Genomic DNA, 56,125 nt, shown 5'->3' on the forward strand with positions numbered 1-56,125 from the left:
CGCGGACCTCGTGCTGCAGCGCCGGCCCGAGGTCGTCACTGCGGCCGGCCGGGTGCAGGCCTGGCTGATCGGGTCGGGCATGGACGCCGCCGCCCGTCCGCGGGAGGACACCGCCCGGCTCCGCGCCGCGCTGCGTGACGGCGTGCCCACCGCCATCGACGCCGGTGCTCTCGACCTCGTGCGCGCGGCGACAGGACCCGTCGTGATCACCCCGCACTTCCGTGAGCTGGCCGCTGTGCTCGCCGCCTCTGCCGACGACGACACGGATGCGGTGACCGCCGCCGAGATCGCTGCCGACCCGGGTGAGTGGGCGGCCCGGGCCAGTCGCAGTCTGAATGTGACTGTGCTTCTCAAAGGGCACACCACGTTCGTGGCGGGGGCAGACGGCTCCCGCTTCGCCGTGACCGCCGGTCCGGCGTGGCTCGCAACGGCCGGGAGCGGGGACATTCTCGGCGGCGTCCTCGGCGCGCTGCTTGCGACGCACGCGGACGCGATTGCCCGCGGGGACGCATCCGTGCTGCCGTCCCTGGCCGCCGCGGCCGCATTCGTGCACGGGCGGGCGGGGGATCGGGCCTCAGGTGGCGGACCGATCGCGGCACTCGACATCGCCGACGCCGTGCCCGGCGTCGTTCGCGAGCTCCTCGCCCACTGAGGCTCCGCACAATCGATGGCGGCATGAGCGGAAGGAACGCGGAGGCCCGACCGGTACGATGGGCGACTATGGGGAACGAACCGGCACCGCTCCCGGCGCCGGCGACCGCGAACGGTGCCCGCCGTCTCGCCGCCCATCCGCTCACCCTCTGGATCGCGTTCCTGCTCGTCCACCTCATCCTCGGGTGGCTCGCCCTCAACGCCAGCGGAATGCCTCTCGGCGACGTTTTCCTGGTGTACAAGCCGTGGGCGCAGCTGGCCGCGCAGGGCTCGGTCGTCGGCATCCAGACCGATTGGGTGTACCCGTTCGGTGCGTTGGTCCCGATCATGCTGCCGCTGCTGTTCGGCGCCGACAACTACACGGGCGGGTGGCTGACCCTGGTGCTGCTGCTCGACGCCGGCGCCTTCGCGGTAATGATCGTCGGCCGCGACCGGCGGCGGGTCGCTGCGGCGTGGTGGTGGCTCGCCTTCCTGCTGCTGCTCGGACCGATCGCCGTCGCGCGGTTGGACTCGGTCTCGACCGCGCTCGTGATCGTCGGGCTGCTGTGGCTGACCTACCACGAGAAGGTCGCGGTGACCGTTCTCGCAATCGCCACCTGGATCAAGGTCTGGCCGGCCGCCGTGATCGCGGCAGCCGTCGTCGTGTTCCGCACGCGCTGGCACATCGTCGCGGTCGCCGCCGTGACGAGTCTGGTACTCGTGATCGTCGCGCTCACTTTCGGTTCCGGGATGCACGTGTTCAGCTTCATCACGATGCAGACCGGGCGCGGGCTGCAGATCGAGGCGCCCGTGAGCACGATCTGGATGTGGCAGGCCGCGCTCGGAGTGCCGGGGGCGTTCGTCTACTACGACCGCGACATCCTCACATTCCAGGTGACCGGCGAGGGGAGTACGACCGCCGGGAGTCTGATGAACCCGCTGCTCGTCGTGAGCGTCGTCGTCGTGCTGCTGATCGGAATCCGCGCCGTTCACCGCGGCATCCCGGTGACCCGGTTGCTCCCGCAGCTCAGTCTTGCCCTCGTGACCGCGTTCATCGCGTTCAACAAAGTCGGGTCGCCGCAGTACGTGACCTGGCTCGCCGCGCCGGTCATCATCGGTCTCGTGTACCAGGGGCGCGGCTTTCGCACACCGGCCATCCTGGTCTCGGTGACGGCGGGGCTCACCCAGCTGATCTATCCCTACCTCTACGACTCGCTGTTGGCCGCGCAACCCGGAATGGTGGTCGTGCTGACCGTGCGCAACCTGCTGTTCTTCGTGATCCTCGGCTGGGCGGTGACCGCGCTGCTGCGCACGCCATCGCCGGCGGAAACGGCGACCGACTCCTTCCCGCTGAAAGTCTGGCCGTTCCGGGAACAGGCGGTCGAGCCCATCTCCGACGAACCGGAAGGTGTCGCGGCCGAGCGCTGACCGCTGAAAGGTGCGCGGAAGGTTCGCGCCTAGGCTGAGGGTGTTCGAAATCGAGGAGGAACGATGCTTGTAGCATTTTCGGTGGCGCCGAGCGGCGGGCAGAGCGCGGACGCATCCGTTCACGATGCGGTCGCCGCGGCCGTGAAGATCGTGCGCGATTCGGGTCTCCCGAACCGCACGACGTCGATGTTCACCGAACTCGAGGGCGAGTGGGACGAGGTCTTCGCCGTCATCAAGCAGGCGACGGATGCGGTGGGCGCGTACGGCACGCGGGTCTCGCTCGTGCTCAAGGCGGACATCCGGGCGGGCTACTCCGGTGAGCTCGACGCGAAGATCGAACGCCTCGAGAGCGCGATCGAGACCGGCCGCGAAGGCGGCGCGTAGACCGGTCGTGTCGGCGGGGTCGGCCTCATACCCGGCGACGAGTCGAAACGATTCGATATAGGCTGAGCGAATGATCCCCGTTCGTGACGGGCGCTATGTGGAGCGTCGCGTTGTCCTCTGAGTTTTCGCCGGCCCGCACTCGTCTTGCATTGCTCGCGCTCGCTCTCGGCGGTTTCGCGATCGGATCGACGGAGTTCGTCGCGATGGGGCTGTTGCCCAACATCGCGCACGACCTGCTCCCGAGCCTCTACGCGACCTCGCCGACCGATGCGAACGCCCAGGCAGGGTGGGCGATCTCCGCTTACGCGCTCGGTGTCGTGGTCGGCGCCCCCACGATCGCCGCGTTCGCGGCGCGACTGCCGCGCAAGAAGCTGCTGCTCTGGCTGCTCGTGGCGTTCACGCTCGGCACGGTCGCCTCGGCGCTCGCCCCGACCTTTCCGTTGGTATTGCTCGCGCGATTCATCAGCGCGCTGCCGCACGGGGCGTACTTCGGCATCGCCTCGCTCGTCGCCGCCTCACTGATGGGCCCGGGCAAGCGCGGTCAAGGGGTCGCGTTCGTGCTCTCCGGTCTGACGATCGCCAACGTCATCGGGGTTCCGCTGATCACCTGGCTCGGGCAGCTGCACGGCTGGCGGGCCGCGTACCTCGTGGTGGCGGGGATCTTCGCGCTGACCTTCGTCGCTGTCGCACTGCTCGTGCCCTGGCAGGCCGGCGATCCCCGGGCAACGATGGCCAACGAGCTGAAGGCGTTCGGGCGGCTCCAAGTGTGGTTGGCGCTGCTCATCGGGGCGATCGGCTTCGGCGGCTTCTTCGCGGTTTACACCTACATCTCACCGATCGTGACGACGGTAACGGGACTGAGCGAGTCGTCGGTGCCGTTGGTGCTCATCCTGATCGGGATCGGGATGACCGTCGGCAACCTCATCGGCGGCTGGCTGGCCGACCGCAGTATCGAACGCGGGATGCTGTTCTTCTTCGCACTTCTGCTGGTGGGTCTCGCCGCGCTCTTCTTCACCGCGGCGACCCTGCCAGGGCTGCTGGTGTCGGTCTTCGTGATCGCCGGATCCTGTTCCGCGCTCTCGCCCACCATCCAGACCCGTCTGATGGATGTGGCACACGACAGTCAGTCGATCGCCGCGGCCCTGAACCACTCGGCCCTCAACATCGCGAATGCGTCCGGCGCCTTCCTCGGCGGTCTGACGATCGCGGCCGGGTTCGGCTACCTCTCGCCGATCCTCGTCGGTATCGTGCTCTGCGTGGCCGGCATCGTATTGGCGGTCGTCTCGTTCAGCATCGACCGTTCCCGCATCCGCCGGGGTGTCGATACGGGAGTGGTGCACGCGCAGCACGCCCCGCCGGTGCCGATCGACTGAGGCCCATCCCTTATCGCGGTGCAGGTGCCTCTCGCTCATCCTGTTTTCAGGCGCACTCGCGCTGCACTGTTCTCAGGAGGAACCGCCCGCCGCCGACCGCTGGGTCCTGAATTCAGGCGCTCACGGCCGCCGAACGCAGGAGGCGCCTGAAAACAGGATGCGGACAGGGCGGGGGTAGAGCAGGGCGGGGACAGGGCAGAGCAGGGCAGGGCAGGGCAAGGCAGGAGCGGGGACGGGGCAGGAGCGGAGGCGCGGGGGAGGCGGCCGCGGTCAGTCGCCCTGGAGGAGGATGCCGTCCTGGATCGCGCGCTTGCGCAGGGCGACCTTCGTGCCGACGTCGTAGCCGGCGACACGATACTTCTCGCGGATGCGCTTGAGGTAGCTCTTCGCTGTCTCATCGGAGATGCCGAGCTGGAAAGCAACGGCCTTCACCGGCTCGCCGGCGCCGTAGAGCGCCATGACGCGACGTTCCTGCGCGCTCAGCTTGGGGGCGCCGCCGACCTCGCCGGCGTTGAGCGCGAGGTCCAGTTCGGCGGAGATGAAAGACTCGCCTTTGCTCGCGGCGCGGATCGCCTCGACGATCATCTCCGCATCCTCGCTCTTCACCAGGTAGCCGAGCGCCCCGGCGGCCAACGCCTCCCGCACCACGGCGGGTTCGGAGTAGGTGCTCATCAGCACGGTGCGAACGCCGGTGGTCTTCAGCGTCGACAGTTTGAGGGAGACCGGGATGTTGTCTTTGAGGTCGAGGTCGAGCAGCACGACATCCACCGGGAACTCCGGATGGGTGAGCAGTTCGGGCCAGGTGGTGACGGCGGCGACCATGGTGATGTCATCCGCAGCGTTGCGGATCCACTCGGTCAGAGCGCCGAGCAGCATTTTGTGGTCGTCGACGATGGCGATTCGGATGGGAGGTGCCTCGCTCACGGGGTGCCTTTCTCGCGGTTTCCGGGTGCCGACCGCTACGGCTGACGACTAGAAGTCGACGGGAGTGTGACTGACGCTGTCGATTTCGACCCGAAGGGTCGAATTCGAGAATGTCTCGACGTGTCTGCCGACTTTCCTGATAGCTTGCCATGCTGCGGGGTCTACCCCGTTTCGCGGCACACCTGTGGCGGAGATCACGATGGATATTCTGTCACCGGAACTGGGGTCACCCGTGGCGGACGCGCTGACCCGGTCGAGCTCGAGCTGCAGACTGCGGGTCTGGGCGGTGCCCTGGCGCACGGGATCGCTGATCAGCAGCCAGACGGCGGTGAGCAGTCCGTCGCGCTGGTCGCGGGTGAGGAGCCCGGCGAGGCCGTCCGCGTCGGTGAGAGTCACCGACGGTCCGAGCAGCGCCGATTCGGCGATTGCGTGATAGAGCCAGGTCTCGCGGCGGCCCTGGATGAGGTGCAGACGCAGTTCGGTCGCGATCGACGAGGCCGCCGAGGCGGTGGCGTCGTCGAGCGGTAGCGGGGTGCGGCCCGTCGACACCCCGTCGAGCAGGCGTTCCGCGGCGAGGTCGAGACTCGCGAGCTCCTCCGAGGCCATCATGCCCACCGTGAAACGGGGCGAACTCACTGTGCTCTGCACCTGCACGAGATCGAGTTCGAGCTGCACGAGCGTGCGCAGCGATCGCACGATCTGAACGCCGAGCAGGGACGGGGCGACCGCGAGGGCGACCGTGACGAACGCCGGGCCGAGGGCCGCCGCGTCGTGCTGGCCGCGCACGGCGAACTCGGCGGCCAGAGCCGCGCCGAGCACGACCGCCGCGATCGCGATGTCCCGGGGCGGGCGGACCGGAGCGCACAGCAGCAGCGCGGCGCCGACCGCGACGGCGGCCGTCGGCGGGGCGCCGCCGTCGCCGGGCCCCCACGTTCCAGCGAAGTCGAGCACCAGCACCAGCACCCAGACGCCGATGGCGGTGAGGAAGACCCAGTCGGGAAGGCGATCGGGCATCCGCGGATGCATGACGAGCCCGACCACGAGCGTCGCCACCAGCAGCGCCCAGGCCGCACAGCTGAGGGGGAGGGATGTGTACACCGTGAGATTGAGTGTCAGGACGACGAGCTGGTAGGCGACCAGCACGACCGCGGTCAAGTTGAAGCCGAGGTCGAGGCGGGCCCGGCCGAGAGCATCCCGTTCGCTGGAGGTCCCGGTGGGGCGGGGCAGGGTCTTCTCGGAGGGGCGGGTCATTTCGGCACCTCCAGCACGACCGTCGTTCCCGACCCGGGCGAGGAGAAGAGGCGGGCATTGCCCCCGACGTCGCGCAGCCGCGCGACGATCGACTCGGTGAAGCCCAGCCGGCCCTGCTCGATGTTGCCGACGTCGAACCCCTTTCCTGCGTCGGTGACCATCGCACGCACCGTCGTCTCGTCGTCGGTGATGGTGACGTGCGCTTCGCTCACACCCGAGTGCCTCCGCACGTTCTCCAGACATTCAGCCAGGGCGAGCAGGAACGCGTCGAGGACCTCGCTCGGCAGCAGCACCTGACCGGTGCCGTGCCAGTTGACCTCCAGCCCCATGCGGCGGAAGCGCTGCTTCACCGACTCCAGGGTGTTGCCGAGGGTCGACTCCTCCACCGGTTTGAGCTTGTAGTCGCCCGACGAGGTGGGGTCTGGGGTGAAGCCGAGCCGAAGCTGGCGCAGCAGGGCAGCATCCTCGGCCGCCTGCTCGCGCAGCGCGGAGACGCTCACCCCGACCCCCGAGTGGGCGAGCAGGGTGAGGGTGGCGAGAACCGTGTCGTGCAGCAGCCGCGCGCCTTGGCGTCGGCGGGCCTCGGTCTCGCTCGCCTGGCGTTCCACCCGGTAGGCGCTGCTCATCGTGGAGATCCGCTTGAGGGTGCGGGGAACCGTGCGAGCCAGCCAGACGCCGACCGCGGTCAGCGCCACCCACCCGGCCAGGGTGAACACCAGCGGCTCACCGAGACGCGACTTCGTGATGAGCAGGGTCGCGGTCAAACTGCCGAAGGTGACGACGAAGATGCCGGCCACGATGATCAGCCGCCGCGTCGAGGTGGACCACACGATCGCCACCGAGGCCACGGACGCCCCGGCGAGCATCCCGACCGCGCTCAGGGCGGCCGGGTCGAGGGACGACGCCGGCAGAAGGTGGACGAGGACGAGTGCCACACCGGCGACGACGATCGCCGCGATCCAGGCGCCCGGGTGCGGCGAGGTCAGCCGGAACTGCGCGAAGGCGAGGGCCGCGAGGAGTGCGAGCGAGGCGAGGTAGAGCGGGAGCGGGAGGGTTCCGGGGATGCTCAGGCAGAACAGCGCCGTGGCCGTCGCCGTGAGCCCGACATTGCGCGCGGTGACGGAGAGGAGGCGATCACGCTCCTTCTGGATGCGCGACATGCTCCTCCGTTTCCTGTCAGGCGGCGAACAGCCTTCGCAGCTGCTTGCTCACGGCGTCGTTCTCGATGAGGAAGCCGTCGTGCCCGAAGTCCGACTCTATTACGACCGGAACTCTCCCGTCGATCGTGTCGGGCAGGTGGCGGGCGATCGTGGCCTGGCCTTCGACAGGGAAGAGCCGGTCGCTGTCGATGCCGACGACGAGGGTGCGGGCGCTCACCTGGGCGAGCGCGGCTTCGACACCACCGCGGCCGCGACCGATATCGTGCGAGTTCATCGCCTGAACGAGTGTCAGGTAGCTGTTGGCATCGAAGCGTCGCGTGAACTTGTTGCCGTGGAAGTCGAGGTACGACTCGACGGCGAACCGCCCGCCATCGCCGAGTGGGCTGATCTCGCTCTGCCAGCTGCGCTCGAACCGCTCGTTCAGTTCGTGCGGGCTGCGGTAGTTGAGCAGGGCCATCCGGCGGGCGAGGGCGAGTCCCTGGTGCGGGCCGTCGCCGTCGCCGGCGTCGTAGTAGAGCCCGCCGCGGAAGGCGGGGTCGGTGCGCACCGCCTCGATCTGTACCGAGTTCAGGGCGATCTGGTCGGAGGTGGTCACCGGCGGCGCCGCGATCACGGCGAGGCGCTCCACCCGCTGCGGATGCGTCACCGCCCACTCGAGCGCCTGCATCCCACCCATCGAACCGCCGATGACTCCCGCCCAGCGGTCGACTCCGATGCTGTCGGCGAGGGCGGCCTGCGCCTCGACCTGGTCGCGGATGCTGGTGAACGGGAACCGAGGGCCCCACTCGGAGCCGTCGGGGGCGATCGACGCCGGCCCGGTCGTGCCCTGGCAGCCGCCGAGCATATTCGGCACGACGACGAAGTATTCGTTCGTGTCGATGGCTTTGCCCGGCCCGATGATCTGCTCCCACCAGCCGGGGGTGGGATGCCCGGGGCCGGCACTGCCGATGGCGTGGCTGTCACCGGTGAGTGCGTGGAGCACCAGAACGGCGTTGTCGCGGGCGGGGGAGAGTGTGCCCCACGTCTCGTAGGCGACGCGCACGAAAGGAAGGGTTTCGCCACTCTCGAAAGTGAAGGCGCCGATGCCGGCGAACAGACGCCCTCCGGCGGGGTCGCTCTCGCGCCAGGCGCCGCTGGCCGGGGGTTTACCCAGCAGCGAGCGGGCCTGAGCCTCCGTGATGAAACTCGACGGGGCCGTATCGGCGGATGTCTGCCACTCCATGGGTCAATTCTGGCCGAGTACGCGACAGGGCGTGACTGTGTTACAAGCGGGAGGGGAGCCGCACGCCTCAACCGTCGTGGTGCTCGTCGTCGTGGTGCTCCTCCTCGCGGCGTTCGCGCAGCTGGCGGGCCTGGTCGTTGAAGTAGGAGACGATCGTGGCGCTGGCGGTGCCCACGATGCCGACACCGCCGATCATGAGCACGACCGCGAACATCCGGCCGGGGACGGTGACCGGGTAGTAGTCGCCGTAGCCGACGGTCGCCATCGTGACGCAGGCCCACCACACCGAATCCCCGAAACTCGTGATGGAGGCGTGCGGGGCGTTGCGCTCGACCGAGTAGACGGCCAGCGAGATCACGTAGATGAACATCACGACGAACGACGCCGCCACGATGAGCACCCGACGCCGCAGATGCGTGCCCGAGTTCCCGCGCAGCACCGGGATGCGGCTCAGGTCTTTGAGCATGCGGAACGGCCTGGCCAGGGGCAGCAGCACGGAGGCGAGATCGATGAGGTTGTGGGAGACGAAAGCCCACTTGTTCTCGCTGAGCACGAGCCGTGTCACATAGTCGGCGGCGAACACGATCCAGACGATGCCGAGCACCGCGAGGAGCAGCGCAGAGAGCACGCGAGGCATCCCGGGGTCGAGGACGAGCCACGAGTACAGGATCAGGAACAGGAAGGATGCGCCGATGAGCGGCCAGGTCGTCGCACGCTCCCAGCGTCGGATCGTTTGCTCGCGCGTCGTCATGGTCAGTCGCCGCGCACGCTCAACTCGCCGCGATGGAACCGGTAGGGAGCCGCCTGGGCGACAGGTTTGATGACGATCAAGTCGAGGTCGACATGGCCGGGGCGTTCCAAAGCCCCCACGATCGTCTCGGCCACGTCGTCGGCCGTCAGCGGCTCGGGAACGTCTTCGTAGACCGCATCCCGTTTGGCCTGGTCGCCGCCGAACCGCACCAGCGAGAACTCCTCGGTGGCCACCATGCCGGGAGCCACCTCGACGACGCGGATGGGCTCGCCGTTCAGTTCCAGCCGCAGAACCTCCGTGAGGGCGTGCTGCGCGAACTTGGCCGCGTTGTAGCCACCCCCGCCGACATACGCGGTGTGGCCCGCGATGGAGGTGACGTTCAGGATGTCGGCGTGGCCGCCGTGCCCCGCGCCGGCGCGCAGCAGGGGGAGCAGAGCCGTGATCACACGTTTGGTGGCGATGACGTTGATCTCGTACATCCACACCCAGTCGTCCACGGTCGACCCCTCCACGGAGTCGAGCCCGTGGGCGCCGCCCGCGTTGTTGACGAGAGCGTGCACGGGGCCGGTCTTCGCGAGGTGGTCCCGCAGCGCATCCACGTCGGCCTGCTGCGTGAGGTCGGCGACGAACGTCTCGGCCCCGGTCTCGTCCGCCAGCGCGGCCAGTCGGTCGGCGCGCCGCGCCACCCCGACGACATCCCACCCGCGAGCCCGGAAACGGCGGACCGTCGCCGCCCCGATTCCTGAACTCGCACCCGTCACAACAACACGCCTGTCAGCCATGACCCCTATTCTGTCCCGACAGGGCACCGGTTACGTCTTGTTGCGCGCGCATTGCCCACGCGAATGCGCGAGCATAGCCTGTGCGGAGTACAACTTCTGCGCCGTGCGACGGCCCACCCCGCTCGCCCACCATCCACCCGAAGGAGAGACGCCATGACCGACGCCGCCGACTGGCAGTTCGAGACCAAACAGATCCACACGGGTGCCGCGCCCGACCCCGTCACGAACGCGCGCGCGACTCCGATCTACCAGACCACGTCGTATGTGTTCAACAACGCCGAGCACGCGAAGAACCTGTTCGCGCTCGCCGAGTTCGGCAACATCTACACGCGTATCCAGAACCCGACCCAGGCCGTCGTCGAGGAGCGCGTCGCCGCGCTCGAAGGGGGCACCGGCGCCCTTCTCGTCGCCTCCGGCCAGGCGGCGGAGACCTTCGCTGTGCTGAACATCGCGCAGGCCGGCGACCACATCGTCTCCTCCAGCTCGATCTACGGCGGAACGTACAACCTGTTCAAATACACCCTCGCCAAGCTCGGCATCGAGACCACCTTCGTCGAGAACCAGGACGACGCCGATGAGTGGCGCCGGGCCGTTCGCCCGAACACGAAGCTGTTCTTCGCCGAGACGATCGGCAACCCGAAGATCAACGTGCTCGACATCGCGCTCGTGGCCGATGTCGCCCACGCCGCCGGCGTTCCGCTGATCGTCGACAACACGATCGCCACGCCGTACCTCATCCGCCCGTTCGAGCACGGCGCCGACATCGTCGTGCACTCGGCCACCAAGTTCCTCGGCGGTCACGGCACCGTCATCGGCGGCATCATCGTCGACGGCGGCAAGTTCGAGTGGTCGAAGAACGTCGAGAAGTTCCCGGGCCTCACCGAGCCGGACCCGTCGTACCACGGCGCCAGCTATACCGCGGCTGTGGGCGACGCCCTCGCCTTCATCATCAAGGCGCGCGTGCAGCTGCTGCGCGACCTCGGTGCGGCCATCGCGCCGGCGAGCGCCTGGCAGCTCATCCAGGGCATCGAGACCCTGTCGCTGCGCATCGAGCGTCACGTGCAGAACGCTCAGGAGGTCGCGGAGTTCTTGGAGAACCACCCCGACATCGCCTCGGTCAACTACTCCGGGCTGCCCACCAGCCCGTGGTATGCGGCCGCGAACAAGTACGCCCCCAAAGGTGTCGGCGCCGTGCTCTCCTTCGAGCTCAAGGGCGGTGTGGATGCGGGTCGTGCGCTCGTCGACAACCTCTCGCTGTTCAGCCACCTCGCCAACATCGGCGATGTGCGCAGCCTGGTGATCCACCCCGCCTCGACCACGCACTCGCAGCTCACCCCCGAGCAGCAGCTGACCGGTGGCGTGACCCCCGGTCTGGTGCGTCTCTCGGTGGGCCTGGAGAACATCGACGACATCAAGGCCGACCTCGAGGCCGGCCTCGCCGCCGCGCGTTCGGTCGTCGAGGCCGCCCGCGCGTAGTCCGCGCACTGGTTGACAGAAGATGCCGCCATGTCTTCGGGGATGGCGGCATCTTCTGTCAACCGGCGGGTTCTGTCAGACGACGGGAGATTCGGCGGGGGTCTCTGCGTCGGCGAAGGCCAGCTTCGGCACGAAGAACAGCAGTACGGCCGCCACCAGGGCGCCGGCGCCGCAGATGGTCCACACGAGCATGTAGCCGAAGAGGCTCGCCGCGGTGGCTGTCACCGTGGCCGCGCCGGCGAGCAGCACCACGCCGAAGACGGCCGAGGCGAAGGACCCGCCGATGGTCTTCGTCGTGTTGGTGAGCGCGGTGGCGATCCCGGTCTGGCCTTGTGGCGCCGCGGCTGCGGCCGCGGCGGGAAGTGCCCCGACCAGCGCGCCGGAGCCGATGCCGGCGACGGCCATGTTCGTGAACACCTGCCAGGTCTCGAGGTGGAACGGCAGGAACAGCAGATAGCCGATCGCCACGAGGAACGAAGCGGCGATGAGGGCGACCCGTGGGCTCGTCCACGACGACACCAGGGGGAACAGCACCGCGCCGACGATCATCGAGATCAGGTACGCCCCGATCAGGATGCTGCGCTGACCGGCGCTGAGGCCGAGTCCGTACCCATTGGCGGGGTCGGTTCCGGCGTAGGTGCTGAGCGGTGCCTGCGCCCCGAGCAGGCTGATGCCGATGAGGCCGGCCGTGAGCTGAACCGGCCACATGTTCGGGCGGCGCAGCACCCGCAGGTCGATCGCGGGGTCGTCCTGCCTCAGCTCGTAGCGGCCGAACGGGATGAACGTCAGGACACCCACGATGATCAGCGCCCAGACCCACCACGTTCCGACCCCGTTGATGCGCAGGAACGTGAGACCTGAGGTAATCAGCAGCAGGGCGAGGGTGAGGATACTGAAACCCACCGCATCCAGGCGCCGGTTCGCGGTCGGCTCCGATTCCGGAACGCCGAACAGGATGGCGAAGAACACCAGGGTCACGGCGATGGCGGGCACGATGAGCGTGAGCGTGACGTTGCCGCCGAAGGCGCCGAAGAGCAGCCCCGCGCCGACCGCGCCGACGATCGCGCCGAGCTCGAGCGCGACGACGAGCAGACCGGCGGCCCGGCGGGTCTGCGAGGCCGCGGTGCCGGTGCGGCGGCCACGGTCGAAGATGAGCGCGACCTCCAGCGGCAGCCAGACCACGTAGAAGCCCTGCAGGGCGAACGCGATGAGGAACGTGACGAAGTTGTCCGAGAAGGCGAGCGCCCAGGTGGCGAGCGCGGTGAGCACCGTGGCGATGAGCAGGATGCGCTTATGGCCGAACATGTCGCCGAGCTTCGCCAGCACGGGCACCACCAGGGCCGAGAGCAGCAGCTGGGCGGCCTCGAACCAGTTGTAGTCGGCGTCATGGATGCCGAGGTGCTTGACCACATCCGAGATCAGGGGAACGTAATAGCCCTGCAGGATTCCGCTGGTCACCTCCACAAAGGCGAGCCAGCCGATGAGACCGGCGGTGACGCCGATGGTCACCGCGCCACGGCGGGATGTTCGGGTGGAGCCGTCGGGTGTGCTCGTCCTCTGTGACGTCATGCGTGGATGCTAACATCGGCGCGCTCCCGGTACGATCGAGGGATGGCCGGCGCACTCGACGATTCAGGATCATCCGTTCTCACGGAGACGGAACGGGAGGTGCTCGGCTGGCTGGAGTTCGGCGAGGCGGCTCGTCATCTCGCCGGCGAGGTCGTCGAGTCCGGCTTCGAACCGGATGTGGTCGTCGCGATCGCCCGGGGCGGCCTGCTGCTCGCCGGCGCCATCTCGTATGCGCTCGGCATCAAGTCGTGCGGCGCCCTCAACGTGGAGTTCTACACCGGAGTGGACGAGCGCCTTCCCGAACCGGTGCTGCTGCCCCCGATGCTCGATGAGGCCGCGCTGAAGGCCAAGCGGGTCCTGCTGGTCGATGACGTCTCCGACTCGGGTCGCACGCTCGCGATGGTGGTCGAGCTGATCCGCGCCTCCGGTGCCGAGGTTCGCACCGTCTGCCTCTACAGCAAGCCGCACACCGCGCTCGAACCCGATTTCGTCTGGCGCAAGACCGACCGCTGGATCACCTTCCCCTGGTCTGCGCTGCCGCCGGTGACCGCGGGCGAGTGAGCGCGGGGGAGTCTGTGCCGAAGTCACTGACCGAGCTCGTCTCCGATGGTTCGATGGATGCTGGCTGGGCGTCCGCGCTCGCACCCGTCGCCGACCGGATCGCCGATATGGGGTCGTTCCTGCGCGGCGAGGTCGCCGCGGGCCGCCGGTATCTTCCGGCCGGCGCGAATGTGCTGCGGGCTTTCGGGGCGCCGCTAGACGACGTCCGGGTGCTCATCGTCGGGCAGGATCCGTATCCGACGCCGGGGCATCCGATCGGTCTGTCGTTCGCCGTGGAGCGCGACGTACGCCCGCTGCCGCGCAGCCTGCAGAACATCTACCGGGAGCTGCACGACGATCTCGGCGTCGTGCCGCCGGCGCACGGCGATCTGAGCGCCTGGTCGCGCAACGGTGTGATGCTGCTCAACCGGGTGCTCACGGTCCGGCCGGGGGAGCCCGCTTCGCACCGCGGAAAAGGGTGGGAGCCGGTGACCGAGCACGCCATCCGCGCGCTCGTCGCCCGGCAGACGCCGTTCGTCGCGATCCTCTGGGGCCGCGACGCCTCGACGCTCAAGCCGCTGCTCGGCGACAACCCGGTGATCGAGTCGGCGCATCCGAGCCCGCTCTCGGCCTCGCGGGGCTTCTTCGGGTCGCGCCCGTTCTCGCGCACCAACGAGCTGCTGCAGGCCCGCGGGCTCGACCCGGTGGACTGGTCGCTCGACGCGTGACGGCCCGGCCGAGGCTTAACCTGGCCGAAACGAGCGGCGCGTAGGCTGGTGGCGTGCTTGAAGAGGAATACCAGACGCGTCGCACGCTGCCGCCGCACCTGCGCAAACCCGAACCCGCCGAGGCGCCGTTCGAGTACGAGATCCGGTACGCGGTGGCCGCCGATCTGCCCTGGGTGCGCGAGATCTACAACCACTATGTGGCGAACAGCACGGTGACATTCGACGAAGACGCGATGACGCTCCGCGAGTGGAAGTCGAAGTTCGCCTACCTGACGAAACTCGGCATGCCGTTCCTCGTCGCGGTGTCTCCGAACGGGCAGATCCTCGGGTATGCGCTCGTCTCGCCCTGGAAGCAGAAACGCGCATATCGTTTCACCGTTGAGAACTCGATCTACCTCGGCGCCGCCTCCACCGGCAAGGGTCTCGGCCCGGTGCTCATGCAGGCCCTCATCGACCGGTCGAAGGAGGCCGGCCTCAAAGAGATGATCGCGGTCATCGCCGACAAGGGCGCCGAGGCGTCCATCAAGATGCACGAGAACTTCGGTTTCACCGAGATCGGGCGGATGGGGCGGGTCGGCTACAAGTTCGACCGTTGGCTCGGCACGGTGCTGCTGCAGAAGTCGCTCAAATAGCGCGCCCGGCGTCGGCGCGCCGCTGGAATCACTAGGGTGTCCTCGTGACTACCGCGACTCCAGAGCAGCGCCCGGTCGCCTCCGCCGCCCCCGCGACGCCCGCGAACCTGCCGCTGCGCAAGCGACCCATCGATATCTTCTTCCTCTGCATCTTCTCGCTCTTCATCGTGACGTGCATCATCAGCGACTCGGTGGAGGGGCTCGGGCTCGACCAGGTGGCCGACTCGAAGAACATCCTGGTGCAGTGGAACTACACGTACTCATCCAACTTCGACCCGCTGTACCAATCGCATCCGCTCTGGCTGCGCTTTATCAGCGGCACCTCGGCATTCGTCTACGTGCTGTTCTACATCCTGCTGATCGTCGCGCTCGTGAAGGGTTTCAACTGGATCCAGCTCTACGCCGTGATCTACGCGACGATGATCATCTCGCTGACCGGCATCCCGATCTTCGGTGTGGAGTTCTTCGGCGCTGTGGGGGAGCGCACGCCGAATCCTGGGATGTTCCTGCTCTACAACGGACCGTATGTGCTCATTCCGTTGCTGCTGCTGATCCGGATGCGCAAACCGCTCCCATTCACCCGCAAGTTCTGAGGTCGGGCACGGCTCAGCTGTGCTTGCCGCCGAGCTCCAGCAGGCCGACACCGCCGATGACGAGGACGATGCCGGCGATCTGCACCCAGGTGAGCGACTCCTTGAAGAAGACCCAGGAGATCAGCACGATGGCCACGACGCCGACCGCCGACCAGATGGCGTAGGCGATGCCGAGCGGAACGCCGCGGGAGAGCGACTGGGAGAGTGCGACGAACGAGGCGACGTAGCCGACGATGACGATGGCGTATGCCCACCAGCGCGGGTTGTCGCCCGACGTGAACTTCAAGAAAGTCGTCGCGACCACTTCGGTGGCGATCGCGATGCCGAGGAAGAGATAACCGAACACGGCTGTTGCTCCTGTCAGCCGGTGGAAACCGGGCACGGGTCAACCGTAGCGATCGAGGAGGACGAGTATTGGATGACACAGCGAAGGTGCGACAGCTGCGCATCGTGGTGGAGGCGGAGGACTACGAGGAGGCCCTCGCCTTCTACCGCGATGTGCTGGGACTCGACGAGCAGGCGTCGTACAGCGGTGATGGGGGAGCGCGGGTCGCCATCCTCGATGCGGGTCGGGCGACACTCGAGATCGCGAACTCGGCCCAGAAGGCGATGATCGACGATGTCGAGGTGGGGCGACCCGTCGCGCCGCGCATCCGGCTGGCCTTCGAAGTGGCGGACAGTCGTGGTGTCACCGAACGGCTGGTGGAGGGCGGCGCCGAGTTGATCGCACCACCGACGGTGACGCCGTGGAATTCACTCAACTCGCGACTCGCGGGGCCCGCAGACCTGCAGCTCACCGTCTTCCAGGAGCTCGGGGATTCGGCGGGAGCGCACGAAGACTGAGGGTTGCCTATGCGCTGGTCCAGGATGTCCGGAGACTCTCCCGACTCCATCGCGGGCCGGCTCTAGAGTGAGACCGACGTCATCAATGAGCGGCTCGGTTGCGAGACAGAGCGGGCCGTCCGTGACGAGGCAGATGAACAATCGTGGCCGGGAATCCTGTGTTCCCGGCCACGTCCATGCGAGGGTGCCGGCCGCGCCGCTCAGCTCTTCGGTGTGGCGCGGAGCAGGACGAAGTACCCGGTGACGGCCGCGAGGGCCGTCGGGATGAGAAGCCACGCCGTGACCCCCAGCGTCCCCATCGCGATGAACCACGAGCCGACGGCCGGCCAGCCGCCGGTGACCGTGATGAGGGCAACGATCGCGATGAGAAGCAGGATCAGGATCGCGCCGGCGAGGAGCATTCCGTTGACCTTCCAGCGGAGGAAGATCGTCGCGCTGGTCGAGCCGACGAAGAGGAAGAAGAGCATGCCGACGAAGACGATGAACAGGTTTCCCCAGATTCCGAAGTCGCCGAAGTAGACCGTCGTGAACAGGTGGGCGCCGAGGCCCCAGCCGTTCGTCGCCTTCTCGACGATCCCGAGGACGGTGTAGCCGACGGCGTACCCGGCCGCGAGCATCACGAACGTCAGCGCGGAGCCGAGAGAGAAGTCACGGCGGGTGACGCTGTATCCGAGCGAGAACGGGAAGGTCTGGCTCACCACCTGGATTCCGAGCACGAGCATGTAGACGAAGATGTAGAGACCGCCGCCGCTCCACTCGGTGTTGTTCAGCGCATGCGCGCGGCCGTCCGGGCCGGCCGCAAACCAGATGATCCACCAGATCAGGTAGTTCACCAGCCAGATGAAGCCCATGATGATGATCGGCAGCCAGATCGTCGTCCATTTGTTGACGAGGTTCAGGCGAACGACCCGCCAGATGCGGTGGGCCGACGCGGGGGTGGTGCGGAGGATCGCGGCCTCCGGGGTGATGGCGGTCATGCGCTCTGCTCGAATTCTGTCGCTTGGACGTTCGTTCTGCGGACGATCAGTTGCTGGAGGGACACGGGGGAGAGCTCAAGTCCGGCGGCGACGGCCTCGGCCCGCTGGGCCGGGTTGAGGGTGCCGACGGTCACGGAGGCGAGCCCCCCGATGCCGTCGCGATGCAGCACATCGTGGCCGGCCACGAAGGCTTCCACCGCCGCGCGCTGGCCGACGACGGTGGTGGCGGAGCCACGCATCTCTTCTGCGTCCTCATCCATCAGGATGCGGCCCTGATCGACCACGAGAACGTGTTCGAGCAGGTTGGCCACCTCGTCGATCAGGTGGGTGGAGAGGATGACGGTGCGCGGATGCTCGGAGAAGTCTTCGAGCAGGCGATCGTAGAAGATCTGTCTGGCAACGGCGTCAAGGCCCAGATACGGTTCGTCGAAGAAGGTGAGTGGCGCGCGCGCGGCGAGCCCGACGATCACGCCGACGGCCGAAAGCTGGCCGCGGGAGAGCTTCTTGATGCGGCGGTCGACCGGCAGCCGGAAGTCGTCGATCAAGCGCTCGGCGAAGTCGGAATCCCAGTTCTCGAAGAACCACGGCGCGCTGCGGAAGACGTGCTTCGGACGGAAATCATCGGGGTAGCGCTGGCTCTCTTTGATGAAGCAGATGTTCTGCAGGATGCGGGCGTTCTCGACCGGCCGTTCGCCGAACACGCGCACTTCGCCCGCGGTGGCGAAGTCTTGCCCGGTGAGCAACTGCATGATTGTGGTCTTGCCGGCTCCGTTGCGGCCGAGCAGCCCGTAGATCTTGTTCGGCTTGACGGTGAAACTGATGTCGTCGACGGCGGTGAACGATCCGAAACGTTTGGTGAGCCCTTCGACGTGCACGGCCGGTGCGATCGAGGTCGGCGTGGCGGTGGCGGTCATGTGCTGATTCCTTCCGTGGTGATCATCTCGGTGAGTTGCCCAGGGTCGATCCCGAGCTTGGCGGCTTCGGCGAGCAGCGGCCGGAGGTATTCGGTGCGAAACGCGTCGCGCCGTTTCGCGATGAGGCGCTCGCGGGCGCCGTCGGCGACGAACATGCCGATTCCCCTCTTCTTGTAGAGAATCCCGTCGTCCACCAGCACGTTGACTCCTTTGCCGGCTGTGGCGGGGTTGATGCGATAGAACGCCGCGAACTCGTTGGTCGAGGGCACCTGGGTCTCGGTGGGGTAGGCGCCGTCGATGATGTCGTTCTCGATCTGTTCGGCGATCTGCACGAAGATCGGCTTTCCTTCTTCGATCATTCGCACCGCCTTCTCCCACTCGACTTCGTGGGTTAGTTACTGATGTAACTAACTAACCAGGCTGTGCCGATGCTGTCAAGCCCCAGTTGCAGCAACGGACGACGAGCCGAGCCGGGCCGGCGGCTCAGATGATATGGATGGTGACGTCGTCTACGAAGAGCAGCAACGCGATGAGCACGGCGAAAGAGCCCGTGGCGGCCAGGAGCCCGGGGTGGGCCAGCCCGACCACAAGCCGCGACGTGCGCGGGGAGTCGGCGAGGAAGGATTTCGGGATGCGCGTGCGCGTCGGCCGCGCCTGCCAGCCCCGCAGCCGCGAGAGGAACCAGGCGTAGCGGAAGATCAGCATCAGCCAGAGGAACAGGATGACCACGGGAACGACCTCGACGAGCAGCGAGAGCCCGAGGCCCAGTGTGTCGATCTCGTTGTTCTTTCCCTCGTTCTGCAACTGCACGGCGATGGCGGAACTCAGGACCACAGAGAGCGTCCACACGACGAAACCGAAGACGTAAGCGGCGAAGCGGCTGAAGAAGTGGCCGAGAACGGATTCGCTGCGCCTCAGGTGGGAGTGCGGGGTCTGGCTCAGCACTACGACCGTCGCCCCGAATGTCGGCAGCACAGCGATGACCACGATGAGGATCCAGGCGAATGCGTGCCAGCTGAAGTGGTCGGCAGGAAGGAGGAGCAGAATCCAGAACAAGGCCCACACCCAGCCGACCGTCAGGGCGTGATCGACCAGCCAGTCGGGATGCCGCGATTCGAACCGTGCGGCTGCTTTGACGACCGAGCGGCTCGCGACGAGCTTCTCGACGGGTTGCTGGTCGTCCATGTGCTCATGGTAGTGCGGTGGTCGCTGCCGCTGCCGCTGCCGCTGCCGCGGATGCGGGGTTAGCCTCGATTCATGGCCGACCTTCATGAGCTGACCGCCCTCGCCCTCTGGCAGGAACTCCAGAGCGGACGGGTCTCGCCTCGCGAGCTCGCCGAGCACTACCTCGACCGGATCGAGCGGTCGAATCCCGAGCTCGGCGCATTCGTCACCGTCACGCGGGAGGCGGCGCTTGCCCGAGCGGACCGGGTGACCGCCGAGGTTCCCAGAACGGCGCCGCTCTGGGGCATGCCGTTCGGCGACAAAGATCTCTGGATGCGCGCCGGCGTTCCCACCGGCTTCGGCTCGCGCCTCATGGCGGGGTTCGTTCCCGACAGCTCCGACGAGATCGTCGAAACGCTCGACGCGGCCGGCGGGGTCAGCCTCGGAAAGACCAACGCGCCCGAGTTCGGCCTCCCCGCCTACACTGAGTCGCTCGCAGCGCCGCCGGCCCGAAACCCGTGGAACCCGGAACTCGGCGCCGGTGGGTCGAGTGGTGGCGCCGCGGTCGCCGTGGCGAGCGGGATGTTGCCCTTCGCGCCCGGGTCAGACGGCGGAGGGTCGATCCGTATTCCCGCCGCGGCATGCGGTCTCGTTGGGCTCAAGCCCTCCCGCGGGCTCGTGCCCGCCGGCAGCGGCATCGGCTCCCTCGCCGGTCTCGTCGTCGATGGCCCGATCGCCCGGACCACCGCCGACGCCGCGCTGCTGCTCGACGGGATGATCGCCAAACGCGACGGCCGCATCAACCACCACTACACGCTTCGTGCGCCCTACGACGACGACGGTCCCTTTCTCGGAACCGCGATCCGCGGCGAGGGCCGTTTCCGGCTGGGCGTGATGACGACCTCGGCCTGGGATGACGCCTACGAGATCGTCGTGTCGCCCGAGGCGCGCGCGGCCCTGGACGTCGCCGTGACGGCGTTCGCCGAACGTGGGCACGGCGTCGAGGAGACGGCTCTCGTTCCCGACCCGACGTATGCGCCCGCGTTCCGCACGATCTGGCAGGCGGGCGCGGCGAGCATCCCGGCCGAGGGCGACGCCGAGAACCTGCTCGAACCGCTCACCCGCTGGCTGATGCACCGTGGTCGAGCACTCTCCGCGCGCGAGCTGAGCGAGGCCCTCTCCGCCCTCAGCGCCTACGAACGCTCGATGATCGATCAGCTCTCCTCGTTCGACGCAGTACTGACCCCGGCTCTCGCGCTGACGCCGAGGCCGGTGGGCTGGTTCGACCAGGAGGACGGCGAACGCAACTTCGAGCAGCAGGTGCAATACACCCCCTTCACGTCGATGCTCAACGTCTCGGGGCTGCCGGCGATCGTGCTCCCGGTCGCGCAGACGATGGACGGGCTGCCGATGGGCGTGCAGCTGATCGGCCGGCCGGGCGGGGAGCGCACCCTGCTCTCGCTCGCCGCGCAGCTGGAGCGGCGCATCCGCTGGTCGCTGCGCTACCCGCCCACCTGGTGACGCAGGGTTGCGGGTGCTCTCGAGAGGCACGCATCCGTCACCAGTTCGCCCATCAGCACGGGCTCGATCGCCGCGAACTCCCCGCGGACGGCCGCCAGACGATCCGCGGACCGTTTCCCCTCACCCGGTCAGCGTAAAGACGCCTCGCCGATTCGCGCCCGGCCGCGGCTAGCGCCCGGCCGCGTATCCCTGCGCACCACGGGGGTTCGCCGCGGCGGTCAGCACGCCGCGGCGATGGTCGACGCCGACCGAGGAGAGACGACCGAGCGCCCAGTCTCCCGCGCGGGTGATGACATGCCCGCGCTCTTCCAGGTCGGCGATCACCGCGTCGCCGAGGCGATCCTCGACGACGGCGCCCGCCGGCTCCCAGGTGCGCGGCCAGAAAGAACCAGGGACGGACGTGCTATGCAGGGCCGGTGCGTCCACGGCCTGCTGGGGCGTGTATCCGCCGACGATGGTCCGCAACAGGTAGAGCAGCTGCCACTGGTCCTGCTGGTCGCCTCCGGGCGAGCCCAAGGCCACGACCGGACGGCCGTCCCTCACGACCAACGTCGGCGTGAGCGTCGTCCGGGGGCGTCGGCCCGGCGACAGCGTCGACGGCGACCCCTCCTCGAGCCAGGTCATCTGCAGACGAGATCCCAGACAGAATCCGAGCGCGGGAATCGTCGGCGACGACTGCAGCCAGCCGCCCGACGGGGTGGCCGAGACGATGTTGCCCCAGCGGTCGACGACATCGATGTGGCATGTGTCGCCCCGCGTCTCGCCGCTGGGCCGCACAGCCGGCTCACCGGCGATGCCTCGGGCGGAGGCCGCACTTCCGTCGTCGGGAAGGTCGTAGGCAGTGCGAAGCGGCGGCACGAACGGCGTCACCCCTTCGACGGAGCCCGGCCGGAACTCCGCCGAGGCGCGATCGCCGATGAGGGCGCGGCGCTCGGCGGCGTAGGCCGGAGAGAGCAAGGTGGCGAGAGGAACGTTGCCCTCGCCGTAGTATGCCTCGCGGTCGGCATATGCCAGCTTCTGCGCCTCCAGGATGGTGTGAGCGCCGACCGCTGTCGACGGATCGAGATGGTCGTCGTCGAAGCCGTCGAGGATCGCCAGGGTCTGCAGCAGGGCCGGCCCCTGCCCCCACGGGCCGGTCTTCGCGATCGTGTGACCGCGGAACTCCAGGGTCGCGGCCGGCTCGTAGGTGGCGCTGAACGCCGCGAAGTCGGCGGCTGTGATCACACCGGCATGATCGGTCCCTGTCGAGTGGCGGTGTGGGCGGGAGAGGAACGCGGCAGTCTCGGTGGCAACGGGACCGGTCTTCCATTCCGTGCGGGCGGCCTCGATCCTGGATGAGCGGTCTGCGGCTCCGGCGCCCGAGTCCACGAGCCGCTCCAACACCGCCGCGTACGCCGGGTTGGTGACGATCTCGCCGACCTCCGGCAGCCGCCCGTCCGGCAGCCAACGGTCGGCGGAGCTCGGCCAGTGCTCGGTGAACAGGCGCTCGACGGCGGCGATTGTCGCGCGGACCCGGCCGAGCAACGGGTGCCCGTCGCGGGCGTATCCGATCGCGTATGCGAGCACATCGCCCAGCTCCCACGTGCCGTGGTCGCGCAGGAGCAGCAGCCACGCGTCCACCGCGCCGGGAACCGCGGCAGCGAGCGCGCCCGATCCGGGAACGAGCTCCAGACCCTCGGCGAGGTAGTGCTCGCGTGTCGCTCCGGCCGGCGCCGGCCCCTGGCCGGCGAGCACGGTCGGGGTAGGGTCGTCTGCGGTCGCGAAAATGGCGGTCATGTCTCCGCCGGGCCCGTTCAGGTGCGGCTCCACGACGTGGAGGACGAACGCGGCCGCCGTGACAGCGTCGAACGCGTTGCCGCCCCGTTCGAGAACGGACTGGGAGCACGCGGTGGCGATCCAATGCGTGGATGCGGACATCCCGAAGGTGCCCTCGAGCGTGGGGCGGGTGGTGAACGGTGACGGCGGCGTGAAACCCATGCCCGTCAGGCTAGCGACCTGCCCCCGGGGGCAAGGCCAGCGGGGTCGGGCTAGTTGACCGGTCCGGTGTACTTCTCGCCGGGGCCTTTGCCGATCTCGTCGGGGAAAGGCGACGCCTCGCGGAAGGCGAGCTGCAGGGAGCGCAGCCCGTCGCGCAGGCTGCGGGCGTGTTGATCCCCGAGGTGGGCGGCGCTCGCGGTGACCAGGCCGGCGAGGGCGTCGATGAGTTTGCGCGCCTCGTCGAGATCGATCTGCGCGGCCGGATCATCGGCCAGCCCGCATTTGACGGCGGCGGCGCTCATCAGGTGCACGGCGGTGGTGGTGATGACCTCCACGGCAGGGACCTCGGCGATGTCTCGCGCCGCCGAATCGTACGCCTCTTCGGCGGTCTCGCTGTACACGTGCACCTCGGGTGTGTCGCTCACTGCATTCCTCTGTTAGAATCGTTCGGGCTCCGAAGCGTATGCTTCGGACGAAAGTGGAGATTCCTCCCACCCGCGTTTGACCGCTTCATTAGGTTACCGGGTTGTTGCACTCCGCCGCCGCGCCGCCAGCGTGGTGGTAGACAGGGTGTGGTACCAGTCCCGCGAAGAGATTCGCGGGAATGCGTTGGTGCGTGGAAAATCCTCTTTCGCCGTGACCGTCGACCGACGGGAGCGAGGCTCGAAAGCATCGCTAGATCAGAGGAGAAACGCATCAGCGATCCCCGTACCAATGACCGTATCCGCGTCCCGGAAGTTCGACTTGTCGGCCCTGGCGGAGAGCAGGTCGGCGTCGTCAAAATCGAGGTCGCCCTCCGTCTCGCGCAGGAAGCAGACCTGGATCTGGTTGAGGTTGCTCCCAACTCCAAGCCGCCTGTCGCGAAGATCATGGACTACGGCAAATTCAAGTACGAGGCTGCGCAGAAGGCGAAAGAGGCCCGGCGCAACCAGGCGAACACGATTCTCAAAGAGGTTCGTTTCCGCCTCAAAATCGATAAGCACGACTACGAGACCAAGCGCAAGCGCGCCGAAGGCTTCCTGAAGGCGGGCGACAAGGTCAAAGCCATGATCCTGTTCCGTGGTCGCGAGCAGTCGCGCCCCGACCAGGGCGTGCGCCTGCTGCAGCGATTCGCTGAAGATGTCGCCGAATTCGGCACCGTGGAATCCACCCCGACCATCGACGGTCGCAACATGGTCATGGTGATCGGCCCGCTGAAGAACAAGTCGGAGGCCAAAGCCGAGGCCAACGCACAACGTGCCGCCTCCAAGGCGCGGGCCCATGCCCCCGCCGACGAGCCGGTTGCTGCCGCAGACGACTCTGCGCAGAACGACGAGAGTTCGCCCGCCCAGGCGACGACCGAGGAGAAATAATGCCCAAGCAGAAGACCCACTCCGGGGCCAAGAAGCGCTTCAAGATCACCGGCAGCGGCAAGGTCATGAAGCAGCAGGCCGGCATGCGCCACAACCTGGAGGTCAAGTCCAGCGACCGCAAGCGCCGCCTGAACCAGGAACAGGTCGTTCCCGAGGTGGATGCCAAAGTCATCCGCCGCATGCTCGGCAAGTAACCCCACCCGACGTAAGGAAGATTGAGAAATGGCAAGAGTAAAAAGGGCGGTCAACGCCCACAAGAAGCGTCGGGTCATCCTTGAGCGTGCCGAGGGTTACCGCGGCCAGCGGTCGCGCCTGTACCGCAAGGCCAAGGAGCAGGTCACTCACTCGCTGGTCTACAGCTACCGTGACCGCCGTGCCCGCAAGGGTGACTTCCGTCGCCTGTGGATCCAGCGCATCAACGCCGCGAGCCGCGCGAACGGGCTCACCTACAACCGTCTGATCCAGGGTCTGGGTCTTGCCGGTGTCGAGGTCGACCGCCGCATCCTCGCCGAGCTGGCCGTCAACGAGCCCGCCACGTTCGCGGCGCTCGTCCAGACCGCCAAGAAGGCGCTGCCCGCCGACACCTCGGCCCCGAAGGCTGCTGCCTGAGCTCACTGAGCATGAGCACCACGAAGAGAACCCGGTCGCCCGTCGGCCGGGTTCTCTTCGTGTGCGGCCGCCGGCCGCCGCCAGCGCGAGGCGAGATCCGCGGAATCGCGCGGATGCGGCACTAGGCTGGGAGCATGCTCGATAATCCGCGTTCGCCCCGAGTTCGGGCCGTGGCCAAACTCGCCAAGCGCAGCGCCCGGTCGGAGACCGGGCTTTTTCTTTTGGAGGGTCCGCAGGCCGTCGCCGAGGCCCTGGCCTTCCGCCCGGAGCTGGTCGTGGAGCTCTATGCGACGCCGACTGCGCTCGAGCGCTACAGCGATATCGCCCAGACGGCGGTCGAGGCCGGCGTCGATGTCGAATTCGTCACCGAGCAGGTGCTGGAAGTGATGGCCGACACGGTCACACCCCAGGGGTTCGTCTCGGTCTGCCGTCAGTTCCCCACCTCCATCCGAGACATCTTCTCGGGTGAACCGCGCCTCGTCGCCGTTCTCGAGGAGGTGCGCGACCCCGGCAACGCTGGCACGATCATCCGGGCAGCCGACTCGGCGGGGGCGGATGCGGTGGTATTAACCGGCCGCACCGTCGACCTGTACAACCCCAAGGTGGTGCGCTCCACCACCGGTTCGCTGTTCCACGTTCCCGTCGCGGTCGGTGCCACCCTCGACGACGTTGTCGAGCGAGCGCATGCGGCCGGCCTGCAGATCCTCGCCGCCGACATCAAGGGCGAGGACCTTTTGGAGGCCCGCACCGACGGTCAGCTGGCGCGCCCGACCGCGTGGGTGTTCGGCAACGAAGCGCGCGGCCTCGCCGACGACATGCTGCAGCTGGTCGACCGTGTGGTCACGGTTCCCATCTACGGTCGGGCCGAGTCCATGAACCTGGCGACCGCCGCATCCGTCTGCCTTTACGAGTCGGCTTTCGCCCAGCGCTCCGCCCCCGCCTCGCCTCTCCCCGCCCTCTGACCGAACCAGCCGAGTCCACGAATGGTTCGTGTACTCGGCGGTTTTCGCGCGAGTTCGGGTGGACTCGCGGGGTACTTTTCGCGGGGTCGGGCGAGTGGGGTCGGGCGAGTGGGGTCGGGCGAGTGGGGTCGGGCGAGTGGGGCGGGCGCGCGAGAGAGGGTGCGGGTCGAGGGCGCGGGGCGAGTCAGGGGAGTTGGACGGCCAGGGCGACGGTGAAGCACACGAATGTCACGATCGCGGCCGAGGAGCGGAAGACGTCGATGGTCTGCCACCGGCGCACGACTGCTTTCCAGTCGGCGGGCGGGGCGTCGGCATCCCAGTCGTTGACCTTCATGTTGATCGGCACGGTTCCGAGGAACGAGAACAGAACGAATGCGACGAGGGCGGCCATGCCGGCCCAGCGCCAGAGCAGCCCGTCGCCCGTTCCAGCCGTGATCAGAGTGGCGGCGGCGGCCAGCACGGTCGGAACCATGATGATCGGCACCACGACTTTCAGTCGTTTGACGAGGGCTACGCGGGCGAGGATGTGCGCCCGATCTTCGAGCGCGGTGAGCGCGGGCTGCACGCCGTAGCGCACGATCAGCTCTTCGCCGGCGAGGAGGCCTGCGAGCACCAGAGCGACAGCTTCGATGATGACGATCCCCATGGGGTGTTCCTTTCCTGTCACCCGAGGTGACCGCCGGCCAGATCGCTAGCCTACCTAACGGTAGTTAGATTGTCGAATAGACTGGGTGGATGAATGAGACACGGCGGCGTACCGGCGCCGAGACCAAGGCCGAAGCCCAGATGGTTGCGCTGACACTCTTCGGCTCGCAGGGGTATGAGGCGACGTCGATGCGTCAGATCGCCGAAGCCCTGGGGATCAACAAGGCATCGCTCTACTACCACTTCGCGGGCAAGGAGGAGATCGTGCGCTCGGTCTTCGAGACGCGGGGGTCTGAGGTTCGCGACCTTCTCCACTGGGTCGAGGCGGAGCCGGACGCTCCCGACCTGCTGGAGCGTGCGGTGCTGCGGTGGATCGACTCCTTCTCGGTCGACAAGCTGCGTGGCATCCGGTTCGTCAATGCGAACCCGCGACTCCTCGGGGGCATCGACGGCGCATCCGGAGCCCGGATCGGGGAGGGGCTCGAGGGTGTGGCTGCCGTTCTGACGGTCAGGGAGAGCGACCCTCGACGGGTGCTCCTGGTGCGGATGGCCTTTCTCAGCATCAATGCCGCGGTTGCGGCGGCGGCCGGCACAGACATCCCCGATGAGGTCATCGTCGTGGCGGCGCGGGATGCGGCGCTGGCACTCATGGCGAGGCTCACCCAGGAACATTAATTAATCCTGGCGTTATATAACGTAGATCCGATATATTCGTGAGATGGATGCGTTGGAGTCGATCGGCGACCCGGTGCGACGCCGCTTCGTCGAGCTGCTCGCCCGGGGTGAGCTGCCCGCGGGGTCGCTCGCCGAACGCGCCGCGGTGGAATTCGGCATCAGCCAGCCGGCCGCATCCCGCCACCTGAGGGTGCTGCGCGAGACGGGTCTGGTCACCAGCAGAGTAGAGGGAAAACAGCGGATCTACTCGCTCGACCGCGACCGGATCGAGGCTGCGGCCGTGTGGTTCGACGAGGTGCGCGGATTCTGGTCGCAGCGCCTCGATGCTCTCGAGACCGAACTGGCCCGCGGCGTCAGGCGCGCGGCAGCGGCCGATGCGGTGGCAGTGGCAGAGACGACGACAGGCAGAGGACGGGAAGCATCGTGACGATCTGGGGAGAGATCGCGCTGGACGGCGCGCGACGGACGGTGACCGTGGAACGGGAGTTCGCCGCATCCGCGTCGGAGCTCTGGAGCGCGCTCACCGACCCGGAGCGGCTCGCCCGCTGGATCGGCCGATACGAAGCCTATGAGGGTGGATACCGGCTGAGGATGGGCGGCCCCGGCGTCGATGCGATCGTGCTCGGACGGGTGATCGACTGCGAGCCGGAGCGCCGCATCGTGATCGCCTGGCAGTTCAGCCGTTCGGGTGAGAACGAAGGGGAGACCGAAGTCGAGGTGAGTGTGAGTTCCGTCGGGGACGATCGTTCGCGTCTCACCCTGGTGCATCGCCGAGTTCAGGCGGTCACCGCCTCGGTGTACGGCGCCGGCTGGGAGGATGCGCTCACGCACCTCTCCCGCGAGGTCGGCGACGAGCGGTCGTCGGTCGGCGAGCTCGGCTACGTCGGTGGGGCCGCCGACCCCGCTGCTTTCGATGCCGCGCTCGACGAGTATCGTCGCGTCGAGGCGGCCCTCGTGCCGGCCTCGACAGTTCGGGTGGAAGCGGGCTCTGGCGTGCATCTGGAACGCCTGCTCGACGCGCCCATGGACGCGGTGTGGGATGTGCTGACGACGCCCGAACGGATCGGCCGCTGGCTGTGGCCCGTCGTGAGCTGGCCGGACGATCCGGTGCGGGAGAGGCCGCTCCGGATGGGTGACATGTTCCGACTGGGTGACGCGAACGTGCCCGACGGAGTGCATGACATGGAGGTTCTCGCGCTCGAGCCCGGGCGACTGATCTCGTTCGCCTGGGGCCCTGACCGGTCGGCCGTGACGATCCGGCTGTCGGAGACGGTGGAGGGCACACTCTTCGTGCTCGACCAGGAGGCGATCCCCGATGTCTTCGGGGCGGGCAGGATGCGGTCGGCGCCCGATTTCGCGGCCGGATGGCACTCCCTCGTCGATGGCTTGACCCTGTTGCTCAACGGACTGAGCGTGCCGGAGACCGCCGCACTCTGGGAGGCCGCATACGAGGTGTACGCGGAACACGACGCCGGAACGGGTTCCTCCACAAGCGACTGATCCGCCGAGTTCTCCACGACCGCAGGCGCCGCCGGTGCCGGCCGCGACGGCCCACTAAACTTGGGTCTCGTGTCAGATACCACCGAAATCTCCGAAGCATCGGTCGAAGCCGCCGTCGTGGCCGCACTCGCGGCCATCGACGCCGCGGCCGACTCGGCGGCGCTCAAGGTCGTGCGCGGTGAGCACACGGCCGAAGGGTCGCCGCTCGCCCGCCTGAACGCGAGCCTCCGTTCGCTGCCCAACGACCAGAAGGCCGCGGCGGGCAAACTCGTCGGCCAGGCGCGGGGCAGGGTCACGCAGGCTTTTGCGTCGAAGGAGAACGAGATCGAGGCGGCGGAGAACGCCGCACGTCTCGCGGCGGAGGCACTCGACGTCACGGCGTTGCCGTCGCGCTGGAGCGCGGGTGCACGGCATCCGCTCTCGTTGCTGCAGGAGCGCATCGCCGATGTCTTCGTCGGCATGGGGTGGGAACTCGCCGAGGGCCCAGAGCTCGAGAGCGAGTGGTACAACTTCGATGCGCTCAACTTCGACGAAGACCACCCGGCCCGCGCCATGCAAGACACATTCTTCGTCGAACCGACGAACGCCCATATGGTGCTGCGCACGCACACCTCCCCGGTGCAGCTGCGAGCCCTACTCGGAAACGATCTGCCCGTCTATCGGGTCGCCCCCGGTCGGGTGTTCCGCACCGACGAATTCGATGCGACCCACCTGCCCGTGTTCCACCAGACGGAGGGGATCGCCGTCGACAAGGGGCTGACCATGGCCCACCTGCGCGGAACGCTCGACCATTTCGTGAAGACGCTCTTCGGCGACGACGCCAAGGTGCGGCTGCGCCCCAACTACTTCCCGTTCACCGAACCGAGCGCCGAGCTCGACCTCTGGCACCCCACCTTCAAAGGCGGCGCGCGCTGGATCGAGTGGGGCGGCTGCGGCATGGTGAACCCGAATGTGCTGCGCTCGGCGGGCATCGACCCCGACGTCTACTCGGGCTTCGCGTTCGGTATGGGTGTCGAGCGGGCTCTGATGTTCCGCAACGACGTCAAAGACATGCGTGACATGGCCGAAGGCGATGTCCGGTTCTCCCAGCAGTTCGGAATGGTGGTCTGATGCGCGTCCCCCTGAGTTGGCTCGGCGAATACGTCGACCTGGAGCCGGGAACCACGGCCGACGAGGTGCACGCCGCCCTCGTCTCGGTCGGGCTGGAAGAAGAGGATGTACACACGTTCGAGATCTCCGGGCCCGTCGTGGTCGGTGAGGTGCTCGACTTCGTGGCGGAGCCGCAGTCGAACGGCAAGACCATCCGCTGGTGTCGTGTTCGTGTCGCCCCCGATGGTGAGACGGCCGCCGATGGCGGCGAGGCCGTGCACGGGATCGTCTGCGGCGCGAGCAACTTCTTCGTCGGCGACAAGGTCGTGGTGACACTGCCGGGGTCGGTGCTGCCCGGACCGTTCCCGATCGTGGCTCGCAAGACTTATGGACATGTCTCCGACGGGATGATCGCGTCCGCGCGCGAACTCGGTCTCGGCGACGAGCATGACGGCATTCTGCGCCTGGCGACCCTCGGCCTCGACGCCGAGGTCGGAACCGATGCGATCTCGCTGCTCGGGCTCGACGACACCGCCGTTGAGGTGAACGTCACTCCCGACCGAGGCTACGCGTTCTCGATCCGGGGCATCGCGCGCGAGTACTCGCACGCCACCGGCGCCGCGTTCCGTGATCCCGCTGCCGCCGCGGGCCTGCTGATCGACGGCGACCACGCCGCAGGCTTCAGCGTGACGGTCGACGATCGTGCGCCCATCCGAGGCCGCACCGGCGCGACGGTGTTCGTCACCCGCGTCGTGCGCGAGGTCGACGGCACCCGCCCGACACCGGCCTGGATGGTCGCCCGGCTCAAACTCGCCGGGATCCGCTCGATCTCGTTGATCGTCGACATCACCAACTACGTGATGCTCGAGCTCGGCCAGCCGATCCACGGCTACGACCTCGACAAGCTGCAGGGCGGCCTCGTCGTGCGTCGGGCGCACCCCGGCGAGAAGCTCGTCACGCTCGACGATCAGACACGCGTGCTCGACTCCGAAGATCTGCTGATCACCGACGACTCCGGGCCGATCGGGCTCGCCGGCGTGATGGGTGGCGCCTCTACCGAGATCACCGCGGAAACGCGAACGGTGCTGGTCGAGGCCGCCAACTTCGACCCCGTGTCGATCGCCCGAACCGCCCGTCGGCACAAGCTCCCCAGCGAGGCCTCGAAGCGGTTCGAACGGGGTGTCGACCCGCGGGTCGCCGTCGCCGCGGCCGCCCGGGTGGTGCAGCTCCTCGAGCAGCTCGCGGGAGGCCACGCGGATGCGCTCGGTTCGCTGCTCGACACGGCCGACGCCCCGAGCCCATCCGACTGCCGAACGGCTACATCGCTTCGCTGGTCGGTGTGGACTTCACCGACGAGGAGGTGCGCGGCGCTCTCGCCGAGATCGGCGGCGCGGTTGGCGAGACCGACGGTGCGCTGCAGATCGTGCCGCCGAGCTGGCGGCCAGATCTGCGTGACAAATCAGACCTCGCCGAAGAGGTGGCCCGCATCGTCGGCTACGACCGCATCCCCTCGGTGCTACCCGTCGCCCCGCCCGGGCGCGGATTGACCCGCGAGCAGAAGCTGCGTCGAGCCGTCGCGCAGACGCTGGCGGCCAACGGTGCCACCGAGGTGCTCGCGTTCCCCTTCGTCAGCGACGCGGCCAACGACCTGTTCGGCTCGCCCGAGCCCGGCACCGTTCCCGCCGTCAAGATCGCCAACGCGCTGGATGCGACCGCTCCCTACCTGCGCACCTCGCTGCTGCCCGGACTCGTCGACATCGCCAAGCGCAACCTCGCCCGTGGCTTGGTCGACCTCAGCGTCTACGAAATCGGCACGGTCTTCCGCCCGATCGGCGGCGCACCGTTCGGCGCCGAGACCCTTCCACCCGGAGCCGTGCTGCCGAGCGATGTCACCCTCGCCGGGCTCAACGCCGGCATCCCGCCGCAGCCGCGCCACCTGGCCGGCCTGGTGCTCGGCCACACGGTGCCGAAGCAGCCGGGACAGCCGGCGCTGGCGGCCGGGATCGCTGACGCGGTCACGATGGTCGCGCAGACCGCGGCGGCCCTGGGCCTGCGAGTCGAGCCGGTGCAGGGCGCACACAAGGCGCTGCACCCGGGTCGCACCGCGCAGCTGATCGCGCACTCCGGTGGCGAGGGGGAGGGCGTTCTCGTCGGCTACGCGGGCGAACTGCTCCCCGCACTCGCCGAAGAGTTCGACCTGCCCCGGGTCGTCGCCGTCTTCGAGCTCGACCTCGATGCCCTGATCGGCGTCGCGCCGGCCGACATCGTGGCGGGCACCATCTCCGGCTACCCGGCGGCCACACAAGACCTCTCCCTCGTCGTGGCCGACACCATTCCCGCGGGTGAGGTGGAGGGCGCCGTCGTGGAAGGTGCCGGCCCCCTGCTGGAGCACATCCGACTCGTCGACGACTACCGCGGAACGGGCCTGCCCGACGGAGCGAAGAGCCTCACCTTCGCACTGCGGTTCCGCGCCGACGACCGCACGCTCACCGCGGCAGAAGCCTCCGAAGCGAAACTCGCGGGGCCGCCGCCGCGCACGAACGCTTCGGGGCCGCCATCCGCGAGTAGGGCCGCCATCCGCGAGTAGCGCCATCGTCCGCGAGTAGCGCCATCGTCCCTCAGCGCCTGGCCGGTGCCGATTGGCGTAGGCCGGGCGAGGCGCGCTAGGGTTGCGACATGCTTTTCGCTCGGTGCATCACGGACACGCGCTCGGCTTCCGCCGCCCGCGCCATGCGCCGACGCCTGCGCGACCGCCGAATCTAGGCGGCGCTGGCGCGACCCTTCGTGAGGGTCGACGTGGGTGCCGCCGTCTTCAGGCCCCCTGTCGTCCACTCAATAAGGTAGAAGCATGACTTTCTCGGTAGCCGTCGCCGGAGCATCCGGATACGCCGGCGGAGAACTCCTCAGAATTCTGGCCGGTCATCCCGACTTCACGGTGAAAACCGTCACCGCCCACCAGAACGCCGGACAACCCCTCCTCGCCCACCAGCCGCACCTCCGCTCACTCAGCCACCTCACCCTCACCGAGACCAGCTCCGAGAATCTCGCGGACCATGACGTGGTGTTCCTCGCTCTGCCGCACGGCAAATCCGGCGAGATCGCGGCACAACTGCCCGCAGAGACCCTCGTCGTCGACTGCGGAGCCGACCACAGGCTCGAGAGCGTAGAAGCCTGGGCCGCCTTTTACGGCGGCGACCACCACGGCGCCTGGGCCTACGGGGTGCCCGAACTCCCGGTGGGCGACGGAAAGCAACGCCAGAACCTTGTCGGCGCGCGCCGCATCGCGGCCCCCGGATGCAACGCGAGCGCCGTCTCGTTGGCCCTCGCCCCGGGAATCGCGGCCGGCATCATCGACGAAGAGGACATCGTCGCGGTGCTCGCGGTCGGACCATCCGGCGCGGGGAAGAGCCTCAAGACGATGTACCTCGCCAGCGAGATCCTCGGCTCGGCCAACCCGTACGCCGTCGGTGGCACGCACCGGCACATCCCCGAGATCCAGCAGAACCTGCGCAAGGCCGGGGCGACGCATCCGACGGTCTCGTTCACGCCGGTGCTCGTGCCCATGTCGCGCGGCATCCTCGCGACCTCGACCGCGCGGCTCAAACCCGGCGTGACCCGCGAGCAGATCGAGAACGCATTCTCGGTCTACGACGGCGAACCGTTCGTGCAGGTTCTCCCGGCCGGCAGTGTTCCGCGCACCGCCGACGTTCTGGGCGCGAACACCGCGCTGATCGGGTGGGCGGTCGACGAGGCCACCGGTCGTCTCGTCACCGTGCTCGCCCTCGACAATCTGTACAAAGGGACGGCGGGTGCCGCCATCCAGTCGGCGAACATCGCCCTCGGCCTCGACGAGACCACCGGTCTGACCGTGAATGGAGTGGCACCGTGAGTGTGACAGCAGCAACAGGATTCGCCGCAGCCGGCGTCGTCGCCGGCCTCAAATCGACCGGCAAGCGCGATCTCGCCCTCGTGCGGAACCTCGGACCGCTCGCCGCGGCCGCGACCGTGTTCACCACCAATCGCTGCAAAGCCAACCCGGTGCTGTGGAGCGAGCAGGTCATCGCCGACGGCATCGTCTCGGCCATCGTGCTCAACTCGGGCGGCGCCAACTGTTACACCGGCGCCCAAGGCTTCCAGACCACCCACGCCACCGCCGAGGCCGTGGCCGAGCGTCTCGAGGTCAGCGCCGGCGATGTGCTCGTCTGCTCCACAGGGCTGATCGGCGATCAGCTCGACCTCGGCAAGCTGGTGACCGGCGTTCGGGAGGCGGCATTGGCGCTCTCCGCCGGCGATGCGGACTCCGCTGACGCCGGTCTCGCCGCCGCCGAGGCGATCATGACCACCGACACCCGGGCGAAGGAGGCCGCGCACACCTCGCCCGCCGGCTGGACGGTCGGTGGCATGGCGAAAGGCGCGGGGATGCTCGCGCCGGGTCTGGCGACGATGCTCGTCGTGATCACCACGGATGCGGTGCTCGATTCGGCGCAACTCGACAGTGCCCTGCGCCGCGCGACCCGCGTGACGTTCGACCGGCTCGACTCCGACGGCTGCATGTCTACGAACGACACCGTCGCGCTGCTCGGCTCCGGGGCGAGCGGCGTCGCGGCCGACCTCGACGAGTTCGCGGAGGCACTGACCGGGGTGTGCCGCAGTCTCGCCGAACAGTTGCAGGCCGATGCGGAGGGCGCCTCCCATGACATCGCCATCGAGGTGGTCAACGCGGCCGGCGAAGACGACGCCGTCGTGGTGGGGCGCGCGGTTTCGCGCAGCAACCTGTTCAAGGCGGCGATCTTCGGAAACGACCCCAACTGGGGCCGGGTGCTCGCGGCCGTCGGCACCACCGATGCCGTGTTCGACCCCTACGGGATCGATGTCGCCATCAACGGCGTTCAGGTGTGCACGGCGGGGGAGCCGGACCAGCCGCGCGATCTCGTCGACCTGAAGCCTCGGTCGGTGCATGTGCTGATCGACCTGCACACGGGGGCCGAGTCGGCGACGATTCTGACCAACGATCTCACGCACGACTACGTGCACGAGAACAGCGCGTACTCGAGCTGATGACGGTGACGACTCCTCACACGAGGGCCGACGACGCGGCCGATCAGCAGCTGGCCGCGGTGAAAGCGGCGACCCTGATCGAATCGCTGCCCTGGCTCAAGCGTTTCCACGAGCAGATCATCGTCGTGAAGTTCGGCGGCAACGCCATGGTGAACGAAGACTTGCAGCGCGCCTTCGCCGAAGACATGGTCTACCTGCGCTACGCGGGCATCCACCCGGTGGTCGTGCACGGGGGCGGCCCGCAGATCTCCGCGATGCTCGAACGTCTCGGCATCGAATCCGAGTTCCGCGGCGGCTACCGGGTGACGACACCCGAGGCGATGGAGGTCGTGCGCATGGTGCTGACCGGCCAGATCAACCGCGACCTCGTGAGCAACATCAACCAGCACGGTCCGCTCGCCGCCGGACTCTCCGGAGAGGATGCGGGGCTGTTCCAGGGCCGCAAGCGCGGTGTCGTCGTCGACGGCGAGGAGGTGGACCTCGGACTCGTCGGCGATGTGATCGGTGTGAACCCGGAGGCGGTGCACGCGCAGATCGCCGCTGGACGCATCCCGGTCGTCTCCTCGATCGCGCCCGATATCGACGTGCCGGGGCAGTCGCTGAACGTCAATGCGGATGCGGCTGCGGCCGCACTGGCTGTGGCGCTCGGCGCGGCGAAGCTCGTGATCCTCACCGATGTCGCCGGTCTCTACAGCGATTGGCCCAACCGGGATTCGCTCGTCTCGAAGATCGACGCCCCCGCGCTGCGTGGGCTGCTGCCGTCGCTCGAATCGGGGATGATCCCGAAGATGGCCGCCTGCCTGGCCGCGGTGGACGGTGGTGTCGCGAAGGCGGCGATCATCGACGGCCGCGTGCAGCACTCGATCCTTCTCGAAGTCTTCACGCAGAACGGGATCGGAACGGAGGTGGTGCCGGTATGAGCACCTCGACAGCACAGGAATGGACCGACCGGTTCGGCCACACGATGATGCGCACGCTCGCGACCCCGCACGTCATGCTCGCCCGGGGCGAGGGCTGCCGGGTGTGGGACGTCGACGGGAACGACTATCTCGACTTCCTCGCCGGCATCGCGGTGAACTCGCTCGGCCACGCGCATCCCGTGCTGGTGGATGCGGTCAGTCGCCAGATCGCCACCCTCGCGCACGTCTCGAACTATTTCGCCACGCCGCCCCAGCTCGAGCTGGCGGAGCGTCTCACCCGGCTGACCGGCGCCGGTGAGGAAGGCCGCGTCTACTTCGGCAACTCGGGAGCCGAAGCGAATGAGGCGGCGTTCAAGCTGGCGCGCCTGAACCGGGGCGACGGCCGTCGCACTCGGGTGCTCGCCCTCACCAACGCCTTCCACGGCCGCACGATGGGCTCGCTCGCCCTCACCGGCAAACCGCCGATGCGTGAGCCGTTCGAACCGCTGCCCTCCGGCGTCGAGCACATCGATTCGACGATCGAGGCGCTGGAGGCGGCGATCGACGATCGTGTCGCCGCGCTCTTCATCGAGCCGATCAAGGGAGAGGCCGGTGTTCTCGACCTTCCGCCCGGGTTCCTGCGCCGAGCTCGGGAGCTCACAGAGGAGCACGGTGTGCTGCTCATCCTGGACGAGATCCAGACCGGTGTCGGCCGCACAGGCCGTTGGTTCGCCTACGAGCACGCCGATGTCCTGCCCGATGCCGTGACCGTGGCGAAGGGGATGGCCGGAGGCGTTCCGATCGGAGCCCTCATCACCTTCGGCTGGGCGTCCGACCTGTTCACGCAGGGCCAACACGGCTCGACTTTCGGCGGCAACCCACTCGCAACCGCCGCCGCCAACGCGGTGCTCGGCGAGATCGAAAGCGCTGGCCTCGTGCAGAATGCGGCGCGCCGCGGAGAGGAGCTGCGGGCGATCATCCGGGGCTTCGACTCTCCGCTCATCGGCGAACTGCGCGGTGCCGGTCTCCTCGTCGGCATCGGGCTCACCGCGGGTGAAGCGCACCGACTCTCGGATGCGGCGCTCGCGAACGGCCTGATCATCAACGCCCCGAACGAATCCAGCATCAGGCTCGCCCCGCCCCTGATCGTCGGCGACGCCGAGCTCGCCGAGTTCCGCGAACGCTTCGGGCGAGCGTTGGCGGTCGTCGACGCTGCCTAGCGCGCCGCCCGCCCCGCCACCCCACGCATCCCCAACCGAAAGAAACTCATGACCAGGCATTTTCTTCGCGATGACGACATCACCCCCGCCGAACAGGCGGAGATCATCGAACTCGCCTCACGCCTCAAGAAGGACCGCTTCGGCACCAAGCCCCTGGCGGGGCCGCAGACCGTCGCCGTGATCTTCGACAAGTCGTCCACCCGCACCCGGGTATCGTTCGCCGTCGGTGTCGCCGACCTCGGTGGCAGCCCGCTCATCATCTCGACCGCGAACAGCCAGCTCGGCGGCAAGGAGACCCCCTCCGACACCGCCCGCGTGCTGGAGCGCATGGTCTCCGCGATCGTGTGGCGCACCTACGCGCAGTCCGGTCTGGAGGAGATGGCCCGCGGCACCGCCGTGCCGGTCGTCAACGCCCTCTCGGACGATTTCCACCCCTGCCAGCTGCTGGCCGATCTGCTCACCATCAAAGAGAAGCGGGGGACGCTCCAGGGTCTCACCCTGACGTTCCTCGGCGACGGCGCGAGCAATATGGGCCAGTCCTACGTTCTCGCGGGCGTGACGGCCGGGATGCACGTGCGCATCGCATCCCCGGCCGACTACGCCCCGTCTGCCGAGGTCGTGGCCGACGCCGACCGGATCGCGGAGAAGACGGGCGGATCGGTCACGCTGTTCACCGACCCGAACGAGTCCGTCGCCGGCGCGGATGTCGTGGTCACCGACACCTGGGTGTCGATGGGCAAAGAGGACGAGAAAGCCCAACGCATCGCCGTCTTCGGCGGCTATCGGGTCGACACCGACCTGATGGCGCTCGCGAAGCCCGATGCCCTCTTCTTGCACTGCCTGCCGGCTGACCGCGGCTACGAGGTGACCGCCGAGGTCATCGACGGTCCCCAGTCGGTCATCTGGGATGAGGCGGAGAACCGCCTGCACGCCCAGAAGGCCCTGCTCGTCTGGCTTCTGGCGCAGAACGCCGCGTAGTCGAAAACTCTAAACTCGTAATGAATCACAAGCTAAAAGGAGAATCATGGCGGAACGTGTTGTTCTCGCGTACTCGGGCGGTCTCGACACCTCGGTGGGGATCGGCTGGCTGAAGGACGCGACCGGCAAAGAGGTCGTAGCCCTCGCCGTCGACGTCGGCCAGGGCGGGGAAGACATGGAGGCGATCCGCCAGCGTGCCCTCGACTGCGGCGCCGTCGAATCCATCGTCGTCGACGCGAAGGACGAGTTCGCCGGCGACTACATCATGCCGGCGCTCAAGGCGAACGCGCTCTACCAGAAGCGCTACCCGCTGGTCTCGGCGCTCAGCCGCCCGGTGATCGCCAAGCACCTCGCCGCGACCGCCAAGGCGCTCGGCGCCGACAGCGTCGCCCACGGATGCACCGGCAAGGGCAACGACCAGGTGCGGTTCGAGGCCGCTGTCGCCGCGCTCGCGCCGGATCTGACCTCGCTCGCCCCGGTGCGCGACTTCGCCCTCACCCGCGACAAAGCGATCGTCTACGCTGCCGAGCACAACCTGCCGATCGTGCAGTCGAAGAAGTCGCCGTACTCGATCGACCAGAACGTCTGGGGCCGCGCGGTGGAGACCGGGTTCCTGGAGGACCCGTGGAACGCCCCGATCGAAGACCTCTACACCTACAGCGAGGACCCGTCGGTCACCCGTGAGCCGGTCGAGGTCGTCATCGCGTTCAGCGAGGGCATACCGGTGGCGATCGACGGCAAGCCGGTCAGCCCGCTCGAGGCCGTGCAGCTGATGAATACGGTCGCGGGCGGCCAGGGCGTCGGTCGCATCGACATCGTCGAGGACCGTCTGGTCGGCATCAAGAGCCGCGAGGTGTACGAGTCTCCGGCCGGTATCGCCCTGATCGCCGCCCACGAAGAGCTCGAGAACATGACCGTCGAGCGCGATGTGGCCCGCTACAAGCGCACGGTCGAGTCGAAGTGGGCCGAGTTGGTCTACGACGGTCTCTGGTTCTCCGGTCTCAAGCGCGCTCTCGACGTGTTCATCGACGAGACGCAGAAGCACGTCACCGGTGAGATCCGGCTGAAGCTGCACGCCGGCACTGCCGTCGTGACCGGGCGCCGCAGCGCGGAGAGCCTGTACGACTTCAACCTCGCCACCTATGACACCGGCGACACGTTCGACCAGTCGCTGGCCAAGGGCTTCATCGAGCTCTGGTCGCTGCCGAGCAAGATCTCGGCCCGTCGCGACCTGGGCGAGTAGGCAAAGGATGAGCGAGAACGGTCAGCACAGCGCTCGCGCCGGTGAGGCGGGCGCCCTCTGGGGCGGTCGCTTCGCCGGCGGGCCGTCCCCGGAGTTGGCGGCGCTGAGCAAGTCCACGCATTTCGACTGGCAGCTCGCCGCTTACGACATCGCCGGCTCCCGGGCGCACGCCCGCGCTCTCGCAGCGGCGGGGTACCTCAGCGCCGACGAGCTCGGGGGGATGCTCGGCGCGCTCGACCGGCTCGACGCGGATGTGGCCTCCGGGGCCTTCGCCGCACTCGAGAACGACGAAGATGTGCACTCCGCCCTGGAGCGCGGTCTCATCGAACGTGCCGGGGGCGACCTGGGCGGCAAGCTTCGTGCCGGCCGCAGCCGCAACGACCAGATCGCGACGCTCGTGCGCCTGTATCTGCGCGACCATGCCGGCGTCATCGCCGAGCGTCTGATCGCCCTGATCGACGCGATCGCCTCACAGGCGGAGGCGCATCCGTCTGCCGTGCTTCCGGGGCGCACCCACCTGCAGCACGCCCAGCCGGTGCTGTTGGCGCACCACCTGCTCGCGCACTGCTGGCCGCTCGTGCGCGACCTCGAGCGTCTCGCCGATTGGGACAAACGTGCGAACGTCTCGCCCTACGGTTCGGGGGCGCTCGCCGGTTCGACGCTCGGCCTCGACCCCGTGCTGGTCGCCCATGACCTCGGGTTCGGCCGCAGCTCCGAGAACTCGATCGACGGCACTGCCGCGCGGGATGTCGTGGCCGAGTTCGCGTTCATCGCCGCCCAGATCGGCGTCGACCTCTCGCGTTTCTCTGAAGAGATCATCCTCTGGAACACTCGCGAGTTCGGGTTCGTCACCCTCGACGACTCCTATTCGACCGGGTCGTCGATCATGCCGCAGAAGAAGAACCCGGACATCGCCGAGCTCACCCGCGGCAAGGCAGGTCGCCTGATCGGCAACCTCACCGGATTGCTGACGACGCTCAAGGGGCTGCCGCTGGCGTACAACCGCGACCTGCAGGAGGACAAGGAGCCGGTGTTCGACTCGGTGACCACGCTGGAGGTGGTGCTCCCCGCCTTCACCGGCATGGTCGCCACCCTCCGCTTCCACACCGACCGGATGGCCGAGCTGGCGCCGCAGGGCTTCTCGCTCGCCACCGATGTGGCCGAGTGGCTCGTGAAGCGGCACGTGCCGTTCCGCGACGCCCACGAGATCACGGGCTCTCTCGTCAGGTTCGCGGAGGAGCGCGGCCTCGAGCTGAGCGAGGTTGATGATGCGGGTCTGGCTTCCGTATCGCCGCTGCTCACGCCCGATGTGCGCACAGTGCTCACGGTCGAGGGATCGGTCTCCAGTCGGGACAACATCGGCGGCACAGCACCGGTCCGCGTGGCGGAGCAGCTCGCTGCGCTCACCGAGAGCGTGCGCGCTCTGACGACCTCCTTCGTGGCGGTCAGGCGGGATCTCTCCTGATGAGCACAGGCCGGCCCGACAAGCGATCGCCGCGCTCGCCGTGGGTGCTCCGCGTCATCGTGGTCGCGGCCGTGCTGGTGATCGTCATCGGCCTGATCGTGGCGGCGGTCAGCGGCGCCAGGATCTTCTGACGCCGTCCCGCATGCGATGACCTCGAGCGATGACGACGGGCTGTTCCGGCCCGACCGGGAGTTCTTCCTGGCGTCGTCGCTCGAGGTCGCGCCCCGGCTTCTCGGCGCTGTGCTGCGGCACGAGACCCCCGAGGGCGCGGTGGCTGTGCGCATCACCGAGGTCGAGGCGTACGTGGGTGATGGGGTCGACCCCGGTTCGCACGCGTTCCGCGGCCGAACCAGACGCAATGCGGCGATGTACGGCGAGCCCGGTCACCTCTACGCGTACTTCACCTATGGGATGCACGTGTGCGCGAACGTCGTCTGCTCGCCCGAGGGAGTGGCGACCGCCGTGCTGTTGCGGGCGGGGGAGGTGATCGAGGGTGCTGAACTGGCGCGCGCGCGTCGGTCGGCCAGGGGGCGCGGCGCCGACGATCCTTCGGCGAGTGACGTGCCGGCGCGCGTTGTCCAGGCGCGCGTTGTCCCGGCGCGCGTTGTCCCGGCACGCGATCTGGCCAGAGGGCCGGCCCGTCTCGTCGTCGCGACGGGCATCCGGCTGGAGCAGAACGGCGCCGACCTGTTGGCCTCGCCGTTCTCATTGCGGTTGCCGCGCATCCCGGCGGCATTCGAGGCGGGGCCGCGCACGGGCGTCTCCGGCGCCGGCGGTGGCGAATCGTTCCCGTGGCGGTTCACCCTGCCCGGGGATACCACCGTCTCACCGTACAAGCGTCACCCGAAGTCGCACTGACGAATTCGCGCCGACCGTAGCGCCGCTCAGGCGAAGGTGAGCCGGAAGACCGCCGCGCAGGCGCAGGCCCAGACGAGGCTGGTCAGGGTGCCGATGATGAAACGCTCCCTGGCTTCGGCAGCGTCGAGTTCGGTGAATCGCCCGACTCCTTTGATGGCGACGAGCACGGCGACGGCTTCGGGGAAGCCGGCCATGATCGCCCCGGTGGCGGCGAATCGCTCGAGGAATCCGATCGTCGTGCCGCCGCGCAGCACCTCGTGCGTCGGTCTCACACCGGCCACGATCTGTTCGGGCGTCGCCTTCTCGGGCACCACGATGCCGCCGTTCGCCCCGGCGACGACACTGCGTGAGGCGAGACCGAGCACGACCTGCGCGGCGGGTCCGCCGCCGGCGACGCTGAGGGCGAGCACCACCACACCGATCAGCACACGGAACAGTGCCGGTGCTTCCGGGCCGGGGATACTGACGAACACGATCGCGAGGGCGAGCAGCCCGGCCGCGGTGTACACGAGTGGACGCCGCGGAGTGCGCAGGGTGGCGATCACGCAGCAGAGGGAGGCGATCACGAGGATGAGCGCCGAGCACCACACCAGCACCGGGCCGATCGCGGCGAGGACGGGTGGGAGGTGCGCGATCATTCAGGCTCCTTGGTTCAGCTGGGCGTCGTCGAGGCTCTCCAACAGCCTAGTCAGCGGGCCGATGGCGGCCAGTTCCGTGCGCAGGCCGGCGGCCCGGGCCCGGTCGCTCGCCGATTGCGGGGTGATGCCCAGCCGGGCGCCCGCCTCGGCCTGTGTGAGACCGGTGGAGACGAGGTCGTAGAGCTCCCAGCCGGCGGGGGAGCGGCCTTCGCGCAGGGTGAGCAGCAGAGCGAGCACGGCTGCGGCGTCGTCGGCCGCACGCGGTGCGACGAGCGCGTGCGCCGCGAACCGGGTGGGTGCCCGTTTGGCCCGGGTGACGGCTTCGCGGGCGGCGATGAACGCGTCTCCGCTCGCTTCTCGTGTTTCGGCGGGGAGGGGTGTGCGGATGCTGCCGCAGCCGAGTCCGACGCTCCAGACGCCGTCGCGGGTGAGTTCCAGCACGAGGTCGAGGGCGGCGGCTGCGTCGGCGGTGAGGGCCTGGATCTCATCGCCGGCGTTGCGGTCCACCGGCAGTTCGAGCCGCGAACGGTAGCGCCGGTTGAGCGTGTCGAGGGCGGCCGCGACGATATCGGGACCCTTCCTGCTGCCGACCTGGTCGGCCGTGATGACGAACACGACGAATCGTCTCCTTTCGATCAGGGCTGTAACCCTGATCGATACTCTATCAGGTTCACAGCCCTGATGATAGTTTGATCAGGTCCTCATCCCTGACGGGAGGGGATCAGGGCTGGCGCTCTGTCGCTGATAACCTGAAACCGTGTCCGACTCCGAACTCCTCCAAGCACAGTCCAACGACCCGTCCTTCGACGACGTCTGGGACGAGCTGAAGTGGCGCGGGCTCATCCACGTCTCAACGGATGAAGCAGCGCTCAAACAGCTCCTCGCGGGCGAGCCGGTCACCTATTACTGCGGGTTCGACCCGACGGCCTCCAGCCTGCACCTCGGCAACCTCGTGCAGCTGCTCACCATGCGCCGTCTGCAGCTGGCCGGCCACAAGCCGCTCGGCCTCGTCGGCGGCTCCACCGGCCTCATCGGCGACCCCCGGCCGAGCGCCGAACGCACGCTGAACACCAAGGAGACCGTCTCTGAGTGGGTCGGTTACCTGCAGGCGCAGGTCTCCCGCTTCCTCAGCGCCGAGGGTGAGAACGCCGTGCGGCTCGTCAACAACCTCGACTGGACGGCGCCGCTGTCGGCCATCGACTTCCTCCGCGACATCGGCAAGCATTTCCGGGTCGGCACCATGCTCAAGAAGGATGCGGTGAGCGCGCGCCTCAACTCGGACGAAGGCATCAGCTACACCGAGTTCAGTTACCAGATCCTGCAGGGCATGGACTACCTGGAGCTCTACCGTCAATACGGCTGCGTGCTGCAGACCGGTGGAAGCGACCAGTGGGGCAACCTCACGAGCGGCACCGACCTCATCCGCCGGGTCGAGCGTGAAAGCGCGCACGCCATCGGCACGCCGTTGATCACCAACAGCGACGGCACCAAGTTCGGCAAGAGCGAGGGCAACGCGATCTGGCTGGATGCGAGCCTCACGAGCCCGTACGCCCTGTACCAGTTCTGGGTCAACACCGACGATGCCGATGTGATCGCCCGGCTCAAAGTGTTCACGTTCCTTTCGCGGGCCGAGATCGAGCGTCTCGACGGCGCCGTCGCGGCCGAGCCGTTCAAGCGCGAGGCGCAGCGTCGCCTGGCGTTCGAGGTCACGAGTCTGGTGCACGGGGTCGCGGCCACCGAAGCGGCCATCGCGGCGACGCAGGCGCTGTTCGGTCAGGGCGACCTCGCCGGCCTCGAGACGGCGACGCTGGAAGCCGCGCTGCGCGAGCTGCCCAACACCACCACGGCGCCGAGCGCCACAGTGACCCAGTCGCTCGTCGACACCGGGCTCACCGCCAGCCTGGGCGAGGCACGCCGTGCCATCGCACAGGGCGGTGTCTACCTCAACAACGTCAAGGTCGACGACGGCGAGCTGCCCGTCGGCGATGCCCTGCTGCCGGGAGGCATGGCCGTGCTGCGCCGCGGCAAGAAGACCCTCGCCGGCCTGTTCGTGGAGTAGCGGCCCTCGATTCGCGTAGCGTAGGGGGATGGATGGACAGCAGACGGAGGGCGCCGCAACGGCGGGCGCGGATGACGCGCTGGTACCCCGGCTCAATCTGATCGAAGATCAGCCGCTCGCCTCGCGGGCCGAGGCGTACGCCCAGGTGCACGACGAACTGCGCGACGAGCTCGAGGGCGGCGACGTGCAGCGGCATGGCTGAGGTCACCGACGAGAGCGGCGAGCCGACCGCGACGGTCGAACGGCGACTGGATGTGGCGCTCGCCGCCCGCGGTCTCGCCCGCTCGCGTTCGCACGCCGCCACGATCATCGCCGATGGCCTGGTGACGGTCGACGGCCGGGCGGCCCTCCGCGCCTCCCAGAAGGTGCGGGACGACCAGTCCGTCGACGTGATCGGCGGCGACCACTATGTGAGCCGCGGAGCGCACAAACTCATCGGCGCCCTCGACGCGTTCGCGGTGCCCGTCGCCGGACGCACCGCCCTCGATGCCGGCGCCTCGACCGGTGGCTTCTGCCAGGTGCTGCTGGAGCGCGGGGCGGCCGCGGTGATCGCGATCGATGTGGGGCACGGGCAGCTCTCACCGGTGCTCGCCGACGAGCCGAGACTCCGCTCCTTCGAGGGGGTGAACGCGCGCGAGCTGACCGCTGCCGCACTCGCCGGGTTGGTGGGCGAGCCCATCCGTCCCGACCTCGTGGTGGGCGATCTGTCGTTCATCTCTCTGGCGCAGGTGCTCCCTGCACTGGTGGCGTCGGCGGCTCCCGGTGCCGACTTCGTGCTGCTGGTGAAGCCTCAGTTCGAGGTGGGGCGCACCGGCATCAAAGAGGGGATCGTCCGCGATCCGGTGCTCCGCGCCGAGGCGGTGACGAACGTTCTGTGGGCGGCATACGACCTCGGGGTCGGAACCGCGGGTGTCGTCGCATCGCCGATCGCCGGAAGCCAGGGGAACCTCGAATACCTCGTCTGGCTGAGCGCCACCGCCGGGGGAAACCCGACGGAGTGGCTCGCGACCGTCACCGACCTGACGCAGCGCGGCTGAGCCGCTGCGGCAACGACGGAACCTCTCCACAAGGCCCGGTTCATCCACATGAGGCGGCTTCGTTCACCCACGAGTCCGTCGCATCAGACAGAATGGGTAGACCTCTCGACGCAGTGATTGGAGCGTGACGCGTATGGATGCACCCACGCGGTACATCCTCGTCGTCGCGCACACCGGTCGTTCTGATTCCCTCCTCGCGGGGGTGCAGGTCTGCGCGCAATTGATCGACGCCGGGGTCATCCCGGTGCTGAGTGAAGACGAACGGCGCGACGTGCTCGCGGCCGAGCCGAGTTTCAACGAGGTGGCCGTGCTCGGCGTCGATGTGCAGCCGAGCGAACTCGAACTGGTGATCGTGCTCGGCGGCGATGGCACCATCCTGCGCGCCGCCGAACTCGTGCGGGGACACTCGGCGCCGCTGCTCGGCATCAACCTCGGCCACGTCGGATTCCTGGCCGAGAGCGAACGCGACGACCTCAAGCTCGCAGTGGCCCGCGGCCTCGACAAAGACTACGAGGTGGAGGAGCGCATGACGCTCTCCGCACGCGTGAAGGTGGGCAAGGCGGTCGTCTACGAGAGCTGGGCGCTCAATGAGGCCACTGTCGAGAAGGCCAGCCGCGAGCGGATGCTCGAGGTCGTCATCGAGGTCGACGGCCGGCCGATGTCGAGCTTCGGATGCGACGGCGTCGTCATGTCAACGCCGACCGGCTCCACCGCATACTCGTTCTCTGCCGGAGGGCCGGTCGTCTGGCCCGGCGTCGCCGCTCTGCTGCTCGTGCCGCTGAGCGCGCACGCCCTGTTCGCGCGGCCGCTCGTCGTCAACGCCGACTCCTCGCTCGCCGTGGAGCTGCTCGACCGGGCCGACGGCGAGGGAATCCTCTGGTGCGATGGTCGCCGGGCCTACGACCTTCCGCCGGGCGCGCGCGTCGTGGTGAGGCGCTCGCCCATTCCGGTGCGACTGGCGCGGCTGCATCCCGGGCCTTTCACCGACCGGCTCGTGCACAAGTTCAATCTGCCCGTCACCGGGTGGAGGGGTCCGGCTGATCGTGACTGAGACACGCGGGGGCATCGAGGAGATCTCGATCAAAGACCTGGGCGTCATCGCCGACGCCTCGCTGCCACTCGGGCCCGGTTTCACCGCGCTCACCGGCGAGACCGGCGCCGGTAAGACGATGGTGGTTTCGGCGCTCGGCCTGCTGCTCGGCGAACGGGCCGACACCGGTGCCGTGCGCCTCGGCAGCCCGCAGGCCTGGGTGGAGGGCCGCTGGCGTGTGGCCGAAGCCGGCGAGGTCGTCGAACGCGTTCGGGATGCCGGCGGCGACGTCGACCCGCTCGGCTCGGGAAGCGCAGAGCTCGTACTGTCGCGCTCCGTCTCGGCCGAGGGCCGCTCCCGCGCGGTCGTGGGAGGGCGCAGCGCGCCGGTGAGCGTGCTCACCGAGCTGGGCGGTCAGCTCGTCGTCGTGCACGGTCAATCCGACCAGATCCGGCTGCGTTCGGCCGTGGCGCAGCGCGAGGCACTCGACCGCTACGCCGGAACGCCGCTCGCCTCGGCGATCGAGAACTATGCGCATGTCTTCCACCGTTGGCGCGATAACCGCTCCGAGCTCGACGAGCTGGTCGCCGACCAAGAGAGGCGCTCCCGCGAGGCGGAAGAGCTGCGCCTCGCGATGGCCGAGATCGAGGCGGTGGCGCCGCAGCCAGGAGAAGACGCCGACCTCACCGAACGCGCCGAGCGCCTGTCGAACCTCGAAGAGCTACGCCTGGCCGCGGCGACCGCGCGAGAGCTGCTCTCGGCCGAGGAATCCGACGGCGCCGATGCCCTCGGCCTGCTCGACACGGCCCGGCGGCACCTGGAGCGCGTCTCCGGTCACGATGCCGCCCTCGTCGGCGTGGCCGAAGCGGTGGCGAATGCCAACTACCTGGTGTCCGATGTCGCCGCGCAGCTCTCCACCTACCTCGCCACCCTCGACACCGAGGGGGCGCGCGAACTCGAGACGGTGCAGGAGCGGCGGGCCGAACTCGCCACCCTCATCCGCAAATACGGTCCGACCCTCGACGATGTCATCCACGCACTCGACAGTGGCAGCGCCCGCCTGTTCGAGCTCGACGGAGACTCCGAGCGCATCGACCAGCTGCGCGCCGACGTGGAGGCCGACCAGTCGCTCGTCGTCGAACTGGCCGATGGCCTCAGCGAGATGCGCCGCGAAGCGGCCACCCGGCTCGGCACGGCCGTCTCAGATGAGCTCACCGCGCTCGCCATGGCCGACGCCCGCGTCGTGGTCGAGGTGACCGAGCGCGAGGAGTTCACGGCCAACGGACGCGACCAGATCTCGATCCTGCTGCAACCCCACTCGGGCGCGGAGCCACGGCCGCTCGGCAAAGGCGCCTCGGGCGGCGAACTCTCGCGGGTGATGCTCGCGATCGAGGTCGTCATCGCCGGAACAGACCCGGTTCCCACCTTCATCTTCGATGAGATCGATGCCGGGGTCGGGGGCGCGTCCGCCATCGAGATCGGCCGGCGACTCGCCCGACTCGCCGAGAGCTCGCAGGTGATCGTCGTCACCCACCTCGCCCAGGTCGCCGCCTTCGCGACGAACCATCTCACGGTCGTCAAAGGCAGCGACGGCTCCGTCACCGAGTCGAGCGTGCGCCGGCTCACCGGCGACGAACGCATCGCCGAGATGGCCCGGCTGCTCTCCGGCCTGCCCGACTCCGAGAGCGGTCTCGCCCACGCGCGAGAGCTCGTCGAGATGGCCGCCGCGACCGCCGCATCCTGACCTCCGCCGTTTCCGATGACCGTGTCCGGTCGGGGGTGGCAGGAGGGGGTGATAGGATAAAAGCCCGTGGTGGATAAAACAGACGCGGACAAATCGAACGGCATTACCAAACACATTTTTGTGACCGGTGGTGTCGTTTCTTCGTTGGGCAAGGGCCTCACAGCGGCCAGCCTGGGCAACCTTCTGACGGCGCGCGGATTGCGCGTCGTGATGCAGAAGCTCGACCCCTACCTGAACGTGGACCCGGGAACCATGAACCCGTTCCAGCACGGTGAAGTCTTCGTCACCGACGACGGGGCGGAGACCGACCTCGACATCGGGCACTACGAGCGATTCCTCGACATCAACCTGACCCAGTCGGCGAATGTCACGACTGGGCAGATCTACTCGAACGTCATCGCCAAGGAGCGCCGCGGCGAGTACCTCGGCGACACTGTGCAGGTCATCCCGCACATCACCGACGAGATCAAGCGGCGGATGCGGCTGCAAGCGCAGGCCGGACCGAATGGCGAGCCCGCCCCCGATGTGATCATCACCGAGATCGGCGGAACGGTCGGCGACATCGAGTCGCAGCCGTTCATCGAGTCGGCGCGCCAGGTGCGTCACGAGCTCGGCCGCAAGAACTGCTTCTTCGTCCACGTCTCACTCGTGCCGTTCATGAACGCCTCCGGCGAGCAGAAGACCAAGCCCACCCAGCACTCGGTCGCCGCCCTGCGCTCCATCGGCATCCAGCCGGATGCGCTGGTGCTGCGCAGCGATCGCCCCGTCTCCGAACCCAACAAGCGCAAGATCGCGCTGATGTGCGACGTCGACGAGTCCGCCGTGGTGAACGCGATCGACGTGCCGAGCATCTACGACATCCCCACCATGCTGCACGACCAGGGCCTCGACGCGTACATCATCGACCAGCTCGGACTCGACGCGGGCGATGTGGACTGGGACGGCTGGAGCGAACTGCTGCACGCCGTGCACGACCCGAAGCACGAAGTCACCATCGGACTCGTCGGCAAGTACATCGACCTGCCCGACGCCTACCTCTCGGTGACCGAGGCGCTGCGCGCGGGCGGTTTCGCCCACGGTGCGAAGGTGACGCTGAAGTGGATCGCGTCCGACGAGTGCGGAACACCCGAGGGCGCCGCGCACCAGCTGTCCGACGTCGACGCGATCTGCGTTCCCGGCGGGTTCGGCGTTCGCGGCATCGAGGGAAAGCTCGGCGCGTTGCGTTTCGCTCGCGAGAACGGCATCCCCGCGCTCGGACTGTGCCTCGGCCTGCAGTGCATGGTGATCGAGTACGCCCGAAATGAGGCCGGCCTCGCCGGTGCCTCCTCGTCGGAGTTCGACCCCGACACCGAGTTCCCCGTGATCGCCACGATGGCGGAGCAGGTGGAGATCATCGCCGGTGGAGACCTCGGCGGCACGATGCGCCTCGGCCTGTACCCGGCGGCGCTTGCGGAGGGCTCGATCGTGTCTGAGCTCTACGGTGCCCCGGAGGCGAGCGAGCGTCACCGCCACCGCTACGAGGTGAACAACAACTACCGCGAGCAGATCGCCGAGGCCGGCCTCTGGTTCTCCGGAACCTCGCCCGACGGCCACCTCGTCGAATATGTGGAGCTTCCGCGCGACGTGCACCCGTTCTATGTGGGCACGCAGGCGCATCCCGAGTTGCGGTCGCGGCCGAACCGTGCGCACCCGCTGTTCCGCGGTCTCGTCGGCGCAGCCCTCGACCGCCAGAAGGCGAGTCGGCTGTTCGAAGTGGCCGCCGAGGCCTGATGACCGAGCAACCGGTCGCCGACGGAGCCTCGACCGAGGCGTTGAGCGACGACGCCGTATCGCCGCGGATCACCTCGAGCGAGACGGTGTTCGCCGGCCGAATCTGGGATGTTAAGCGGGAAACATTCCGGTACAACGACGCCGACATCACCCGGGAATACGTGGACCATACCGGCGCCGTCGCGATCCTCGCCCTGGACGACACCGACCGGGTGCTGCTGATCAAGCAGTACCGGCATCCCGTGCGGCATCGTGACTGGGAGATCCCGGCCGGGCTGCTCGACATCACCGGTGAGCCGCCCCTGACCGCGGCCAAGAGGGAGCTGGCCGAGGAGGCCGACCTCGTGGCCGACGAATGGAACGTGCTCGCCGAGTTCTACACGAGCCCCGGCGGCAGCGACGAGGCCATTCGCGTCTACCTGGCCCGTTCCGTGCGACCCACCGCCGACGCCTTCGACCGCGAAGACGAGGAGGCCGACATCGAGGTTCGCTGGGTGCCCCTCGACGAGGTGGTGGATGCGGTGCTCGCGCGCCGCGTGCAGAACCCGTCACTGATCGTGGGCGTGCTCGCGGCCCGTGCCGCCCGGGAGAGCGGCTGGGCGCAGCTCGGCCCCGCTGACGAGCCCTGGCCGAGGCACCCGAAGCTCGGTTGATCGTGACGAGGCTGCCATGAGCGCCGAGGTGGGGGAGCGTGCTCCGGCCGTCGAGGCGGCCGCCGACTCGTATCTCCGGCACGTCGCGATCGAGCGCGGGCTCTCGGCGAACACCGTCGCTGCCTATCGCCGCGATCTCGGCGTGTACTCGGCCTGGCTCGCCGCGAACGGTGTCGGCACCCTGCGCGGGGTGACGGCCGTGACCCTCTCGGAGTTCGCCATCCATCTCGGCTCGCGCGAGGTGTCGCCCCTGACCGCGTCGTCGCTGGCCCGGATGCTCTCCACCGTGCGCGGGTTCCACCGTTTCCTGCTCGACGAGGGTGTCGTCGACGAAGACGTCTCCCGCGACATCAAACCGCCGAAGCTCGCCAGCCGGCTGCCCAAGGCGATCACCATCGAGCAGGTGGGCGCGCTGCTGGCGGCCACCGACGGGGACGACCTCCAATCCTTGCGCGACAAAGCACTGCTCGAATTGCTCTACGCCACCGGCGCGCGGGTGAGCGAGGCCGTCGACCTCAACGTCGACGATGTGATCGACGACGAGATCGTTCGCCTCACCGGCAAAGGCAACAAGCAGCGAATCGTGCCCCTCGGCAGCTACGCGCGCACCGCCATCGACGCCTACCTCGTGCGGGCGCGCCCTGCCCTGTCGGCACGCGGCAAGGCGACCCCGGCGCTGTTCCTCGGGATGCGCGGCGCACGGGTGTCGCGTCAGAACGCCTGGCTGATCATCCGGGCCGCCGCCGAACGAGCCCACCTGGGTGTGGAGATCTCGCCGCACACCCTCCGGCACTCCTTCGCCACACACTTGCTGGCCGGTGGCGCCGACGTGCGGGTCGTGCAAGAGCTGCTCGGCCACTCGTCCGTGGCGACGACGCAGATCTACACCCTGGTCACCGCCGACACCCTCCGCGACGTGTACACCTCCGCCCACCCCCGCGCCCGCTGACCCCGTCGGCCCGCCGATCCGGGCTGGCGCGCTGGTCCGGCTGGCGCGCTGGTCCGGCTGGCGCGCTGGTCCGGCTGGCGCGCTGGTCCGGCTGGTGCCCTGATCCGGCTTGAGCCGACGCCCCAGCGTCGGAGCAAACCGGCCGTGCGGCGGAAAAGCCCGTCCTGACAGACCCTTTTTGCGGCGGGTCGCCCGAAGTGTCCTTCGTTGCGGCGTCTGTCGGCGAATGCTCGGCGTTTCTCAGGAGAACGTAGTCCAGGGCGACCGCTGCATCCTGAATTCAGGCGATGGCAGTCGGCGGCAGGTGCTTCCTCCTGATCTTCGGTGGCCGGTGCCTCATCTCCGCTGGAGCGTGTCGCGTCTCCGGTGGCGGGTGTCGCATCTCCGCTGGTGCGCGTCGCGTCTCCGCTGGTGCGCGTCGCGTCTCCGGTGGCGGGTGTCGCATCTCCGCTGGTGCGCGTCGCATCTCCGGTGGCGGGTGCCGCGTCTCCGGTGGCCGGTGTCGCATCTCCGGTGGCCGGTGCCGCATCTCCGCTGGTGCGCGCCGCATCTCCGCTGGTGCGCGTCGCCGGCCGGCGCCGCCTGAGTTCGGCCCGGGGGAGCGGGGCACGGCGATGCGACCCGCGAACCGGGGACAGCGCCGATACACTGGACCTTTGAACGACCGCAAGGCGAGAGGGCTGGACACGTAGGTGACGCGCAACGACGAGGTACGGACTGAGCTCCCCGGCATGGATGACGCATCCCTCGCCGTCAGGCTCGGACCCACCGGGCGTCCCTTCCACAGTTTCGCCCAGCCCGCGCCGCTGAAGCAGCACGGGCCCGCGCGCATCATCGCCCTCTGCAACCAGAAGGGCGGAGTCGGCAAGACCACCACCAGCATCAGCCTGGGGGCGAGTCTGGCCGAGTACGGCCGGCGCGTGCTGGCCATCGACTTCGACCCGCAAGGCGCGCTCTCGGCCGGGCTCGGCGCCCAGACGCACGACGTCACCACGATCTACGATCTGCTCCTGTCGCGCAGCAAAGACCCGTTCGAGGCCATCCAGCACACGGGTACGCCCGGGCTCGACATCATCCCGGCCAACATCGACCTGTCGGCCGCCGAGGTGCACCTCGTCAACGAGGTCGCCCGTGAGCAGATCCTCGCCAGTGTGCTTCGCAAGGTGAGCGCCGACTACGACGTCGTGCTCATCGACTGCCAGCCCTCGCTGGGCATCCTCACGGTCAACGCGCTCACCGCGAGCCACGGTGTGCTCATCCCGCTGGAGTGCGAGTATTTCGCGCTACGCGGGGTCGCCCTGCTCATCGAGACGATCGACAAGGTGCGGGAGAGGCTGAACCCGGCGATCGAACTCGACGGCATCCTCGCTACGATGTACGACTCGCGCACACTCCACTCGCGCGAGGTGCTGGAGCGCGTCGTCGACGCATTCGGCGACAGCGTGCTAGAAACGGTCATCTCGCGCACGGTCAAATTTCCGGATGCGTCGGTCGCCGCCACCCCGATCACTCAGTTCGCGCCCGAGCACGCGGCCGCGGAGGCGTATCGCCAGTTGGCGAGGGAACTGATCTCGCGTGGCGCCGTCGCCTAGCCAGGCTGAGCGCGACGAGGCCGCCGGCGACACGGCGACGCCGATCGTCTCCGCCGACGCTGAGGCGACTCCCACTGAATCCCCGAGCTTCCGGGTCGCGCTCGGCGACTTCGAGGGTCCGTTCGATCTGCTCCTGTCGCTGATCACGAAACACGAGCTCGACATCACCGAGATCTCGCTCAGCCGGGTGACCGACGAGTTCATCAGCTACCTGCGTGCGCTCGACTCCGAGCACAGTCTCGACGAAGCGAGCGAGTTCCTGCTCGTGGCCGCCACGCTGCTCGATCTGAAGGTGGCCGGGTTGCTGCCGCAGGGCGAGCTCGTCGACGCCGAGGATGTGGCGCTTCTGGAGGCACGCGACCTTCTTTTCGCCCGGCTGCTGCAGTACCGGGCGTTCAAGGAGGCGTCGGCCTGGTTCCAGTCCGGGTTGGAGGCCGAGGCCACGCGTCACGCGCGCACCGTGAGACTCGAAGACAAGTACCGCCAGCGCACGCCAGAGCTGGTGTGGACCCTCGCCGCCGACGACTTCGCCGCGCTCGCGACGATCGCGCTCACGCCCCGGGAGATCCCGGTCGTCGGCCTCGACCACCTGCACGCGCCGCTCGTGAGCATCCGGGAGCAGGCCGCCCACGTCGTCGGGATGCTGCGCTCGGGCGAGAGCCTCACCTTCCGCCAGCTGATCGCCGGCGCCGACCAGAAAGGCGTCGTGATCGCCCGGTTCCTCGCGGTGCTCGAGCTCTACCGTCACGCCGCCATCGCCTTCGAGCAGCTGGAGCCGCTCGGCGAGCTGACCCTGCGCTGGACGGCCGAGCATTGGTCGCAAGAGAACCTATCGAACCTGGGAGCCGATTATGACGGTTGAGAATCAGCAAACGGTCGAGGGGGAGGTGCCGCCCGTTCTGCCGGAGGGTATCGACATCGAACGCTCCCTGGAGGCCATCCTGATGGTCGCCGACGAACCGATGAGTGTCATCACCCTCGCCTCCGCCGTCAGCGCCCCGGTGAAGCGTGTGCGCGCGGCAGTGGATGCGCTGGTCGCCGACTATGACGGCAGCGCTGGCGGCATTCGGCGCGGTTTCGAACTGCGGGAAGTCGGTGGCGGCTGGCGGCTCTACGTGCGGCCGGAGTTCGACCCCGTCGTCGCAGACTACGTGCTCGCCCAGAACCCGACCAAGCTCTCGCAGGCGGCGTTGGAGACTCTCGCCGTGATCGCGTACAAGCAGCCGATCAGTCGCGGCGCCATCGCCTCGATCCGTGCGGTGAACGTGGACTCCGTCGTGCGCACTCTGCTCGGCCGGGGCCTCATCACCGAAATGTTCACCGACAGCGAGACCGGCGCCATCAACTACGGCACCACCGATCTGCTGCTCACCCAACTCGGCGTCAACTCGATCGACGACCTGCCGAAGATCTCGCCGCTGCTCGCAGACGGCGCGGAAGGATTCGACGGCGATGTCCGCTAACCCCCGCACGACACCCCTGCCGTCTCTCCCGAGGGCGAGCGGCTGCAGAAAGTGATGGCCGCCGCCGGCGTCGCGTCGCGTCGCGTCTCCGAAGATCTCATCTCCGCCGGCCGGGTGACGGTGAACGGCGAGACCGTCACCGAGCTGGGCCGGCGCATCGACCCGTTGAACGACCTCGTTGCCGTGGACGGCAGCGCCGTGCAGCTCGACACCAGCCGACGCTATGTGATGCTCAACAAGCCGGTGGGTGTAGTGAGCTCGCTGCGCGACGAGCAGGGCCGCCCCGACCTCTCGCGGTTCACCGCCGGTTACGAGGAACGCCTGTTCAACGTCGGCCGGCTCGACGCCGAGACCTCGGGGCTGCTCATCCTCACGAACGACGGCGAGCTCGCGCATGTGCTCGCGCATCCCAGTTTCGGTGTGACGAAGACGTACATCGCGCGTGTGCGCGGCGTCGTCACCCCACAAACCATCGCCACGCTCACCCGCGGAGTCGAACTGGAGGACGGCCCGATCGTGGCCGACCGCGCCCGCCTGCTCGAACGCAGTTCCGCGAGCCGCGACAGCCTCGTCGAGCTCACCCTGCACTCGGGCCGCAACCGCATCGTGCGGCGCATGATGGCCGAGGTCGGGCACCCGGTGATCGAATTGGTGCGCCGCCAGTTCGGGCCCCTGCACCTGGGGACCCTGCGGGTGGGGCAGATGCGCGACCTGACTAAGGTGGAACTCGGTGAACTGCTGACCATCTCGCGTCGATCCGGCCCCCAACCGCAGAAGTGAGCGCCCTTCCGTGACAGTCCCCTCTTCCTCCCGGATCACCGGACCGGTGCGTGTCGTCGGCGCTGGTCTGCTCGGCGCCTCCGTCGGGCTCGGGTTGCGTGCCCGCGGCGTCGATGTGCTGCTCGATGACGCCTCCCCGGCCCACCTGAGCCTCGCCGTCGACTACGGCGCTGGCCGCCCAGACGATGGCTCCGTCGAACCGCAGCTGATCGTCGTCGCCGTGCCGCCCGACCTCGTGGCGCGGGTGGTGCTCGCCGAGCTCGCCGCGCATCCGGATGCCGTCGTCACCGATGTGGCCAGCGTCAAGATGGCGCCCCTCGCCGAATTGCAGGCCGCCGGCGCCGACCTCACCCGCTACATCGGATCGCATCCGCTCGCCGGGCGGGAGCGCGGAGGCCCGATCTCGGCCCGTGCGGACCTGTTCATCGGCCGACCCTGGGTGGTGTGCGGTCGACCCGGCACCGACCGGGCGAGCATCTCGCTGCTGGAGTCGCTCATCCTCGACCTCGGCGCCAGCCCCGTCGAGATGGCGACCGACGACCACGACGCCGCGGTCGCCCTCGTCTCGCACACGCCGCAGATCGTCGCAAGCCTGATGGCCCGGCGCCTCAGCGGCTCGACCGACGCGGCCCTCGGCCTGGCCGGGCAGGGCCTGCGAGACGTGACCCGCATCGCCGCGAGCGAGCCCGAACTCTGGGTGCAGATCCTCGGCGCGAATGCGCCCGCCGTCGTCGAGATTCTGCACGCCTACCGCGACGACCTCGACCGGGTGCTCGCCGCGCTCGGCGACGTCGATGCATCCGGTGCCCGGCGCGCCCTGGCGGAAGAGCTGGCCGGCGGCAACCTCGGCGTCTCCCGGTTGCCCGGCAAACACGGACAGGACCGTCGATACTCGCCGATCGTCGTGCTGGTGGATGACCGACCGGGCGAACTCGGCCGGCTGTTCACCGAGCTCGGCGAAATCGGGGTGAACCTGGAAGACCTGAGACTCGAGCACTCGCCGGGCGCCCAGGTCGGC

The 56,125-nt window shown here is 68.4% G+C and carries 58 protein-coding genes and 1 pseudogene (2 of these 59 running past the window's edge); 42 read left to right on the forward strand and 17 right to left on the reverse strand.

Annotated features, from left to right (window positions below; all coding sequences use genetic code 11):
- The 4 genes from K5L49_RS17340 to K5L49_RS17355 all read left to right on the forward strand — a co-directional run.
- Positions 1-652: the 3' portion of an ADP-dependent NAD(P)H-hydrate dehydratase gene (locus K5L49_RS17340; protein ID WP_223694748.1), read on the forward strand. Its footprint begins 200 nt before the window's first position; only the last 652 of its 852 coding nucleotides appear in the window; the start codon falls outside the window, past its left edge; the stop codon is at positions 650-652.
- A 68-nt stretch (positions 653-720) separates the two neighbouring features.
- On the forward strand, positions 721-2,058 hold the full coding sequence (locus tag K5L49_RS17345; protein WP_223694750.1) for a hypothetical protein: 1,338 nt from the start codon (positions 721-723) through the stop codon (positions 2,056-2,058).
- A gap of 63 nt (positions 2,059-2,121) precedes the next feature.
- A complete protein-coding gene (locus K5L49_RS17350; RefSeq protein ID WP_223694752.1) occupies positions 2,122-2,442 on the forward strand; it encodes a thiamine-binding protein in 321 nt (106 codons plus the stop codon).
- A gap of 95 nt (positions 2,443-2,537) precedes the next feature.
- On the forward strand, positions 2,538-3,815 hold the full coding sequence (locus K5L49_RS17355; RefSeq protein ID WP_374107713.1) for an MFS transporter: 1,278 nt from the start codon (positions 2,538-2,540) through the stop codon (positions 3,813-3,815).
- 270 nt (positions 3,816-4,085) lie between these two features.
- Here the strand turns inward: K5L49_RS17355 and K5L49_RS17360 are convergent, their stop codons facing one another.
- The 6 genes from K5L49_RS17360 to K5L49_RS17385 all read right to left on the reverse strand — a co-directional run bounded on the left by K5L49_RS17360 (position 4,086) and on the right by K5L49_RS17385 (position 9,905).
- Positions 4,086-4,739, reverse strand: coding sequence for a response regulator (locus K5L49_RS17360; protein ID WP_223694756.1), 654 nt, complete (start codon positions 4,737-4,739; stop codon positions 4,086-4,088).
- Positions 4,740-4,787: 48 nt separating this feature from the next.
- Positions 4,788-5,990 carry a hypothetical protein gene (locus K5L49_RS17365; RefSeq protein ID WP_223694758.1) on the reverse strand — a complete coding sequence of 401 codons (1,203 nt, stop codon included), beginning with the start codon at positions 5,988-5,990 and terminating at the stop codon, positions 4,788-4,790.
- Entirely contained in the window at positions 5,987-7,150 is a 1,164-nt protein-coding gene (locus K5L49_RS17370; protein ID WP_223694760.1) for a sensor histidine kinase, read from the reverse strand. Before K5L49_RS17370 ends, K5L49_RS17365 begins: the two co-directional genes overlap by 4 nt.
- A gap of 16 nt (positions 7,151-7,166) precedes the next feature.
- Positions 7,167-8,372 (reverse strand): homoserine O-acetyltransferase MetX, encoded by a 1,206-nt coding sequence (metX, locus tag K5L49_RS17375; protein WP_223694762.1) that lies wholly within the window; start codon positions 8,370-8,372, stop codon positions 7,167-7,169.
- A 67-nt stretch (positions 8,373-8,439) separates the two neighbouring features.
- A complete protein-coding gene (locus tag K5L49_RS17380) occupies positions 8,440-9,123 on the reverse strand; it encodes a potassium channel family protein (RefSeq protein ID WP_223694764.1) in 684 nt (227 codons plus the stop codon).
- Positions 9,124-9,125: 2 nt separating this feature from the next.
- A complete protein-coding gene (locus K5L49_RS17385) occupies positions 9,126-9,905 on the reverse strand; it encodes an SDR family oxidoreductase (protein WP_223694766.1) in 780 nt (259 codons plus the stop codon).
- 153 nt (positions 9,906-10,058) lie between these two features.
- Between K5L49_RS17385 and K5L49_RS17390 the strand changes: the two genes are divergently transcribed.
- Positions 10,059-11,381 carry a bifunctional o-acetylhomoserine/o-acetylserine sulfhydrylase gene (locus K5L49_RS17390; protein ID WP_223694768.1) on the forward strand — a complete coding sequence of 441 codons (1,323 nt, stop codon included), beginning with the start codon at positions 10,059-10,061 and terminating at the stop codon, positions 11,379-11,381.
- Positions 11,382-11,456: 75 nt separating this feature from the next.
- On the opposite strand, the gene K5L49_RS17395 is transcribed toward K5L49_RS17390, so the two are convergent.
- Positions 11,457-12,950 carry an MFS transporter gene (locus K5L49_RS17395; protein ID WP_223694770.1) on the reverse strand — a complete coding sequence of 498 codons (1,494 nt, stop codon included), beginning with the start codon at positions 12,948-12,950 and terminating at the stop codon, positions 11,457-11,459.
- A 42-nt stretch (positions 12,951-12,992) separates the two neighbouring features.
- Between K5L49_RS17395 and K5L49_RS17400 the strand changes: the two genes are divergently transcribed.
- From K5L49_RS17400 to K5L49_RS17415, 4 genes are read left to right on the forward strand one after another with little or no spacing between them, the layout of a single operon-like run.
- Entirely contained in the window at positions 12,993-13,511 is a 519-nt protein-coding gene (locus tag K5L49_RS17400; protein WP_223694772.1) for a phosphoribosyltransferase, read from the forward strand.
- 14 nt (positions 13,512-13,525) lie between these two features.
- Positions 13,526-14,218 (forward strand): uracil-DNA glycosylase, encoded by a 693-nt coding sequence (locus K5L49_RS17405; RefSeq protein ID WP_223694774.1) that lies wholly within the window; start codon positions 13,526-13,528, stop codon positions 14,216-14,218.
- 53 nt (positions 14,219-14,271) lie between these two features.
- Positions 14,272-14,850: a GNAT family N-acetyltransferase gene (locus K5L49_RS17410; RefSeq protein WP_223694776.1), complete on the forward strand. Its 579-nt coding sequence runs from the start codon at positions 14,272-14,274 to the stop codon at positions 14,848-14,850.
- 44 nt (positions 14,851-14,894) lie between these two features.
- On the forward strand, positions 14,895-15,443 hold the full coding sequence (locus K5L49_RS17415) for an EXPERA domain-containing protein (protein ID WP_223694778.1): 549 nt from the start codon (positions 14,895-14,897) through the stop codon (positions 15,441-15,443).
- A gap of 13 nt (positions 15,444-15,456) precedes the next feature.
- On the opposite strand, the gene K5L49_RS17420 is transcribed toward K5L49_RS17415, so the two are convergent.
- Positions 15,457-15,825 (reverse strand): DMT family transporter, encoded by a 369-nt coding sequence (locus K5L49_RS17420; protein ID WP_223694780.1) that lies wholly within the window; start codon positions 15,823-15,825, stop codon positions 15,457-15,459.
- Positions 15,826-15,857: 32 nt separating this feature from the next.
- Between K5L49_RS17420 and K5L49_RS17425 the strand changes: the two genes are divergently transcribed.
- A complete protein-coding gene (locus K5L49_RS17425) occupies positions 15,858-16,286 on the forward strand; it encodes a VOC family protein (protein ID WP_223694782.1) in 429 nt (142 codons plus the stop codon).
- 200 nt (positions 16,287-16,486) lie between these two features.
- Here K5L49_RS17425 and K5L49_RS17430 read toward each other — a convergent pair whose 3' ends face one another.
- From K5L49_RS17430 to K5L49_RS17445, 4 genes are all read right to left on the reverse strand, one after another.
- Positions 16,487-17,263, reverse strand: a complete 777-nt coding sequence (locus tag K5L49_RS17430; protein ID WP_223694784.1) for a hypothetical protein — start codon at positions 17,261-17,263, stop codon at positions 16,487-16,489.
- A complete protein-coding gene (locus tag K5L49_RS17435; RefSeq protein ID WP_223694786.1) occupies positions 17,260-18,177 on the reverse strand; it encodes an ABC transporter ATP-binding protein in 918 nt (305 codons plus the stop codon). Before K5L49_RS17435 ends, K5L49_RS17430 begins: the two co-directional genes overlap by 4 nt.
- Positions 18,174-18,536: a GntR family transcriptional regulator gene (locus K5L49_RS17440; RefSeq protein ID WP_223694788.1), complete on the reverse strand. Its 363-nt coding sequence runs from the start codon at positions 18,534-18,536 to the stop codon at positions 18,174-18,176. Before K5L49_RS17440 ends, K5L49_RS17435 begins: the two co-directional genes overlap by 4 nt.
- A 124-nt stretch (positions 18,537-18,660) precedes the next feature.
- Complete coding sequence (locus tag K5L49_RS17445) at positions 18,661-19,362, reverse strand: hypothetical protein (protein ID WP_223694790.1); 702 nt, start codon at positions 19,360-19,362, stop codon at positions 18,661-18,663.
- A gap of 72 nt (positions 19,363-19,434) precedes the next feature.
- Between K5L49_RS17445 and K5L49_RS17450 the strand changes: the two genes are divergently transcribed.
- On the forward strand, positions 19,435-20,862 hold the full coding sequence (locus K5L49_RS17450; protein ID WP_223694792.1) for an amidase: 1,428 nt from the start codon (positions 19,435-19,437) through the stop codon (positions 20,860-20,862).
- A gap of 168 nt (positions 20,863-21,030) precedes the next feature.
- Here K5L49_RS17450 and K5L49_RS17455 read toward each other — a convergent pair whose 3' ends face one another.
- Positions 21,031-22,839 (reverse strand): gamma-glutamyltransferase family protein, encoded by a 1,809-nt coding sequence (locus K5L49_RS17455; RefSeq protein ID WP_223694794.1) that lies wholly within the window; start codon positions 22,837-22,839, stop codon positions 21,031-21,033.
- Between the two features lie 50 nt (positions 22,840-22,889).
- Entirely contained in the window at positions 22,890-23,264 is a 375-nt protein-coding gene (locus K5L49_RS17460; RefSeq protein WP_374107696.1) for a DUF1844 domain-containing protein, read from the reverse strand.
- A gap of 246 nt (positions 23,265-23,510) precedes the next feature.
- On the opposite strand from K5L49_RS17460, the gene infC reads away from it, so the two are divergent.
- From infC to K5L49_RS17480, 4 genes are all read left to right on the forward strand, one after another.
- A complete protein-coding gene (infC, locus tag K5L49_RS17465) occupies positions 23,511-24,191 on the forward strand; it encodes a translation initiation factor IF-3 (RefSeq protein ID WP_223695325.1) in 681 nt (226 codons plus the stop codon).
- Entirely contained in the window at positions 24,191-24,385 is a 195-nt protein-coding gene (rpmI, locus tag K5L49_RS17470; RefSeq protein ID WP_055891076.1) for a 50S ribosomal protein L35, read from the forward strand. The genes infC and rpmI overlap by 1 nt, the downstream gene beginning before the upstream one ends.
- Before the next feature lie 28 nt (positions 24,386-24,413).
- On the forward strand, positions 24,414-24,800 hold the full coding sequence (rplT, locus tag K5L49_RS17475) for a 50S ribosomal protein L20 (RefSeq protein WP_055891081.1): 387 nt from the start codon (positions 24,414-24,416) through the stop codon (positions 24,798-24,800).
- 134 nt (positions 24,801-24,934) lie between these two features.
- Positions 24,935-25,762, forward strand: a complete 828-nt coding sequence (locus K5L49_RS17480; RefSeq protein ID WP_223694796.1) for a TrmH family RNA methyltransferase — start codon at positions 24,935-24,937, stop codon at positions 25,760-25,762.
- A 184-nt stretch (positions 25,763-25,946) separates the two neighbouring features.
- Here the strand turns inward: K5L49_RS17480 and K5L49_RS17485 are convergent, their stop codons facing one another.
- Positions 25,947-26,408 carry a DUF1772 domain-containing protein gene (locus K5L49_RS17485; protein WP_223694798.1) on the reverse strand — a complete coding sequence of 154 codons (462 nt, stop codon included), beginning with the start codon at positions 26,406-26,408 and terminating at the stop codon, positions 25,947-25,949.
- 89 nt (positions 26,409-26,497) lie between these two features.
- Between K5L49_RS17485 and K5L49_RS17490 the strand changes: the two genes are divergently transcribed.
- From K5L49_RS17490 to K5L49_RS17550, 14 genes and pseudogenes are all read left to right on the forward strand, one after another.
- Positions 26,498-27,082 carry a TetR/AcrR family transcriptional regulator gene (locus K5L49_RS17490; RefSeq protein ID WP_223694800.1) on the forward strand — a complete coding sequence of 195 codons (585 nt, stop codon included), beginning with the start codon at positions 26,498-26,500 and terminating at the stop codon, positions 27,080-27,082.
- 43 nt (positions 27,083-27,125) lie between these two features.
- A complete protein-coding gene (locus K5L49_RS17495) occupies positions 27,126-27,509 on the forward strand; it encodes an ArsR/SmtB family transcription factor (protein ID WP_223694802.1) in 384 nt (127 codons plus the stop codon).
- Complete coding sequence (locus K5L49_RS17500; RefSeq protein WP_223694804.1) at positions 27,506-28,582, forward strand: SRPBCC family protein; 1,077 nt, start codon at positions 27,506-27,508, stop codon at positions 28,580-28,582. The genes K5L49_RS17495 and K5L49_RS17500 overlap by 4 nt, the downstream gene beginning before the upstream one ends.
- A gap of 69 nt (positions 28,583-28,651) precedes the next feature.
- Positions 28,652-29,692: a phenylalanine--tRNA ligase subunit alpha gene (gene pheS, locus K5L49_RS17505; protein ID WP_223694806.1), complete on the forward strand. Its 1,041-nt coding sequence runs from the start codon at positions 28,652-28,654 to the stop codon at positions 29,690-29,692.
- Positions 29,692-32,239 (forward strand): annotated as a pseudogene (gene pheT / locus K5L49_RS17510) (phenylalanine--tRNA ligase subunit beta). Before pheS ends, pheT begins: the two are co-directional and overlap by 1 nt.
- 280 nt (positions 32,240-32,519) lie before the next feature.
- Positions 32,520-33,560 carry an N-acetyl-gamma-glutamyl-phosphate reductase gene (gene argC, locus K5L49_RS17515; protein WP_223694808.1) on the forward strand — a complete coding sequence of 347 codons (1,041 nt, stop codon included), beginning with the start codon at positions 32,520-32,522 and terminating at the stop codon, positions 33,558-33,560.
- Positions 33,557-34,729, forward strand: coding sequence for a bifunctional glutamate N-acetyltransferase/amino-acid acetyltransferase ArgJ (argJ, locus tag K5L49_RS17520; protein ID WP_223694810.1), 1,173 nt, complete (start codon positions 33,557-33,559; stop codon positions 34,727-34,729). The genes argC and argJ overlap by 4 nt, the downstream gene beginning before the upstream one ends.
- 5 nt (positions 34,730-34,734) lie before the next feature.
- On the forward strand, positions 34,735-35,649 hold the full coding sequence (argB, locus tag K5L49_RS17525) for an acetylglutamate kinase (protein WP_223694812.1): 915 nt from the start codon (positions 34,735-34,737) through the stop codon (positions 35,647-35,649).
- On the forward strand, positions 35,646-36,848 hold the full coding sequence (locus K5L49_RS17530) for an acetylornithine transaminase (protein WP_223694814.1): 1,203 nt from the start codon (positions 35,646-35,648) through the stop codon (positions 36,846-36,848). Before argB ends, K5L49_RS17530 begins: the two co-directional genes overlap by 4 nt.
- A 48-nt stretch (positions 36,849-36,896) precedes the next feature.
- Positions 36,897-37,826: an ornithine carbamoyltransferase gene (gene argF / locus K5L49_RS17535; RefSeq protein ID WP_223694816.1), complete on the forward strand. Its 930-nt coding sequence runs from the start codon at positions 36,897-36,899 to the stop codon at positions 37,824-37,826.
- Between the two features lie 46 nt (positions 37,827-37,872).
- Positions 37,873-39,069, forward strand: a complete 1,197-nt coding sequence (locus tag K5L49_RS17540) for an argininosuccinate synthase (RefSeq protein ID WP_223694818.1) — start codon at positions 37,873-37,875, stop codon at positions 39,067-39,069.
- Between the two features lie 7 nt (positions 39,070-39,076).
- Entirely contained in the window at positions 39,077-40,534 is a 1,458-nt protein-coding gene (gene argH / locus K5L49_RS17545; protein ID WP_223694820.1) for an argininosuccinate lyase, read from the forward strand.
- Positions 40,534-40,665: a hypothetical protein gene (locus K5L49_RS20260; protein WP_263298901.1), complete on the forward strand. Its 132-nt coding sequence runs from the start codon at positions 40,534-40,536 to the stop codon at positions 40,663-40,665. The genes argH and K5L49_RS20260 overlap by 1 nt, the downstream gene beginning before the upstream one ends.
- Before the next feature lie 16 nt (positions 40,666-40,681).
- Positions 40,682-41,392, forward strand: a complete 711-nt coding sequence (locus tag K5L49_RS17550; protein WP_223694822.1) for a DNA-3-methyladenine glycosylase — start codon at positions 40,682-40,684, stop codon at positions 41,390-41,392.
- A gap of 26 nt (positions 41,393-41,418) precedes the next feature.
- On the opposite strand, the gene K5L49_RS17555 is transcribed toward K5L49_RS17550, so the two are convergent.
- On the reverse strand, positions 41,419-42,030 hold the full coding sequence (locus K5L49_RS17555; RefSeq protein ID WP_223694824.1) for a hypothetical protein: 612 nt from the start codon (positions 42,028-42,030) through the stop codon (positions 41,419-41,421).
- A complete protein-coding gene (locus K5L49_RS17560; protein WP_223694826.1) occupies positions 42,031-42,645 on the reverse strand; it encodes a DNA-binding protein in 615 nt (204 codons plus the stop codon).
- 142 nt (positions 42,646-42,787) lie between these two features.
- Between K5L49_RS17560 and tyrS the strand changes: the two genes are divergently transcribed.
- The 13 genes from tyrS to K5L49_RS17625 all read left to right on the forward strand — a co-directional run.
- Positions 42,788-44,089: a tyrosine--tRNA ligase gene (tyrS, locus tag K5L49_RS17565; RefSeq protein ID WP_223694828.1), complete on the forward strand. Its 1,302-nt coding sequence runs from the start codon at positions 42,788-42,790 to the stop codon at positions 44,087-44,089.
- 28 nt (positions 44,090-44,117) lie between these two features.
- Positions 44,118-44,291: a hypothetical protein gene (locus K5L49_RS17570; protein WP_223694830.1), complete on the forward strand. Its 174-nt coding sequence runs from the start codon at positions 44,118-44,120 to the stop codon at positions 44,289-44,291.
- The gene (locus tag K5L49_RS17575) at positions 44,284-45,126 is read left to right on the forward strand and encodes a TlyA family RNA methyltransferase (protein ID WP_223694832.1); all 843 of its coding nucleotides are present in this window, start codon (positions 44,284-44,286) and stop codon (positions 45,124-45,126) included. The genes K5L49_RS17570 and K5L49_RS17575 overlap by 8 nt, the downstream gene beginning before the upstream one ends.
- 133 nt (positions 45,127-45,259) lie before the next feature.
- Positions 45,260-46,177: an NAD kinase gene (locus tag K5L49_RS17580; RefSeq protein WP_223694834.1), complete on the forward strand. Its 918-nt coding sequence runs from the start codon at positions 45,260-45,262 to the stop codon at positions 46,175-46,177.
- On the forward strand, positions 46,170-47,900 hold the full coding sequence (gene recN, locus K5L49_RS17585) for a DNA repair protein RecN (RefSeq protein WP_223694836.1): 1,731 nt from the start codon (positions 46,170-46,172) through the stop codon (positions 47,898-47,900). Before K5L49_RS17580 ends, recN begins: the two co-directional genes overlap by 8 nt.
- 69 nt (positions 47,901-47,969) lie before the next feature.
- Positions 47,970-49,670, forward strand: coding sequence for a CTP synthase (locus K5L49_RS17590; RefSeq protein WP_308116561.1), 1,701 nt, complete (start codon positions 47,970-47,972; stop codon positions 49,668-49,670).
- Positions 49,670-50,323 (forward strand): NUDIX domain-containing protein, encoded by a 654-nt coding sequence (locus tag K5L49_RS17595; RefSeq protein WP_223694838.1) that lies wholly within the window; start codon positions 49,670-49,672, stop codon positions 50,321-50,323. Before K5L49_RS17590 ends, K5L49_RS17595 begins: the two co-directional genes overlap by 1 nt.
- A gap of 16 nt (positions 50,324-50,339) precedes the next feature.
- Positions 50,340-51,272 carry a site-specific tyrosine recombinase XerD gene (gene xerD, locus K5L49_RS17600; RefSeq protein ID WP_223694840.1) on the forward strand — a complete coding sequence of 311 codons (933 nt, stop codon included), beginning with the start codon at positions 50,340-50,342 and terminating at the stop codon, positions 51,270-51,272.
- Positions 51,273-52,003: 731 nt separating this feature from the next.
- Entirely contained in the window at positions 52,004-52,864 is an 861-nt protein-coding gene (locus K5L49_RS17605) for a ParA family protein (RefSeq protein ID WP_223694841.1), read from the forward strand.
- Between the two features lie 43 nt (positions 52,865-52,907).
- Positions 52,908-53,726 (forward strand): segregation and condensation protein A, encoded by an 819-nt coding sequence (locus tag K5L49_RS17610; RefSeq protein WP_223695327.1) that lies wholly within the window; start codon positions 52,908-52,910, stop codon positions 53,724-53,726.
- On the forward strand, positions 53,716-54,327 hold the full coding sequence (gene scpB / locus K5L49_RS17615) for an SMC-Scp complex subunit ScpB (RefSeq protein ID WP_223694843.1): 612 nt from the start codon (positions 53,716-53,718) through the stop codon (positions 54,325-54,327). Before K5L49_RS17610 ends, scpB begins: the two co-directional genes overlap by 11 nt.
- Before the next feature lie 42 nt (positions 54,328-54,369).
- The gene (locus K5L49_RS17620; protein WP_223695328.1) at positions 54,370-55,107 is read left to right on the forward strand and encodes a pseudouridine synthase; all 738 of its coding nucleotides are present in this window, start codon (positions 54,370-54,372) and stop codon (positions 55,105-55,107) included.
- 10 nt (positions 55,108-55,117) lie between these two features.
- Positions 55,118-56,125, forward strand: the 5' portion of a protein-coding gene (locus K5L49_RS17625; RefSeq protein ID WP_223694845.1) for a prephenate dehydrogenase. It continues 84 nt past the right edge of the window; only the first 1,008 of its 1,092 coding nucleotides appear in the window; its start codon is at positions 55,118-55,120; its stop codon lies beyond the right edge, outside the window.

The organism is Leifsonia poae (assembly GCF_020009625.1).
Classification (GTDB): domain Bacteria; phylum Actinomycetota; class Actinomycetes; order Actinomycetales; family Microbacteriaceae; genus Leifsonia; species Leifsonia poae_A.

Bases quoted from the DNA above. Each gene is read 5' to 3' on its own strand.
- K5L49_RS17345 (WP_223694750.1), top strand. From the start codon at position 721: ATGGGGAACGAACCGGCACCGCTCCCGGCGCCGGCGACCGCGAACGGT.
- K5L49_RS17350 (WP_223694752.1), top strand. From the start codon at position 2,122: ATGCTTGTAGCATTTTCGGTGGCGCCGAGCGGCGGGCAGAGCGCGGAC.
- K5L49_RS17355 (WP_374107713.1), top strand. From the start codon at position 2,538: ATGTGGAGCGTCGCGTTGTCCTCTGAGTTTTCGCCGGCCCGCACTCGT.
- K5L49_RS17365 (WP_223694758.1), bottom strand. From the start codon at position 5,990: ATGACCCGCCCCTCCGAGAAGACCCTGCCCCGCCCCACCGGGACCTCC.
- K5L49_RS17370 (WP_223694760.1), bottom strand. From the start codon at position 7,150: ATGTCGCGCATCCAGAAGGAGCGTGATCGCCTCCTCTCCGTCACCGCG.
- metX (WP_223694762.1), bottom strand. From the start codon at position 8,372: ATGGAGTGGCAGACATCCGCCGATACGGCCCCGTCGAGTTTCATCACG.
- K5L49_RS17380 (WP_223694764.1), bottom strand. From the start codon at position 9,123: ATGACGACGCGCGAGCAAACGATCCGACGCTGGGAGCGTGCGACGACC.
- K5L49_RS17385 (WP_223694766.1), bottom strand. From the start codon at position 9,905: ATGGCTGACAGGCGTGTTGTTGTGACGGGTGCGAGTTCAGGAATCGGG.
- K5L49_RS17390 (WP_223694768.1), top strand. From the start codon at position 10,059: ATGACCGACGCCGCCGACTGGCAGTTCGAGACCAAACAGATCCACACG.
- K5L49_RS17395 (WP_223694770.1), bottom strand. From the start codon at position 12,950: ATGACGTCACAGAGGACGAGCACACCCGACGGCTCCACCCGAACATCC.
- K5L49_RS17400 (WP_223694772.1), top strand. From the start codon at position 12,993: ATGGCCGGCGCACTCGACGATTCAGGATCATCCGTTCTCACGGAGACG.
- K5L49_RS17430 (WP_223694784.1), bottom strand. From the start codon at position 17,263: ATGACCGCCATCACCCCGGAGGCCGCGATCCTCCGCACCACCCCCGCG.
- K5L49_RS17435 (WP_223694786.1), bottom strand. From the start codon at position 18,177: ATGACCGCCACCGCCACGCCGACCTCGATCGCACCGGCCGTGCACGTC.
- K5L49_RS17440 (WP_223694788.1), bottom strand. From the start codon at position 18,536: ATGATCGAAGAAGGAAAGCCGATCTTCGTGCAGATCGCCGAACAGATC.
- K5L49_RS17445 (WP_223694790.1), bottom strand. From the start codon at position 19,362: ATGGACGACCAGCAACCCGTCGAGAAGCTCGTCGCGAGCCGCTCGGTC.
- K5L49_RS17450 (WP_223694792.1), top strand. From the start codon at position 19,435: ATGGCCGACCTTCATGAGCTGACCGCCCTCGCCCTCTGGCAGGAACTC.
- K5L49_RS17455 (WP_223694794.1), bottom strand. From the start codon at position 22,839: ATGGGTTTCACGCCGCCGTCACCGTTCACCACCCGCCCCACGCTCGAG.
- rpmI (WP_055891076.1), top strand. From the start codon at position 24,191: ATGCCCAAGCAGAAGACCCACTCCGGGGCCAAGAAGCGCTTCAAGATC.
- rplT (WP_055891081.1), top strand. From the start codon at position 24,414: ATGGCAAGAGTAAAAAGGGCGGTCAACGCCCACAAGAAGCGTCGGGTC.
- K5L49_RS17480 (WP_223694796.1), top strand. From the start codon at position 24,935: ATGCTCGATAATCCGCGTTCGCCCCGAGTTCGGGCCGTGGCCAAACTC.
- K5L49_RS17485 (WP_223694798.1), bottom strand. From the start codon at position 26,408: ATGGGGATCGTCATCATCGAAGCTGTCGCTCTGGTGCTCGCAGGCCTC.
- K5L49_RS17490 (WP_223694800.1), top strand. From the start codon at position 26,498: ATGAATGAGACACGGCGGCGTACCGGCGCCGAGACCAAGGCCGAAGCC.
- K5L49_RS17495 (WP_223694802.1), top strand. From the start codon at position 27,126: ATGGATGCGTTGGAGTCGATCGGCGACCCGGTGCGACGCCGCTTCGTC.
- argC (WP_223694808.1), top strand. From the start codon at position 32,520: ATGACTTTCTCGGTAGCCGTCGCCGGAGCATCCGGATACGCCGGCGGA.
- K5L49_RS17530 (WP_223694814.1), top strand. From the start codon at position 35,646: ATGAGCACCTCGACAGCACAGGAATGGACCGACCGGTTCGGCCACACG.
- argF (WP_223694816.1), top strand. From the start codon at position 36,897: ATGACCAGGCATTTTCTTCGCGATGACGACATCACCCCCGCCGAACAG.
- K5L49_RS17540 (WP_223694818.1), top strand. From the start codon at position 37,873: ATGGCGGAACGTGTTGTTCTCGCGTACTCGGGCGGTCTCGACACCTCG.
- argH (WP_223694820.1), top strand. From the start codon at position 39,077: ATGAGCGAGAACGGTCAGCACAGCGCTCGCGCCGGTGAGGCGGGCGCC.
- K5L49_RS20260 (WP_263298901.1), top strand. From the start codon at position 40,534: ATGAGCACAGGCCGGCCCGACAAGCGATCGCCGCGCTCGCCGTGGGTG.
- K5L49_RS17550 (WP_223694822.1), top strand. From the start codon at position 40,682: ATGACCTCGAGCGATGACGACGGGCTGTTCCGGCCCGACCGGGAGTTC.
- K5L49_RS17555 (WP_223694824.1), bottom strand. From the start codon at position 42,030: ATGATCGCGCACCTCCCACCCGTCCTCGCCGCGATCGGCCCGGTGCTG.
- K5L49_RS17570 (WP_223694830.1), top strand. From the start codon at position 44,118: ATGGATGGACAGCAGACGGAGGGCGCCGCAACGGCGGGCGCGGATGAC.
- K5L49_RS17575 (WP_223694832.1), top strand. From the start codon at position 44,284: ATGGCTGAGGTCACCGACGAGAGCGGCGAGCCGACCGCGACGGTCGAA.
- K5L49_RS17580 (WP_223694834.1), top strand. From the start codon at position 45,260: ATGGATGCACCCACGCGGTACATCCTCGTCGTCGCGCACACCGGTCGT.
- K5L49_RS17595 (WP_223694838.1), top strand. From the start codon at position 49,670: ATGACCGAGCAACCGGTCGCCGACGGAGCCTCGACCGAGGCGTTGAGC.
- xerD (WP_223694840.1), top strand. From the start codon at position 50,340: ATGAGCGCCGAGGTGGGGGAGCGTGCTCCGGCCGTCGAGGCGGCCGCC.
- K5L49_RS17605 (WP_223694841.1), top strand. From the start codon at position 52,004: ATGGATGACGCATCCCTCGCCGTCAGGCTCGGACCCACCGGGCGTCCC.
- scpB (WP_223694843.1), top strand. From the start codon at position 53,716: ATGACGGTTGAGAATCAGCAAACGGTCGAGGGGGAGGTGCCGCCCGTT.